Origin of the sequence: Flavobacterium gelatinilyticum, assembly GCF_027111295.1 — a bacterium.
Lineage (GTDB): Bacteria > Bacteroidota > Bacteroidia > Flavobacteriales > Flavobacteriaceae > Flavobacterium > Flavobacterium gelatinilyticum.
Map to the genome: position 1 here is coordinate 1,845,488 of NZ_CP114287.1, position 57,671 is coordinate 1,903,158.

The 57,671-nt window shown below is 35.3% G+C and carries 56 protein-coding genes (2 of these 56 running past the window's edge); 41 read left to right on the top strand and 15 right to left on the bottom strand.

The genetic code is table 11. The features are described from left to right. The 10 genes from OZP11_RS07955 to OZP11_RS08000 all read left to right on the top strand — a co-directional run. Nucleotides 1-1,175, top strand: the 3' portion of a protein-coding gene (locus tag OZP11_RS07955) for a S41 family peptidase (RefSeq protein ID WP_281234690.1). It extends 187 nt beyond the left edge of the window; 1,175 of the gene's 1,362 nt are visible here — the last part of the coding sequence; the start codon falls outside the window, past its left edge; it ends in the stop codon at nucleotides 1,173-1,175. Nucleotides 1,176-1,248: 73 nt separating this feature from the next. Continuing rightward, nucleotides 1,249-2,325: an alkaline phosphatase family protein gene (locus OZP11_RS07960; protein ID WP_281234691.1), complete on the top strand. Its 1,077-nt coding sequence runs from the start codon at nucleotides 1,249-1,251 to the stop codon at nucleotides 2,323-2,325. A gap of 693 nt (nucleotides 2,326-3,018) precedes the next feature. After that, complete coding sequence (locus OZP11_RS07965) at nucleotides 3,019-3,807, top strand: TrmH family RNA methyltransferase (protein WP_281234692.1); 789 nt, start codon at nucleotides 3,019-3,021, stop codon at nucleotides 3,805-3,807. A gap of 231 nt (nucleotides 3,808-4,038) precedes the next feature. Continuing rightward, nucleotides 4,039-6,261 (top strand): RelA/SpoT family protein, encoded by a 2,223-nt coding sequence (locus OZP11_RS07970; protein WP_281234693.1) that lies wholly within the window; start codon nucleotides 4,039-4,041, stop codon nucleotides 6,259-6,261. Between the two features lie 24 nt (nucleotides 6,262-6,285). Then, complete coding sequence (locus tag OZP11_RS07975; protein ID WP_281234694.1) at nucleotides 6,286-6,828, top strand: hypothetical protein; 543 nt, start codon at nucleotides 6,286-6,288, stop codon at nucleotides 6,826-6,828. A gap of 184 nt (nucleotides 6,829-7,012) precedes the next feature. After that, a complete protein-coding gene (locus OZP11_RS07980) occupies nucleotides 7,013-7,477 on the top strand; it encodes a Fur family transcriptional regulator (RefSeq protein ID WP_008462215.1) in 465 nt (154 codons plus the stop codon). Nucleotides 7,478-7,575: 98 nt separating this feature from the next. Beyond that, nucleotides 7,576-8,847, top strand: coding sequence for an adenylosuccinate synthase (locus OZP11_RS07985; RefSeq protein WP_281234695.1), 1,272 nt, complete (start codon nucleotides 7,576-7,578; stop codon nucleotides 8,845-8,847). 50 nt (nucleotides 8,848-8,897) lie between these two features. Beyond that, nucleotides 8,898-9,482: an NUDIX domain-containing protein gene (locus OZP11_RS07990; RefSeq protein WP_281234696.1), complete on the top strand. Its 585-nt coding sequence runs from the start codon at nucleotides 8,898-8,900 to the stop codon at nucleotides 9,480-9,482. Between the two features lie 243 nt (nucleotides 9,483-9,725). Further along, nucleotides 9,726-10,625: a L,D-transpeptidase gene (locus OZP11_RS07995; protein WP_281234697.1), complete on the top strand. Its 900-nt coding sequence runs from the start codon at nucleotides 9,726-9,728 to the stop codon at nucleotides 10,623-10,625. A 163-nt stretch (nucleotides 10,626-10,788) separates the two neighbouring features. Beyond that, entirely contained in the window at nucleotides 10,789-11,160 is a 372-nt protein-coding gene (locus OZP11_RS08000; protein WP_281234698.1) for a hypothetical protein, read from the top strand. 88 nt (nucleotides 11,161-11,248) lie between these two features. Here the strand turns inward: OZP11_RS08000 and guaB are convergent, their stop codons facing one another. From guaB to OZP11_RS08020, 4 genes are all read right to left on the bottom strand, one after another. Then, nucleotides 11,249-12,721 (bottom strand): IMP dehydrogenase, encoded by a 1,473-nt coding sequence (gene guaB / locus OZP11_RS08005; protein WP_281234699.1) that lies wholly within the window; start codon nucleotides 12,719-12,721, stop codon nucleotides 11,249-11,251. A gap of 258 nt (nucleotides 12,722-12,979) precedes the next feature. Continuing rightward, a complete protein-coding gene (locus OZP11_RS08010) occupies nucleotides 12,980-14,377 on the bottom strand; it encodes a DUF5723 family protein (protein WP_281234700.1) in 1,398 nt (465 codons plus the stop codon). After that, nucleotides 14,374-14,922 carry a hypothetical protein gene (locus OZP11_RS08015; protein ID WP_281234701.1) on the bottom strand — a complete coding sequence of 183 codons (549 nt, stop codon included), beginning with the start codon at nucleotides 14,920-14,922 and terminating at the stop codon, nucleotides 14,374-14,376. The genes OZP11_RS08010 and OZP11_RS08015 overlap by 4 nt, the downstream gene beginning before the upstream one ends. Before the next feature lie 153 nt (nucleotides 14,923-15,075). Further along, nucleotides 15,076-15,942 (bottom strand): hydroxymethylglutaryl-CoA lyase, encoded by an 867-nt coding sequence (locus OZP11_RS08020; protein ID WP_281234702.1) that lies wholly within the window; start codon nucleotides 15,940-15,942, stop codon nucleotides 15,076-15,078. A 316-nt stretch (nucleotides 15,943-16,258) separates the two neighbouring features. Between OZP11_RS08020 and OZP11_RS08025 the strand changes: the two genes are divergently transcribed. Further along, complete coding sequence (locus OZP11_RS08025; RefSeq protein WP_281234703.1) at nucleotides 16,259-16,870, top strand: SatD family protein; 612 nt, start codon at nucleotides 16,259-16,261, stop codon at nucleotides 16,868-16,870. Then, on the top strand, nucleotides 16,867-17,583 hold the full coding sequence (locus tag OZP11_RS08030; protein ID WP_281234704.1) for a DUF3307 domain-containing protein: 717 nt from the start codon (nucleotides 16,867-16,869) through the stop codon (nucleotides 17,581-17,583). The genes OZP11_RS08025 and OZP11_RS08030 overlap by 4 nt, the downstream gene beginning before the upstream one ends. Here OZP11_RS08030 and OZP11_RS08035 read toward each other — a convergent pair. After that, nucleotides 17,569-18,603: a quinone-dependent dihydroorotate dehydrogenase gene (locus OZP11_RS08035; protein ID WP_281234705.1), complete on the bottom strand. Its 1,035-nt coding sequence runs from the start codon at nucleotides 18,601-18,603 to the stop codon at nucleotides 17,569-17,571. The genes OZP11_RS08030 and OZP11_RS08035 overlap by 15 nt on opposite strands. 403 nt (nucleotides 18,604-19,006) lie before the next feature. Between OZP11_RS08035 and OZP11_RS08040 the strand changes: the two genes are divergently transcribed. From OZP11_RS08040 to OZP11_RS08065, 6 genes are all read left to right on the top strand, one after another. Continuing rightward, nucleotides 19,007-21,448: an arylsulfatase gene (locus OZP11_RS08040; RefSeq protein ID WP_281234706.1), complete on the top strand. Its 2,442-nt coding sequence runs from the start codon at nucleotides 19,007-19,009 to the stop codon at nucleotides 21,446-21,448. Nucleotides 21,449-21,555: 107 nt separating this feature from the next. Beyond that, on the top strand, nucleotides 21,556-22,779 hold the full coding sequence (locus OZP11_RS08045; protein WP_432419655.1) for an OprO/OprP family phosphate-selective porin: 1,224 nt from the start codon (nucleotides 21,556-21,558) through the stop codon (nucleotides 22,777-22,779). Between the two features lie 94 nt (nucleotides 22,780-22,873). Continuing rightward, nucleotides 22,874-23,833, top strand: a complete 960-nt coding sequence (locus OZP11_RS08050; RefSeq protein WP_281234707.1) for a DUF6515 family protein — start codon at nucleotides 22,874-22,876, stop codon at nucleotides 23,831-23,833. 111 nt (nucleotides 23,834-23,944) lie between these two features. Continuing rightward, nucleotides 23,945-25,087 (top strand): formylglycine-generating enzyme family protein, encoded by a 1,143-nt coding sequence (locus OZP11_RS08055; protein ID WP_281234708.1) that lies wholly within the window; start codon nucleotides 23,945-23,947, stop codon nucleotides 25,085-25,087. Nucleotides 25,088-25,204: 117 nt separating this feature from the next. Continuing rightward, nucleotides 25,205-26,482: a peptidase T gene (gene pepT, locus OZP11_RS08060; RefSeq protein ID WP_281234709.1), complete on the top strand. Its 1,278-nt coding sequence runs from the start codon at nucleotides 25,205-25,207 to the stop codon at nucleotides 26,480-26,482. A 1-nt stretch (nucleotide 26,483) separates the two neighbouring features. Next, complete coding sequence (locus OZP11_RS08065) at nucleotides 26,484-27,071, top strand: YdeI/OmpD-associated family protein (RefSeq protein ID WP_281234710.1); 588 nt, start codon at nucleotides 26,484-26,486, stop codon at nucleotides 27,069-27,071. Between the two features lie 315 nt (nucleotides 27,072-27,386). On the opposite strand, the gene yajC is transcribed toward OZP11_RS08065, so the two are convergent. The 3 genes from yajC to OZP11_RS08080 all read right to left on the bottom strand — a co-directional run bounded on the left by yajC (nucleotide 27,387) and on the right by OZP11_RS08080 (nucleotide 29,998). Continuing rightward, nucleotides 27,387-27,668, bottom strand: a complete 282-nt coding sequence (gene yajC / locus OZP11_RS08070; protein ID WP_281234711.1) for a preprotein translocase subunit YajC — start codon at nucleotides 27,666-27,668, stop codon at nucleotides 27,387-27,389. Between the two features lie 62 nt (nucleotides 27,669-27,730). Further along, complete coding sequence (gene nusB, locus OZP11_RS08075) at nucleotides 27,731-28,642, bottom strand: transcription antitermination factor NusB (RefSeq protein ID WP_281235511.1); 912 nt, start codon at nucleotides 28,640-28,642, stop codon at nucleotides 27,731-27,733. Nucleotides 28,643-28,891: 249 nt separating this feature from the next. Continuing rightward, the gene (locus tag OZP11_RS08080) at nucleotides 28,892-29,998 is read right to left on the bottom strand and encodes a Glu/Leu/Phe/Val family dehydrogenase (protein ID WP_281234712.1); all 1,107 of its coding nucleotides are present in this window, start codon (nucleotides 29,996-29,998) and stop codon (nucleotides 28,892-28,894) included. Nucleotides 29,999-30,201: 203 nt separating this feature from the next. On the opposite strand from OZP11_RS08080, the gene OZP11_RS08085 reads away from it, so the two are divergent. From OZP11_RS08085 to OZP11_RS08100, 4 genes are all read left to right on the top strand, one after another. After that, nucleotides 30,202-31,980, top strand: coding sequence for an ABC transporter ATP-binding protein (locus OZP11_RS08085; protein ID WP_281234713.1), 1,779 nt, complete (start codon nucleotides 30,202-30,204; stop codon nucleotides 31,978-31,980). A 68-nt stretch (nucleotides 31,981-32,048) separates the two neighbouring features. Next, on the top strand, nucleotides 32,049-32,417 hold the full coding sequence (locus OZP11_RS08090; protein WP_281235512.1) for a PUR family DNA/RNA-binding protein: 369 nt from the start codon (nucleotides 32,049-32,051) through the stop codon (nucleotides 32,415-32,417). A 133-nt stretch (nucleotides 32,418-32,550) separates the two neighbouring features. After that, complete coding sequence (locus OZP11_RS08095) at nucleotides 32,551-33,375, top strand: alpha/beta hydrolase (protein ID WP_281234714.1); 825 nt, start codon at nucleotides 32,551-32,553, stop codon at nucleotides 33,373-33,375. A gap of 23 nt (nucleotides 33,376-33,398) precedes the next feature. Beyond that, a complete protein-coding gene (locus tag OZP11_RS08100) occupies nucleotides 33,399-33,944 on the top strand; it encodes an RBBP9/YdeN family alpha/beta hydrolase (RefSeq protein WP_281234715.1) in 546 nt (181 codons plus the stop codon). Nucleotides 33,945-34,015: 71 nt separating this feature from the next. Here the strand turns inward: OZP11_RS08100 and OZP11_RS08105 are convergent, their stop codons facing one another. Continuing rightward, nucleotides 34,016-34,351, bottom strand: a complete 336-nt coding sequence (locus OZP11_RS08105) for a tRNA-binding protein (RefSeq protein ID WP_281234716.1) — start codon at nucleotides 34,349-34,351, stop codon at nucleotides 34,016-34,018. Between the two features lie 129 nt (nucleotides 34,352-34,480). Here OZP11_RS08105 and OZP11_RS08110 point away from each other — a divergent pair, with 129 nt between their 5' ends. The 3 genes from OZP11_RS08110 (at nucleotide 34,481) to OZP11_RS08120 (ending at nucleotide 36,913) form a co-directional block, all read left to right on the top strand. After that, the gene (locus OZP11_RS08110; RefSeq protein WP_281234717.1) at nucleotides 34,481-35,374 is read left to right on the top strand and encodes an alpha/beta fold hydrolase; all 894 of its coding nucleotides are present in this window, start codon (nucleotides 34,481-34,483) and stop codon (nucleotides 35,372-35,374) included. A gap of 180 nt (nucleotides 35,375-35,554) precedes the next feature. Next, entirely contained in the window at nucleotides 35,555-36,109 is a 555-nt protein-coding gene (locus tag OZP11_RS08115; protein WP_281234718.1) for a thioredoxin family protein, read from the top strand. A gap of 408 nt (nucleotides 36,110-36,517) precedes the next feature. Next, nucleotides 36,518-36,913 (top strand): GreA/GreB family elongation factor, encoded by a 396-nt coding sequence (locus OZP11_RS08120; protein ID WP_281234719.1) that lies wholly within the window; start codon nucleotides 36,518-36,520, stop codon nucleotides 36,911-36,913. Between the two features lie 314 nt (nucleotides 36,914-37,227). Here the strand turns inward: OZP11_RS08120 and OZP11_RS08125 are convergent, their stop codons facing one another. The 6 genes from OZP11_RS08125 to OZP11_RS08150 all read right to left on the bottom strand — a co-directional run bounded on the left by OZP11_RS08125 (nucleotide 37,228) and on the right by OZP11_RS08150 (nucleotide 42,211). Further along, nucleotides 37,228-38,160, bottom strand: a complete 933-nt coding sequence (locus OZP11_RS08125) for a peptidylprolyl isomerase (protein WP_281234720.1) — start codon at nucleotides 38,158-38,160, stop codon at nucleotides 37,228-37,230. A 43-nt stretch (nucleotides 38,161-38,203) separates the two neighbouring features. Further along, nucleotides 38,204-39,358, bottom strand: coding sequence for an MFS transporter (locus OZP11_RS08130; protein ID WP_281234721.1), 1,155 nt, complete (start codon nucleotides 39,356-39,358; stop codon nucleotides 38,204-38,206). A 142-nt stretch (nucleotides 39,359-39,500) separates the two neighbouring features. Then, nucleotides 39,501-39,842 carry a cupin domain-containing protein gene (locus OZP11_RS08135; RefSeq protein ID WP_281234722.1) on the bottom strand — a complete coding sequence of 114 codons (342 nt, stop codon included), beginning with the start codon at nucleotides 39,840-39,842 and terminating at the stop codon, nucleotides 39,501-39,503. A gap of 10 nt (nucleotides 39,843-39,852) precedes the next feature. Continuing rightward, on the bottom strand, nucleotides 39,853-40,764 hold the full coding sequence (locus tag OZP11_RS08140; protein ID WP_281234723.1) for an archaemetzincin family Zn-dependent metalloprotease: 912 nt from the start codon (nucleotides 40,762-40,764) through the stop codon (nucleotides 39,853-39,855). 12 nt (nucleotides 40,765-40,776) lie between these two features. Next, complete coding sequence (locus OZP11_RS08145) at nucleotides 40,777-41,646, bottom strand: sugar phosphate isomerase/epimerase family protein (RefSeq protein WP_281234724.1); 870 nt, start codon at nucleotides 41,644-41,646, stop codon at nucleotides 40,777-40,779. Nucleotides 41,647-41,671: 25 nt separating this feature from the next. Next, nucleotides 41,672-42,211: an NADPH-dependent FMN reductase gene (locus OZP11_RS08150; protein WP_281234725.1), complete on the bottom strand. Its 540-nt coding sequence runs from the start codon at nucleotides 42,209-42,211 to the stop codon at nucleotides 41,672-41,674. Nucleotides 42,212-42,325: 114 nt separating this feature from the next. On the opposite strand from OZP11_RS08150, the gene trmD reads away from it, so the two are divergent. From trmD to OZP11_RS08230, 16 genes are all read left to right on the top strand, one after another. Next, nucleotides 42,326-43,006 carry a tRNA (guanosine(37)-N1)-methyltransferase TrmD gene (gene trmD / locus OZP11_RS08155; protein WP_281234726.1) on the top strand — a complete coding sequence of 227 codons (681 nt, stop codon included), beginning with the start codon at nucleotides 42,326-42,328 and terminating at the stop codon, nucleotides 43,004-43,006. Nucleotides 43,007-43,227: 221 nt separating this feature from the next. Continuing rightward, the gene (gene rplS, locus OZP11_RS08160) at nucleotides 43,228-43,578 is read left to right on the top strand and encodes a 50S ribosomal protein L19 (protein WP_068843578.1); all 351 of its coding nucleotides are present in this window, start codon (nucleotides 43,228-43,230) and stop codon (nucleotides 43,576-43,578) included. Nucleotides 43,579-43,862: 284 nt separating this feature from the next. Then, on the top strand, nucleotides 43,863-46,085 hold the full coding sequence (locus OZP11_RS08165; RefSeq protein WP_281234727.1) for an NADP-dependent isocitrate dehydrogenase: 2,223 nt from the start codon (nucleotides 43,863-43,865) through the stop codon (nucleotides 46,083-46,085). 146 nt (nucleotides 46,086-46,231) lie between these two features. Beyond that, the gene (locus OZP11_RS08170; RefSeq protein ID WP_281234728.1) at nucleotides 46,232-48,613 is read left to right on the top strand and encodes a TonB-dependent receptor; all 2,382 of its coding nucleotides are present in this window, start codon (nucleotides 46,232-46,234) and stop codon (nucleotides 48,611-48,613) included. 29 nt (nucleotides 48,614-48,642) lie between these two features. Beyond that, on the top strand, nucleotides 48,643-49,464 hold the full coding sequence (locus tag OZP11_RS08175; protein ID WP_281234729.1) for a DUF4249 domain-containing protein: 822 nt from the start codon (nucleotides 48,643-48,645) through the stop codon (nucleotides 49,462-49,464). Between the two features lie 9 nt (nucleotides 49,465-49,473). After that, complete coding sequence (locus tag OZP11_RS08180; RefSeq protein ID WP_281234730.1) at nucleotides 49,474-49,956, top strand: GyrI-like domain-containing protein; 483 nt, start codon at nucleotides 49,474-49,476, stop codon at nucleotides 49,954-49,956. A gap of 1 nt (nucleotide 49,957) precedes the next feature. Further along, on the top strand, nucleotides 49,958-50,401 hold the full coding sequence (locus OZP11_RS08185; RefSeq protein ID WP_281234731.1) for a DinB family protein: 444 nt from the start codon (nucleotides 49,958-49,960) through the stop codon (nucleotides 50,399-50,401). Between the two features lie 100 nt (nucleotides 50,402-50,501). After that, nucleotides 50,502-50,957, top strand: a complete 456-nt coding sequence (locus OZP11_RS08190) for a RidA family protein (RefSeq protein WP_281234732.1) — start codon at nucleotides 50,502-50,504, stop codon at nucleotides 50,955-50,957. A 66-nt stretch (nucleotides 50,958-51,023) separates the two neighbouring features. Further along, complete coding sequence (locus tag OZP11_RS08195; protein WP_281234733.1) at nucleotides 51,024-51,686, top strand: thiamine diphosphokinase; 663 nt, start codon at nucleotides 51,024-51,026, stop codon at nucleotides 51,684-51,686. 199 nt (nucleotides 51,687-51,885) lie between these two features. Further along, nucleotides 51,886-52,836 (top strand): 23S rRNA (adenine(1618)-N(6))-methyltransferase RlmF, encoded by a 951-nt coding sequence (gene rlmF, locus OZP11_RS08200; protein ID WP_281234734.1) that lies wholly within the window; start codon nucleotides 51,886-51,888, stop codon nucleotides 52,834-52,836. 57 nt (nucleotides 52,837-52,893) lie between these two features. Then, nucleotides 52,894-53,124 (top strand): hypothetical protein, encoded by a 231-nt coding sequence (locus tag OZP11_RS08205; protein ID WP_281234735.1) that lies wholly within the window; start codon nucleotides 52,894-52,896, stop codon nucleotides 53,122-53,124. Beyond that, a complete protein-coding gene (locus tag OZP11_RS08210) occupies nucleotides 53,109-53,414 on the top strand; it encodes a type II toxin-antitoxin system RelE/ParE family toxin (RefSeq protein WP_281234736.1) in 306 nt (101 codons plus the stop codon). Before OZP11_RS08205 ends, OZP11_RS08210 begins: the two co-directional genes overlap by 16 nt. 77 nt (nucleotides 53,415-53,491) lie before the next feature. After that, nucleotides 53,492-53,725, top strand: coding sequence for a uroporphyrinogen decarboxylase (locus OZP11_RS08215; RefSeq protein WP_281234737.1), 234 nt, complete (start codon nucleotides 53,492-53,494; stop codon nucleotides 53,723-53,725). Nucleotides 53,726-53,810: 85 nt separating this feature from the next. Beyond that, a complete protein-coding gene (locus tag OZP11_RS08220) occupies nucleotides 53,811-54,779 on the top strand; it encodes an alpha/beta fold hydrolase (protein ID WP_281234738.1) in 969 nt (322 codons plus the stop codon). A 20-nt stretch (nucleotides 54,780-54,799) separates the two neighbouring features. Beyond that, nucleotides 54,800-56,791 (top strand): excinuclease ABC subunit UvrB, encoded by a 1,992-nt coding sequence (gene uvrB, locus OZP11_RS08225; RefSeq protein ID WP_281234739.1) that lies wholly within the window; start codon nucleotides 54,800-54,802, stop codon nucleotides 56,789-56,791. Between the two features lie 109 nt (nucleotides 56,792-56,900). Then, nucleotides 56,901-57,671 carry the 5' portion of a hypothetical protein gene (locus OZP11_RS08230; protein ID WP_281234740.1) on the top strand. The gene runs 459 nt beyond the window's last position, so the window shows 771 of its 1,230 coding nt (coding positions 1-771); it begins with the start codon at nucleotides 56,901-56,903; its stop codon lies off the right edge, out of view.

The window sequence follows — 57,671 nt, forward strand, 5'->3', positions numbered from 1 at the left end:
TTTCAATTGTTCAAAACACGAAAGATGATTATGAATATTATCGAGAACTTCAAAAGTTCTGCGCACTCTTAAAAGACGGACATACTAATGTTTATTTACCAAAAAGTATTGAACAAATGGTCAATACGTTTGGAGATTATAAAATCTTTCTTAAAAACATTGAAGGCAAAGCCATCATCATTCGAACAAACCTAAGCAAAAAGGATGAAATTCCGGTAGGAAGCGAAATTATAGAAGTTAACGGAAAACCAACTCAAAAGTTTATTGACGAAAACGTAAGTCCGTATATATCTACTTCAACAAATTATGTTCTCCAGGACCTGAGTATTTCAAATTTACTAAAAGGTTTAGATGGTGAAACATTTATAGTCAAAATAAAAAAGCCAAATAAAAAAATAATAGAACTGGCATTAACGCACAAAAAAACAGAGGAAAAAGAAGTTTTTCCTGCCGAGGCCGAAAAACAACTTTTAAATTTTAAATGGGTAAATAAAGAAACTGCCTATGTATCGTTAAATTCTTTTAGCGATGAAAAAATTGACAGCTTATTTGTATCCAAACTTCCTGAGTTATATAAAGCTAAATCATTAATAATCGATTTGCGTTCTAACGGAGGCGGAAGCACTAATGTTGGAACTGAAATACTCCAGTATTTAACAAACGACACTATTCTATACGGGTCAAAGCAAAAAAGTCGTTTTCATGTTCCGGCATATAAAGCCTGGGGGAAATTTGTCGAAGCAAAAGATACTGTAAACATTCCATGGAATAAAAAACACTATTTGTCGTATCATGATCAATTCTACTTTGATTTTGATTACAACCCAACAATAATTGAGTTAAATGCAAAAAGAATTGTGGTTCCAACCGTAATTTTGTTTGGTCATAATACAGCTTCTGCTGCAGAAGATTTTTTAATTTTGGCAGACAACCAAAAACATATGATTAAAATGGGTGAAAGATCGTATGGAAGTACAGGTCAGCCTTTTGTATTCGATCTGCCTGGAGGCGGTTATGCCAGAGTATGTACTAAAAAAGATACTTATCCGGATGGCAGAGAATTTGTAGGTTACGGCATAAAGCCGGATATAGAGGTTGTTCCTACTTTAAAAGACTATATGAACAATCGAGATACAGCGCTTGAAGAAGCAATTAAATATTTAAAGAAAAGATAACCTGATCTCTTTTTCTTTTTAATACTTTTCTGATTATAATTGCTTTCAAATCTCTTATTAAAAAAGACAACAAATGAAAAAAATATTTTTATCAGCATTTGTGTTAATGAGCTTTTTAACTTCTGCTCAAAAAACAGAAAACATCATCATTATTACCACTGACGGACTTCGCTGGCAGGAAGTTTTTAAAGGCGTTGATTCGGAAATTGCCAATGATAAAAAATTCAATCAGGACGACGAAAGTTATATCCGTAAGAAATATAAAGGTTCAGACTCACGCCAAAAAATAATGCCTTTTTTCTGGTCTGAAATTGCTTTGAAAGGACAAATTTACGGTAATCGCGAATTGGGCAGCAAAGTAGACGTTTCAAATCCGTATTGGTTCAGTTATCCCGGATACAGCGAAATTTTTACCGGAAATGTCGATCGTAAGATAAACTCGAATGGGTACAAACCTAATCCGAATATCAATGTTCTGGAGTTTTTAAATAAACAGCCGGAACTTCAGGGCAAAATCGCCGCTTTTGGCGCCTGGAATGCCTTTGACCGAATTTTAAATGAAGAAAGAGCCGGATTTCCTGTAATTTCTGCTTTTGATAAAGTAGGCGGCAATGCTCCAACAGCTGCTCAAAATTTGTTAAACGAGATGCGCGACAATTCGTTTAAACCGTTTCATGAAGATGAATGCCTAGATGTTTTTACCCATTATCAGGCAATGGACGAACTGAAAAACAAAAAGCCTAAAGTATTGTTTATCGGGTATGGAGAAACAGATGAATGGGCGCATCACAGTCATTACAGATCGTATCTCGATGCTGCAAATCAGGTTGATAAATGGATTAAAGAAATCTGGACTTTTGTGCAAAACGATCCTCAGTACAAAAACAAAACTACAATTTTCATTACGACCGACCACGGACGCGGCGATAAAACAAAAACACAATGGACAGATCACGGCGCTGATGTTCCCGGTGCCTCAGAAATCTGGTTTGCCGCAATGGGTCCCGAAATCGCAGCAAAAGGTGAAATCAAAACAGATTCGCAATTCTACCAAAAACAATTTGCACAAACAATTGCCAAATTTTTAGGCTATAATTTCACAACAGACCATCCTGTTGCTGATGAAGTTAAAGAAGTTTTTACGAAATAGTTTTTTTGCCGCCAATTCACGAATTATTTAGTTTGTAATTAATATAAAATTCGTGAATTTGCGGCAGATCTACACTTTTTTATAAATGAAAAAATTATATAAAGAAATTATATGGATAATTGCATTATTACTAATAAGTTATAGTATTTGGAATCCTCAAATAATCCTGGATTTAGATTTACCAGATTCTACTATCGATATCAACATTCATGATGCTTATTTTGTAATTGCCTCAACTAACATTTTAATTCTAATAATTGGAGTTGTTTTCTATTTTAGTTACCTTCTAAGGATCATTTTCACTAAATTTAAAAGCATCTTAATAAATTGTATATTCCTTTTTGCAAATCTTTTGATGATTATTATAATGTCATTTTGTACTCAAGTAATAAAAATGATGGTGATTTTGCCTGGAACTACAATTTATCCTCCTCTTTCTTCTAAACCTATAGTTCATCAAGGTAACGGATTAGACATTTTATATTCTCGTTTTATAATCATATTAATCATTTTTATTGTCACTTTTATTTTAGTTACAGTAATAACTTTGATCAATTATAAAAGGAAGAAAAATCATAAATAATCGCTTTAATCAATATAATTCGTGAATTTGTGGTGAAGAACCTTTGTATCTTTGCAGCTTTAAAAAAACTCTGTACCTTTGACCCTTTGCAACTTTGAGTCTTTAAAAAAATGAAACAAATCACTTCCGTTCAAAATCCGTTTATCAAATCTTTGGCTTTACTTCAGGAAAAATCCAAGGCCAGAAAACAAACCGGAACATTTTTAATTGAAGGATTACGCGAAATTTCATTAGCAATAAAAGGCGGTTATGAAATCGAAACTGTCTTATTTTTACCGGAATTGGTAACCGAGACAGAAATAAACAAACTCATTCATTCTCCGTTTCAAATAATAGAAATCAATAAAGAAGTCTATCAAAAACTGGCGTATCGCGATACAACCGAAGGAATTCTGGCCGTAGCCAAAACCAAATCTCTCAAACTATCTGATTTAAAATTATCTGATAATCCGCTGATTCTCGTTGCAGAATCATTGGAAAAACCGGGAAACGTTGGTGCCGTTTTACGCACAGCCGATGCCGCTAAACTAGATGCTGTTTTAATAGCAGATCCAAAAAGCGATTTATACAATCCAAATATTGTACGTTCCAGTGTAGGCTGTTTGTTTACCAATCAAATTGCAACCGGAACTTCAGAAGAAATTATTGCGTTTTTAAAAGAAAAAAAGATCCGTTTTTATTCGGCAACACTTCAAAATTCAACTTCTTACCATACCCAAAATTTCACTACTCCAACCGCTCTTGTTGTGGGTACAGAAGCCACAGGATTATCCCAAAAATGGCGAGATGAAGCCACACAAAACATCATTATTCCCATGCAGGGCGAAATCGACAGCATGAATGTTTCTGTAGCAGCTGCGATTTTAATTTTTGAAGCAAAAAGACAAAGAGGTTTTTAATTTCAGACTGGCTGCGCCAAATTAAAATCAGCACCCTCATTTACAGATAGTATAATCAATCTAAATCTAAACCCGCAATCTAAAACATCTTTTTGCAAGTCATTGTAAATCAATGTGAAATCTGAGATCTAAAATCTAAAATTTTCATCAAATCTGAAATCTAAAATCCCCAATTCTCCCCTTGCGTATGTTCAAACTAATTCTTATTTTTAGTACTTGAACTATGCCGTTATGACAGAAATTGATATTGAAAAAGAAAATAAAGCTATTGCGCAGGAATACAAAGAATTACTACGAATCAGCTACCAGACTTTAAGCCCAGCTGACAAAAAATTAATTCGCAAAGCTTTTGATGTTGCCGTTGATGCCCACAAAGAGCAGCGACGCAAATCCGGCGAAGCATACATCTTTCATCCTATTGCAGTTGCGAAAATTGTTGCCTCAGAAATTGGTCTGGGAGCGACCTCTATTGCCGCAGCTTTATTACACGATGTTGTCGAAGACACCCCAATGACTGTTGAAGATATTGAGCGTTTGTTTAATCCAAAAGTGGCACAGCTTGTTGAGGGTTTAACGAAGATTTCATTAGTTCAAAAAGACCTGAATGCTTCGATGCAGGCAGAGAATTTCCGTAAAATGATCCTGACACTGAACGATGATGTTCGTGTAATCCTGATCAAATTAGCCGATCGTCTGCATAATATGCAGACTATGGATTCGATGGCGGAATATAAACAGACCAAAATCGCATCGGAAACACTTTATATTTATGCGCCCCTGGCCCATCGCCTTGGACTTTACAACATTAAAACCAAACTTGAAGATTTAGGTTTAAAATATACAGAACCTGCTGTTTACGAAGATATCGTAAGCAAAATCAGAGAAACCAAAGAACAACAGGATGCTTATATCAACGATATTTCGGAGGTAATAAAAAAATCCCTCGATGCAGAAAATATCGATTATATCATAAAAGGCCGTCCAAAATCTATTTATTCGATTCGCCGAAAAATGCGTGCACAGAACGTAAGTTTTGATGAAGTGTACGATAAATTCGCTTTGAGAATCGTATATAAATCAGATCCGCATGACGAAAAATTCATTGCCTGGAAAATTTATTCGATCGTAACAGATCATTACCGACCAAGCCCGAGCCGATTACGCGACTGGATTTCATCGCCAAAATCGACCGGATATGAAGCCCTTCACATTACTGTTATGGGTCCAAAAGGACGCTGGGTTGAAGTTCAGGTGCGAAGTGAACGTATGGATGAAATTGCCGAAAAAGGTTATGCAGCCCATTACAAATACAAAAACGGTGCAACCGAAGAAAGCGGTCTGGATACCTGGCTGAATCTTCTTCGTGAAGCTTTGGAAAACCCGGAAACAAACGCAGTAGATTTTGTCGAGGATTTCAAAATGAATCTGTATTCAAAAGAAATCTTTGTCTTTACACCAAAAGGAGAAATAAAATCACTGCCAAAAGGTGCAACCTCTCTGGATTTTGCTTTCAGCATTCACTCCGAAATTGGAATTAAAACCAGAGGAACACGTGTTAACGGACGCCTTGTACCTTTAAACCACGAGTTAAAAAGCGGTGATCAGGTCGAAGTTATTACATCGGCAAGTCAAAAACCAACCGTAAACTGGCTTGAATATGTTACAACATCAAGAGCAAAAAATAAAATCAAAAACGTTCTTAACGAGAACACGAAAAAAATCGCCGAAGAAGGAAAAGAATTACTTACCCGAAAACTCAAACATTTAAAAATTACACTTAACGAGCAGGTTACAAACGAACTCGTTAACTTTTTTAAATTAAAAACGAGTTTAGATTTATTCTACCGAATTGGGATTGGCGCTATCGAAAACCAGCAGTTAAAAGACTACGCGGCACAGAAAAGCAATACGTTCATCAATTTCTTTAAAAATAAAATTAAAAGAAATAAAGACACCACAGTTTCTGAAGATATTCACAAACCGGTTATCAGCAGTAATTACGATATGCTGGTTTTTGGTACGGAACATGATAAACTGGATTACAAACTTTCGCAATGCTGTAACCCAATTCCGGGTGATGATGTTTTTGGATTCGTGACTATCAACGAAGGAATTAAAGTGCATAAAAAAGATTGTCCAAACGCAATTGGAATGCAGTCCAATTATGCATACCGAATCATGAGTGCCAAATGGATCGACTCTTCTCAGGAAGAATTTAAAGCCATTATCAATATTACCGGAATGGATGTTTTAGGACTTACCAACCAGTTAACGAGAGTAATTTCGAACAATATGAGTGTAAATATCCAGAGCATTTCGCTGAGTACAGATGCCGGGATTTTCCACGGACAGGTTGCTGTAATTGTGCAAAACAATACAATTCTGAAAAAAATGATCAATGCCATTAAAAAAATTGATGGTGTAGACAAGGTTACCAGAGAATACAGGACATAATGGGTTACTAAAAAATATTTACTGATGGAAAACACATCTTTAGAAATTCCCAAAATACACTTTGATGAAAATGAAGAACTGCTGATTACTGCTTCTGAATCTTCTTCAAAAGACGATTTCGATTTTTTTCAGGGCAAATCGGTTATTCGAAACAGAAAACTAAAATCCAGATTTACCAATTGCGATGAATGGATTGAATTTCCTTCTACCCAGGAAATGTATAAAATCCTGAACGGAATTGGCAATATCGATAATTTTCTGGCCGAATTTGACGGAGAACCATTTGAAGGAATGACACTCAGATTGTTTAATCCCGTAACAAAATTATGGAGCATTTACTGGTCAGATTCAAATACCGGAATTCTGGATAAACCTGTTATTGGATCATTTACAAACAAGGTTGGACATTTTTTCTCTAAAGACAATTACAACGGTAAAGCCGTGATTCAGGTATTTCGATGGGATGCGCGGGATGAAAATAATCCTGTATGGAGTCAGGCAATGTCTGGTGACAAAGGAAAAACATGGGAATGGAACTGGTACATGTATATGACGAAATCGAATTAAAATATTTGTTAGTTTTATCATAAATTAATTTAATTATGTTAATTAAACCAATTCGGGCTTTCAGAATATTTCTTACGTAAAAGCCTGTATTTAATGCATTATTACTAATCAAATTCAAGTTTAAACGTTAAACTTTAAACCCGAAACTTTTATTCATTAAAATAAAAAATTATCTTTGCCGGATATGACACTTATTTCAACTGACAACACTAAGAATCAAGAAATTGTAAAAAATGTTTTTACACTGTATCTTGAGCAAAAAGGGCATCGCAAAACTCCTGAGCGTTATGCTATACTTCAGGAAATTTACGATAGCGAGGAGCATTTTGACATAGAAAACCTATACATCAAAATGAAAAACAAAAACTATCGTGTGAGCAGGGCTACGCTTTACAACACGATTGAGTTATTGTTAGACTGCGCTTTGGTTAGAAAACATCAATTTGGGCAAAATCAGGCTTACTACGAAAAATCATACTTTGATAAACAGCACGATCACATCATTATGACAGATTCTGGTGAGGTAATCGAATTTTGTGACCCAAGAATTCAGACCATCAAAAAGACTATAGAAGAAATTTTTGATATTGAAATCACCAATCACTCGCTTTATTTCTACGGAAACAAAAAGCAAAACTCAAATTCATAGTCTCTTTAAACAGACTTTTTTAAAAAATTAAAAAAAAGAAAATTAACTACATAATCAGTAGGACAGCTTAGATTGTCCCAACGCAAATTAAAAACAGAATGACCGTAGATTTATTACTAGGATTACAATGGGGAGATGAAGGTAAAGGAAAAATTGTTGACGTTCTTACCTCAAATTATGATATTATTGCTCGTTTTCAGGGAGGACCAAACGCAGGGCATACATTAGAATTTGACGGAATTAAGCACGTACTTAGAACTATTCCTTCTGGAATTTTCCATAAAAATTCAGTAAACATAATCGGAAACGGCGTTGTTATTGATCCTGTAGTTTTTCAAAAAGAAATCGAAGGTTTAGAAAAATTCAACCTTGATATCAAAAGCAAATTAATCATTTCAAGAAAAGCACACTTAATTTTACCAACTCACCGTTTGCTTGACGCTGCTTCTGAAGCTTCAAAAGGTAAAGCAAAAATTGGTTCTACTCTTAAAGGTATTGGCCCAACTTATATGGACAAAACCGGAAGAAACGGATTAAGAGTGGGTGATATTGAATTAGAAGATTTCAAAGAGCGTTACAGAGCTTTGGCCGATAAACACGAGGCGATGATCGCTTTTCACGATGTAGCTATTCAGTACAATCTTGCTGAACTTGAAAAAGAATTCTTCGAAGCTATTGAAGAGCTTAAAAAATTAGATTTCATTGACAGTGAAGAATACATGCACCAGGCTCAAAAAGCAGGTAAATCTATTCTTTGCGAAGGAGCTCAGGGATCTTTATTAGATGTTGATTTCGGAACATATCCTTTCGTAACGTCATCAAATACTACTGCAGCCGGAGCTTGTACTGGTTTAGGAATTGCTCCTAACAAAATCAAAGAGGTTTACGGAATTTTCAAAGCGTATGTTACACGCGTAGGAAGCGGACCTTTCCCAACTGAACTTTTTGACGAAGTGGGCGCTACAATGGCAAGAGTAGGTAACGAATTTGGTTCTGTAACAGGAAGACAAAGACGTTGCGGCTGGTTAGACTTAGTTGCTTTAAAATATGCTGTTCAGGTTAACGGAGTTACACAGTTAATGATGATGAAAGGCGATGTTCTTTCTGGTTTTGAAACCTTAAAAGTATGTACAGAATACAACTATAAAGGACAAAATATTTCTCATTTCCCATACAACATCGAACCGGAAAATGTTACACCGGTTTACAAAGAGTTTAAAGGATGGAAAGCTGACCTTACAGGATTGACAACTTATGATGAATTGCCAATTGAGCTGAAAGAATATATTGAGTTTATTGAAAAAGAAATCGAGGTTCCAATTAAAATTGTTTCAGTTGGACCGGACAGAAAACAAACAATCACGAAATAATACACTTTAAACGCTCTGATAATCAGAGCGTTTTTTTTGACACTATAGTTATGAGAAAAAATCCTGAAATAGAAATAACAGAAAATAAATTATTATCAGACAATTGGTACCTGTTACACAAAGTAACTTTTAATTATAAAAAAGAAAATCAGCCTGTAGAATCTCACATTCGCGAAGTATACGATCGCGGAAACGGCGCCGCAATTTTATTGTACAATTCTCCCAAAAAAACGGTTGTTTTAACAAGACAATTTCGTTTACCAACTTATCTTAATGGAAACAAAACCGGAATGATGATCGAAGTCTGCGCCGGACTTCTGGACAAAGAAAATGCAGAACAGGCTATTATTCGTGAAACCGAAGAAGAAACAGGATATCGCTTAAGCAAAGTCCAAAAAGTCATTGAAACTTATATGTCTCCGGGATCTGTAACCGAGATTTTACATTTATTTGTCGGTGAATATGACGAAAGCATGAAAGTAAGCGAGGGCGGCGGACTTGACGCTGAACAGGAAAACATTGAGGTTCTGGAATTTACTTTTGATGAAGCCTACTCTATGATTGAATCAGGAGAAATTACTGACGCCAAGACCATTATGCTCTTGCAGCATGCAAAAATAAAAGGTTTGATTTAGATGTTTTTTGAGTATTTTTAGAACCTTGCTTAATTAAATAGGAAACAGTATTTACGCATTTGGATTAGATGAATTTATTCAGCTTTATTTTTAAATATTACTTCGTATCTTATCGACAGCAATGTTACCTTTACCTTCTTGTAAATTACAATTCAGTATGAAAATCCCGAAACCAATTCAAAAAATTATGTAACCCTTTTCAGCTATCATAATCATAACTTTATTTTCATAAAAACACGACCTATGAAAAAGTTATATTACACAGCAAACGTACTACTTATATTAATGTTAGTCTTATTAGGTTTGGGATCGTGCAAAAAAAGCGATACCATTAACCTTACTGAAAATACGGTTGAAAGACCAAAGAAAACAATTGAATATAAAAAACCGGAATCGGCAGTTTCTTATCAATTTACCAATGCAAAAGAATGGCTGAAAACAAATGAAAATGACAGCACAAAAATGGATATTGTGTATGCAGTAAACAGAGCCGACAAAGCGAATCTTAAAAAACTGGATTCAGTAGTAATTCCTGCAGATTTTAGCGGGGATCTGGTTTATTATTTACCATTTCCGCTGCATGTTTCGGCTTTAGAGGATGTTTCAAAAATTATTATTTTCTCTTATCCTACACAAACCTTTGCCGCTTATGAAAACGGACAACTGGTTCGCACAGGTCCAACAAACATGGGAAGAAAAAAAGATCCTACTCCAACCGGATTGTTTTTTACCAACTGGAAAGCAGAAAAAACAACGAGTACTTTTAATGACGAATGGGAATTAAAATGGAATTTCAATATTGAAAATAAACTGGGAGTTGGTTTCCACGAATACGATCTTCCGGGTTATCCGGCTTCGCATTCCTGCTTGAGATTATTAGAAAAAGATGCCAAATATCTTTATAAATTCGCAGATGAATGGGTTTTAAAAGACAAAGAAAATGTAAAAGTGAAAGGTACGCCGGTAGTAGTTTTTGGAAGTTATAATTTTGATGGACCAAAACCGTGGCTGCAGTTAGCTTCTGACGCTAAAGCTTTAAATATTTCTGAAGCTACTATAGAAAAGGAAACAAAACCTTTTATTCAGGAAATCTTAGAAAATCAAACCTTAAGAGAAACGGAGAAAAAAACAACCTCTCTTTAGAAAAAATATTTACTTTAGATTTAGATAATCTAAAAGTCAAACAACAAAAATAAAAGGCGAGAGATTTAAATTCTTTCGCCTTTTTTTATATGCCAAAATTAGATTCAATAATATTTAAAACAATTCAATACCTTTAAAAAGATAATTATCAATTTTCAACTCTATGAAAACCAACAGCGAATTAGATATTTTTGGTGAATTTTTAGTTAAAAACCTAAGAGACAAAGGAATTCAAAATGCGGAAACGCTTTTAAATGCTAAATCCAAAAGCCCTTCACTTTTAAAATTACAATCTGAATTGAATAATTTTACAGATTCAGAAAAGAAACTCATACAGGAAGTTGTTATAAAAAGTATAGATGCTGCCATACATGATTTTCTATTTGCTATACAAGAATTGGCGGATTTTGAAAATAACATTCAAATTCTGGTAAATGAAAAAAATATTGTCGATTTAAGTGACGGCATTCATGGTGAATCTTTTTCGGAAAATGGATGGAATGCAAAATACAGCAAATACGGCAGCAATGAATAAATACAGAAAAGATTTCATTCGATATACAAAACAAAAAAAGGCGTAAAAAATACTTTTACGCCTTTCTGTTTATATTGAAAACTAAAAATTATCTTGAATAATTTGGAGCTTCTTTTGTAATAGTTACGTTGTGCGGGTGGCTTTCGGTAATTCCGCTGGAAGTAATTCTAACAAAACGCCCTGTTTCCTGCAATGTTGGAATATCTTTTGAACCGCAGTACCCCATTCCGGCACGAAGACCTCCAATAAACTGAAGCATACTTTCGTTTAATTCTCCTTTATAAGGCACACGTCCTACAATTCCTTCCGGAACTAATTTTTTAACATCATCCTCAACATCCTGAAAATAACGATCTTTAGAACCTGTCTGCATTGCTTCTACAGACCCCATTCCGCGGTATGATTTGAATTTTCTTCCTTCGAAAATGATTGTTTCTCCCGGAGATTCTTTCGTTCCAGCTAATAATGAACCCAACATTACACAGTCAGCACCTGCTGCGATCGCTTTAGGAATATCTCCTGTATAACGAATACCACCATCTGCAATAACCGGAACTCCGGTTCCCTTAATAGCAGCAGCAACTTCTAAAACCGCAGAGAATTGAGGAAAACCAACACCTGCAACGATACGGGTTGTACAAATAGAACCAGGTCCTATACCAACTTTTACACCATCAGCACCATTTTCTACTAAATATTTAGCAGCTTCCGGCGTTGCAATGTTTCCAACAATCACATCTATTTGAGGAAATTTAGATTTTACTTCTTTTAAAGTATTAACTACACCTTCTGTGTGTCCGTGTGCCGTATCGATAATGATGGCATCTACACCTGCATTTACTAAAGCTTCAGCTCTTAGAACCGCATCTCCTGTAACTCCAATTGCAGCTGCAACTCTTAAACGTCCAAATGAATCTTTATTTGCGATTGGTTTTTGAGTCAGTTTTGTAATATCTCTAAATGTAATTAAACCAACTAATTCATTTTTAGCGTTTACAACTGGTAATTTTTCTATTTTATGACCTTGTAAAACTACTTCAGCCTGTTCTAATGAAGTTCCTTCGGCAACTGTTACCAGGTTTGTACTTGTCATTACCTCAGCAATTGGTCTTGCTCCGTTTTTCTCGAAACGAAGATCACGATTGGTAACAATTCCTTTTAGGATTTTATTTTCGTCAACGATTGGAATACCCCCGATTCCGAATTCTTTCATAGCGTTTTTTGCGTCTGCAATTGTTGAGTTTTCTGGTAATGTTACCGGATCAATAATCATTCCTGCTTCAGCACGCTTCACTTTTCTAACCTTCGCCGCTTGCTGCTCGATGGTCATATTTTTATGTAAAACACCAATTCCGCCTTCCTGAGCCATAGCAATTGCCATTGCACTTTCGGTCACCGTATCCATAGCAGCAGATACGATCGGAACGTTTAATGTTATGTTCTTTGAGAATTTTGATTTAATACTCACTTCGCGGGGAAGCACATTCGAGTAGTTAGGTACTAATAATACATCGTCGTAAGTTAAACCTTCGCCGATAATCTTGGAGTTGTGTGCTATCATGTTGCAATTTCTAGTTGAATTGCGTGCAAATATAGTGAATAAATTGCTAACTTGAGTACTAACACTCTCATAAATTTGTATTTACAGGAAAATACTCACGTATTTACATTCCGTTTTTTAAAATCCGAAATTCCAGAAACGGTGTAATAAATTGCAATCTTGAAATGCAAATTCCAACATTCAAGCAGAGAAATAAATTTCAAAAAATTTACCAAAATTGAAATTTGAAAATTTCAACATAAAAAGATTTTTGGAATTTTATTCTTTTTGTTGAAAAACAAAATTCAGTCCCACCTGAAAAGCTGCACTATTGGCTTTTGATACATCTTTGTATTCCAAAACGTTATTTACCAAAGCATAAATATTAAAACTGCCCAGCGTTCCCGAAAGCCCAAGGCCTATATTTTTATTTGAAAAAGTATCGAATGTATAAGTTACTTTAGCATCTAGTTTTTCGAAAATATTCCTTTGATAGAAAAATGTCAACGCGGCGATTGGAACTCGTGGTGCAGACATGGCAAAAACTTGTCCGCCAACAGCATTTTTGTATCTTTTATTCACTTGTCCCCTGCAATTGCAATCATCATCAGAGCGGGATTCACCAAAAGAATATTGAAGCGAAGTGTATAATTTTGTCGGACGCCAGGTGGTGTATTTGTTGTGTAAAGTATCTCTTGGGATTGCTTTATCAAATTCATCAAAAACATCCTCAGGATCATCAGAACCCAGAAAATCAGGATTGGCACCCTGATACTGATACGTTCCTTTATAAGTAAGCGTTTCAATATCTTTGGACTGCTTTATAAATCCAAGATCGATAATACTGGCCGTAAACTGAAGATTGTCTTTAAAATAATACGTAATTCCGGCATCGAGACCTAAGCCTAAACTTCCGTTGAAAAAAGTATTATGAGCAATATCAGATGCTATATTTCCTTCGTATTCATCTTTTGTAAAAGCCGAAATCCCCGAAGTTTTGAGTTCTAAATTAGAAGAAACAACCTGATTATAAATATTTGGCGTTCCGTCAGTCTGATTTGTTAAAATATATCCCGAATTATTAGTTGAAACCGCATTTGCGCCACTTGAATAAATTTTCGCGCGTCCGCCCAAAACAAGTTTATCACTGATTTTTTTATGAAAACCAACATGAAAAACAGAAAGGACTTCAGCTTTCAGACTCAAATCTCCCAGATTAAATGATTTTCCCATATAGTCTTTATTCCCTTCTAAAGCCAGCAAAGCAAGATCTTTGGGCATAAACATAAAAAAATCAAATTCCTGATAAGCTCCAAATGATATATACGAACGGCTCTCCTTTCCTCCTATTCTGAATCCGCCGGAAAATATTTCCAACTGCTGATTCGTAATTACTTTATCATTTCGGGAAGATTTATTGACTACATTTCGAACTTTCTGATTAAAGTCGACTCCGTTATCTGCAAACAAATCATAGGCAGAAAAGCTTTTTGATCCTAAATTAGCTGAAATTCCTGACAATATTGGTATTCCAAAATAAAATTTATATGAAACATCGGCTCCGGGATTTACCATCGAAGCCTGCGGAATAGACGTGAAATTGTACAGCACTTCCTTATTTTGAGAAAAACAGGAAATCACACCAAACAAACATAAAATTAGACAGACTTTTTTCATTCGATCACCAAATAAGCTGTTGCACCAGATCGTAATTTAAGGCTTCCCAAACTGTCTTCGTCTAAAGGCGGTCCGGAAGCTATTAAGACTGCAAACCCAATTTTTACGGTTTGTTTTAAAAGATCCAGTCTTTGGTTTTCGAAAACTTGTGCGGGGTATTTTATAATATTCTGCCCTCCTGTATAGGCAGGAACCGGATAAGGAATAGTCTCCATAATCTCATCATTGGCATTTATAAGCTGCAGATTTAGATAGAAAGATCTGTCGATTGTATTTTCGATTTCGATATCAAAATCGACTCTCTTTAAGCGATTATTGAAAAACTTATCTTTAAAAATATCAAAATTACGGGCATCATATCCGGCATGAATTCCCCCGTCATCAATTAACTGATTGGCAGGAACATCAAAATAAGCAAGGTTGGCTGCAAAAACGGGTTCGAGTTTTAAATCCTTTACCTGATCGAAATCTAAATTGCTGGAACAGGAAAAAAATATAAGCGGTATTAGTACTCTTGAAATTCGGGCAAATAAGTTAGCTTTCATAACAACTAATAAACTGATAATACATATTAGAACTCTTTTTTAAGTTCCTTATTATCTGTGAATAGTAAATATAGTTATTTTTTTTATGAAATTACTTATAATTTTAGGTTCTGATACTTTTTAAAATTCATTCAAAGCCAATCAGTCATTTTTTTAATGAAACTTACCAAATACTTTTGATGCTTCGTTATAAGCACTTTCAAAGCTTAAAGAATTAAGTCCGGTTACTTTTTTATTAGCTGTAAAATAAGAAACCAGTTTCTCTGTAGGCATATTTCCTGTTAGTTTATCTGTTGCCATTGGACAGCCTCCAAACCCCTGAATTGCACCATCAAAACGGGTACAGCCTGCTTTTGCCGCTGCGTCGATTTTTTCAAACCAGGTGTCGGGTGTTGTATGGAGATGCGCACCAAATTCGATTTCAGGATATTTCGGAATTAAATTAGAAAACAAATACGTAATAACTTCAGGAGTAGAACTTCCAACTGTATCTGAAAGCGAAAGAATTTTTACGCCCATTCCGGCCAGTTTTTCGGTCCATTCGCTTACTATTTCAACATTCCACGGATCGCCGTACGGATTTCCAAATCCCATTGAAAGATAGGTTACGACTTCTTTATTCTTTTTATCGGCAATTTCCAGAATCTCTTCCAGAGTAATTAGAGATTCGGCAATGGTTTTATGAGTATTACGCATCTGAAAGTTCTCAGAAATAGAAAAAGGAAATCCTAAATACTGAATCGCTTCATGTTCTGATGCCTGAGCAGCACCTTGTGTGTTCGCAATTATCGAAAGAAGTTTACTTGATGTCTGCGATAGATCAAGCTGCGCCAGGACCTCAGCCGTGTCCTGCATCTGAGGAATAGCTTTGGGCGATACAAAACTTCCAAAATCAATCGTATCAAATCCTACACGAAGCAGTGCCTGTATGTATGTAACTTTATTTTTGGTTGGAATAAAAGTTTTAATACCCTGCATGGCATCTCGTGGACATTCGATAATCTTGATTTTTGTATTCAAAACTTTTTTCTTTTGCAAAGGCTAAGGTAGTTCCTTTTTTAAACAAATAAAAATTAATACTCTTTCCATGTTAATTTATTTAAATATGAAACTAATGATTCTGGTTTATAAATTAGATAGATTATTATTACTCAATATTGTAATAATGAACAATACTACGTAAAAAGGTAATAATTGCGAATATGATTTAAAAATGTAATATTTACTTATATTACCAAAAAGTGTAATATTTTTAAATATTACCAAAAAACGTAATAATAAAAGTTATTCCTTATATTTGTAATACAAAGTTTATTATTTTTAATTATATTTGATTATGACTAGTGTAATTACAGGAGATATAATTGGCTCAAGACAGCATGAATCTGAACATTGGGTTGAAGATTTGAAACAAATCTTAGCACCGCTTGGGAAAACACCAAGTCAATGGGAAGTCTATCGCGGTGATGAATTTCAAATAGAAATTAAAAATCCTGAAGAAGCTTTATTGACCGCTATTTTGCTTAAAGCACGTCTTCGAGCCATAAAATCAGATGCGCGAATGAGTATTGGCTTTGGAGATAAAACCCACGATGCCGAAAAAATATCCGAAAGCAACGGATCTGCTTTTATACATTCGGGAGAACTTTTTGAAACTTTGAAAAAACAAAAAGTCACACTGGCTTTACGAACGGATGAAACTGATATTGACGAAAGACTGAATTTAATGCTGCAACTGGCTTTGACGTTTATGGACAGCTGGCTGGTACAATCGGCAGAATTTGTGGCTCTGGCTATAGAAAACCCGACACTTTCTCAGGAAGAACTGGGACAAAAATTAGGCATTAATCAGGCTGCGGTGAGCCGAAGACAAAAACGCGCGCAGTTTGATCTGGTTATGAATTTAGATCGTTATTTTAGAACTCAAATAAAACAACTTACCTTATGATTTTATTTATAAAACTGCTTCTGGCACATTTGTTAGGCGATTTTATCTGGCAGCCCAATTCGTGGGTAGCTCACAAAGAAGCAAATAAACATAAAAGTATTTATTTATATCTTCATATTTTACTTCACGGGGTTTTAGCTGCAGTTTTGGCGGGAGAAATCCGTTTTATTCCGTATGCCTTTTTAATTGCCGTCACACACGGTATTATTGATCTCATTAAACTGAATTTTCAGAAAAATAAAACCAAACGCACCTGGTTTGTAGTCGACCAGATTGCACATCTTTTAATCTTAATTGGGGTTGTCCTTCTTTACAAAAACGATAACATCAGTTTTCTTTGGTTCGACAACCGATTCTGGATTTTGATTACCGGAATTATACTGGTTACAAAGCCGGCTTCAATTTTCATCAAAACCATTATTTCGATCTGGAGTCCGGAAAGCCCAAACAGCCATCAGGAAAATTCGCTCTCACATGCCGGAAATTATATCGGCATATTAGAGCGTCTCCTTACTGTGCTTTTTATTCTCACAGGACATTTTGAAGCTATCGGTCTTTTATTGGCAGCCAAATCTATTTTTAGGTTTGGAGATTTAAAAGAAGCCAAAGACCGAAAACTTACTGAATATGTAATGATTGGTACTTTAATTAGTTTCGGAATTGCTATAATTACCGGACTAATTATGCAGACACTGCTGCTACAGCTGCTTTAAAAGCTTTTTGTTAATTGCTTTGATTAATCCCGGTCCTTCGTAAATAAATCCGGTATATAACTGAATTAAACTTGCTCCTGCATTTAATTTTTCGATTGCATCGTCGGCAGAATGTATTCCTCCTACTCCAATTATCGGGAAAGCTTTATTGCTTTTTTCCGAAAGAAAACGGATTACTTCTGTAGAACGTTTTGTTAATGGTATTCCGGATACCCCTCCTATTTCTGTCTGATTAGCAGATTGTAAACCATCTCTTGCAATGGTGGTATTCGTAGCAATTACACCTGCAATCTGAGTCGTTTTTACAATATCAATAATATCCAATAACTGCTCATCTGTTAAGTCCGGAGCAATCTTCAACAGAATTGGTTTTGTTTTTTGACCGCTTGCTTTTTCTTTTTCAATATTTCGGTTTTGCAAAGTCTGCAATAAAGCCGTTAAAGGTTCTTTGTCCTGTAAAGCTCTCAAATTAGGTGTGTTTGGCGAACTTACATTGACTACGAAATAATCTACGTGATCAAACAAGGCATCAAAACAAATAATGTAATCATCGACTGCATTTTCGTTTGGTGTCACTTTGTTTTTTCCGATGTTTCCTCCAATCAGAACGCCTTTATTTTTTTTCAAACGTTCTACAGCTTCGAGAACACCGCCGTTATTAAATCCCATTCGGTTAATAATCGCCTGATCTTCTTTTAACCGGAACAAACGTTTCTTTGGATTTCCTTCCTGTCCAACCGGAGTTACAGTTCCAATTTCGATAAAACCAAAACCAAAATCATCAAATTCCTTGTAAAGCTTGGCATCTTTATCAAAACCTGCTGCAAGTCCAACCGGATTTTTAAATTTAATTCCGAAAACTTCTCTTTCTAATCTACTGTCTTTTACCTCATAAACCGATCGTATTATCGCCGAAACTCCAGGTATTTTTGAAATGAATTTTACAAATGAAAAGGTAAAGTAATGCACTTCTTCGGGATCAAACCAAAAAAGTATCGGACGGATAATTAATTTGTACATGGGTTATGTTGTTGTGTTGTTAGTTTTCAGGTGCAAATTTAACTATTAAACTTGGAACTACGGGGCTTTTAGCCAAACAAATGCGCCAATTTTTATAGAATTCTCCAGCAAAATCAAATAATTTTTTTAAAAAAACACGCATTTCAATCCAATAAAAAAATTGCGTTAAAAAACAGGGTTTTAGGTTGCAAATTATAATATGAAACCTGTTAAGTCTCTTATGAAACCTGGCTCAAGCCACTTATTACCTAATTTTGAAGCACTTAAATCTCTACTTAAAATCTACAAGCCCTTAAGTACTTCTCTTTCTGGGAAAATAAAAACGCCACTTTCATATTAATTTTTATAGAGAATTTTTAAAAGTCCCCCTAAAAAGATCAATAATAATTAATACCGCAAAATCATGAAAGTAATTAAAAATTCAATGTTTCAAAAGTTTTCTTTTACACTTTTGCTCTGTCTTTCATTAGGCTTAACCCTAAAGTCAAATGCTCAGGCAGACCCTCAACAAGTAACTAAAGAAACTTTTCATGGCAAAATAGCTTTGGATATCAGAGATTCTAAAAGCGACTGGACTCCTTACCTGCCCAAGAAAGCACCAAAAGGTTCTCCAAACATTTTATTCATTTTATATGATGACACCGGACTTGCTGCCTGGTCTCCGTATGGAGGTGCCATTAATATGCCTACTATGCAGAAACTGGCAGAAAATGGTATTACATATTCACAGTGGCACACCACTGCTTTATGTTCGCCTACACGTTCCACTTTACTAACGGGGCGTAACCATCATCTTAATGGTATGGCCGCTATCACAGAAACTGCAGACGGTTATCCCGGAGCAAGCGGCAGAATTCCAAAACAAGCTGCTACAATTGGACAGATTCTACAGGAGAACGGCTACAGTACCTTCTGGATAGGAAAAAACCACAACGTTCCGGAACAGGATGTTGCTTCGGGAGGACCTCGTTCTACCTGGCCATTGCAAATGGGATTTGACCGATATTACGGATTTCTTGGCGGCGAAACCAATCAGTGGTATCCTGATTTAGTAGAAGACAACCATTTTATAGAACCGCCGGCAACTCCGGAAGAAGGTTACCATTTATCTAAAGATCTGGCCGATCATGCATTGGAATATATTAAAGACCAGCAGGCAACCAATCCTTCAAAACCCTGGTATATGTGGTATTGTCCCGGGGCTAATCATGCTCCTCATCATGCTCCTGCTGAATATATTGCTAAATACAAAGGAAAATTTGACGAAGGTTATGATGCTTATCGTAAATGGGTTTTACCGCGTATGATTGCTAAAGGAATTTTACCGCAAGGAACAAAATTTGACAATTTTAATCCAATACCTCCCGGAATTGCAAATGAAGCTGACAGTGTACTGGACTGGAATAAATTAAAACCTGAAGAAAAAAAACTATTTTCAAGATTAGCTGAAGTCTATGCCGGTTTTTCTGAATACACCGATGTACAGGTTGGACGAATTATTGATTATTTGGAAAAAACAGGTCAACTGGAAAATACCGTTGTAATTTATGCTGCAGATAATGGTGCTTCAGGAGAAGGTTCTCCGTCCGGCTCTGTAAACGAAAATAAATTCTTTAACGGATATCCGGATGAATTGGCTGAAAACCTTAAATATCTAGACAAATTAGGCGGGCCTGATACTTACGAACATTATCCTACCGGCTGGGCTGCTGCTTTTTCGACACCATTCAAAATGTTCAAAAGATATAGTCAGTATGCCGGAGGAACCTGCGATCCTTTAGTAATTTCATGGCCAAAAGGAATTAAAGCAAAAGGAGTTGTACGCGATCAGTTTCATCATTCAACAGACATTGTACCCACTATTTTGGATATCTGCGGTCTGGAAATGCCAAAAGTATACAACGGAGTATCGCAATATCCGTTATCCGGAGTTTCTATGCGATATACTTTTGACGCTGCCCCAAATACAAAAACACAGAAACATATTCAATATTTTGCCATGCTAGGAAGCCGTGCTTTGTGGAAAGACGGCTGGAAAGCTGTAGCATTACACGCTCCTCTTGGAGGAAAAGGGAATTTTGATAAAGATACATGGGAATTGTACAACACAGATATTGACCGTTCTGAATCAAACAATTTAGCCAAAAAATATCCGGACAAATTAAAAGAATTAATCAATGACTGGAATCAGGAAGCAGCCAAAAATCTGGTACTTCCGTTAGACGACCGTTCTGCCATAGAAGTTTTAGGAACTGAAAGACCATCATCTGAAGAACCGCGAGATCAATATGTGTATTATCCGGGCACTTCACCGGTACCTGAAGGTGTCGCTGTAAATGTTCGCGGCCGTTCGTATAAAATTGTAGCCGATGTCGATGTAAAAGATGCAAATGCATCGGGAGTTCTTTTTGCTCATGGCTCGCGTTTTGGAGGACACAGTTTATTTATAAAAGATAAAAAACTGCACTATGTCTACAACTTTTTAGGAATTGCACCTGAACAAAAATTCACTTCAAATACTACCATAACACCGGGAAAACATGTTTTTGGAATGGAATTTAACCGGGAAAAAGCAGGTCCGAACGGTGAATCCATCGGAACCATGAAACTCTATATTGACGGAAAAGAAATCGCTTCCGGACCAATGAGAACTCAAACCGGAAAATTTACACTCTCAGGAGATGGTCTTTGTGTAGGTTTTGACAGCGGTGATGCTGTAAGTAAAGAATACAAAACACCAGGAACATTTAAAGGGGGCGAAATTTACGGTGTGGGTGTAAACGTTGGAAAAATCGAATACTCTGATTTAAACAATGAAGCAAGAAGAGCTTTAGGCAGAGATTAAAATAACAGCAGAGAGGTATTTTCAGAAACTATACTGTTTTTGAAATACCTCTTTTTTAATCACCAATAAAAGATAAATGCCGATAAAACACTAATACAAATGAGACTATGACACACTGCTTAAATTTACTTTACAAATTCGCTAAATATTTACATATCATCTCATTTCTTATAATTAGTACTGCTTTATCTGCTCAGCAGGAAAAAGACACTGCCAAACTCATGAATGTACGTTATGGCGATAAAGGAATTGAACTTCGCACCAGAGATAATAAATTTCTTTTTCAGCTGCAAAGTCGTTTACAATTTCGTTTTTCTACTCCTTACGATGCAGATCCTCTAACGTATGACGATTACAGCCAGGATGCGCAGACAACTTTTAAAATAAACCGAGCCCGATTAAAGGTGGGCGGTCATGCCTTTGAACCCTGGCTCAATTATTATTGGGAATATGAATTAAGTCAGTCCAATCTGCTTGATTTTAGAATCATGATCGAAAAATGGGACTGGCTGAGTTTTAAAGTAGGACAATGGAAAACCGAATTTACACGTGAACGTTACATTAGCAGCGGCGAACAACAGATGGTTGAGCGATCTTTAATTAACCGTCCGTTTACCGTTGACAGACAGTTAGGAGTCGAAGTGTATGGTCATTTAAAAGGCTCCGGCATTGCCGATTTTAACTATTGGGCAGCTGCTTTAACCGGAACCGGACGAGGCAGTACCGCCAATGACGACGGTAATTTAATGTACTTTGGAAGGGCACAATGGAATTTCCTTGGCCGATTTTTGGATTTTGAAGGCTCTGATTTAGAATTTCACGAAAAACCTACTCCAATTATCGCTTTTTCGGCCATAACCAACCGAAGCCCGTATACGAGATTTTCTCAGGCCGGAGGAGGTTCTTTAGACGGTTATGAGAATGGTGCGCCGGGACAATACAGGGTAAACCAGTGGAATTTGGAAACTGCCTTTATGTACCGCGGTTTTTCCTGGCAGAGCGAATGGCACACTAAAGAAATTATAGACAAACTGAACAACGATGAAACAACTATTTTAAAAGGTTACTACATTCAGGCCGGATACTTCTTTCATAACATTTTCGACTGGTGGCCGCAACATTTGGAAATGGCCGGAAGACATGCCGCATACAGACCGGATAATTCAGTTAGACAAAACAGACAGGACGAATCTACTATAGCATTTAACTGGTTCTTCAAAGGACATAAAAACAAGCTGACTTCAGAGTTCAGTTATTTTAGTTTTCAGGACAAAACACTTCCGCTCGAACAGGGCTGGCGTTTTAGAATTCAATGGGATATTTCACTATAACACTCAATATCAAATTCATGTATTAAAAGTTTTACTTTTTTTGGCTTAAACCAATTCATTTTTTCATAACTTTAATTCATATAAATCACTGAAAATGAAAAACATATCCAGCACATTCAAAAAATCGGCATTACTCTGTCTGATTGGAACATTTTTCCTTATTTCAATTGATAGTTTAGCCCAACGCCGCGGGAATACCGGAGGAAGAGGAAACGCCGGAAATACACGCCCCGGAGCAGGCGGTTCAGGAGTTCAGAGACCCACCGCACCATCTGCAAACAGAACCAGACCGGCAAATACTAATAACAGAGCTGCAAGACCCGCAAACTCCACAAACAGGGTTACAAGACCTGCAACACAAAATACGAGGGATAACAACATAAATAATAATCGAAACTATTCCAACCGAAACAATAATAACAGAACAGGCAATAGAAACACCAATATCAGCGGTAACAATGTAAATGTCAATGTAGACCGAAGCAGAGACATCAACGTTTACAATCGTAATACCGTTGTGCGTAGAAATACAGTCGTATATGCACGACCTCCTTATGTATATGGCGGTTATCGCTACAATGCCTATCATCCGTATTATTATCATCCGTACAGACCTTATTCCTGGGGACCGGTTTGGCATCCGTGGGGATTTTTTATTACAACACTGGCCGTTACTGCTATTGTAGTCAGTGTAGAAAGCACTCAGTATCATTACGATCAGGGGGTCTGGTATACACCTTCAAATGGTGGTTATCAGGTTGTTCCGGCACCTGTTGGCGGTACTGTAAACAATATCCCAAGCGGGGCGCAGACTGTAAATACCGGAACAGTCAACAACTACTATTATGGCGGTACCTATTATGAAAAAGACGGAAACTCATACAAAGTCGTTCCTCCTACTGCCGGAACTTTAGTAGATAATCTTCCTGAAGGCGGCAAAGAAGTAACCATTGGCGATGTAAAATATATCAAGTTTGGAGAAACCTACTATCAGCCTGTTCAGGTTGATGGCAAAAATAAATATGAAGTCGTTCTTGTTGAGCAGGATAAATAACAAAATAGTTTTATTTTATTAATTCTATCAAGTTAATATAATTATAAGAATTATTTTTCTATTTTTAACCTTGCTTATTGAAAACCAAAACCAGCTTAAAAACCATAAACCATGAAAAATAAAACCTTTTGGATTTTCGCTTTATTAACGATCTCCATCATTTCAATTACTTATGGATTTACAAGATTAATTACACCAAAAGAAAAAACAGCTCAAACAGCGATAGACTGTCATGAAGTTCCTAATACTGATGAAACATCGCTCTTTAAACCTACAATTGAAAACAAAAACAAACCAGCAGGAAAAGCCCCTAAAGGCATGGTTTGGATTCCGGGCGGCGAATTCTCGATGGGAAGCAATGTAGAAGACGAAAGTTTATGCAGTTTAAAAGGTGTTACAAAAGATGCAGCGCCAATTCATCGAGTATATGTCGATGGTTATTATATGGATGAAACCGAAGTAACGAACGAAGAATACGAAAAATTTGTAAAAGCAACAGGCTACATTACCGTTGCTGAACAAAAACCAACAAAAGAGGAATTTCCAACAGCAAACGAAGAAGATTTAATTACCGGATCTGTAATTTTTACTCCTACCCCAACGGCCGTTAACTTAAACAACTTTTTGCAATGGTGGTCTTACGTTCCCGGCGCTGACTGGAAACATCCTCTTGGACCGGAAAGTTCCATAAAAGGAAAAGAAAAATATCCGGTGGTACATATTACATACGAAGATGCTGCTGCTTATGCAAAATGGGCAGGAAAAAGACTTCCTACCGAAGCTGAATGGGAATTTGCAGCGAGAGGCGGAAAAGCGGGAGAAATTTATGCCTGGGGAAATGTATTGAAACCAAAAGGTAAATTTCAGGCCAATATTTATCAGGGACATTTCCCTATTAAGGACGGTGATACAGGAGAAGACGGTTTTAAAGGTATTGCTCCTGTAAAACAATATGCTCCAAATGCATACGGATTGTATGATGTAGCCGGAAATGTCTGGGAATGGGTAAATGACTGGTACAGCGTAGACTATTACAAATCAGTAAGCGAAAGCGGGCAGGTAACCCGAAATCCGCAGGGTCCGGATGCCTATTACGATCCTAAAGATCCAACAGAGATAAAACGCGTTCACCGCGGCGGTTCGTTTTTATGTACAGACCAATACTGCACGCGCTATATGGTTGGAACGAGAGGAAAAGGCGAAATAAGATCTGCAGCTAACCATGTAGGTTTTCGATGCGTAAAAAGCATCTAATATGAAATTTTCTCAAAGGATTCTCAAAACAGAATCCTTTTTTATTTGTTTTAGTTCGGAAACCGCAAAATACCTCTGCTAAAAAAAATGTCTATATTTGCTAAAAATAAAATTAAAATGCAGCACATCATAGATCGTTTTATCAGTTATGTAACTATTGATACTGAATCAGATCCAAATTCAAAGACAACCCCAAGTACAGAAAAACAATGGAATCTCGCCAATAAATTAGTCGAAGAACTAAAAGCTATCGGTTTACAAGATGTCACTATTGATGATAAAGCGTATATCATGGCAACGCTCCCGAGCAATGTTGATCATGAAGTTCCCGTAATTGGATTTATTTCGCATTTTGACACTTCACCGGATTTTAGCGGCGCCAATGTAAAACCTCAGATTGTAGAGAATTACGACGGAAAAGATATTATTTTAAATGCTGAGAAAAACATCATTTTATCTCCGGATTATTTCAAGGATTTATTACAATATAAAGGGCAAACCATCATTACAACCGACGGAACTACCTTGTTAGGTGCAGATGATAAAGCGGGAATTACCGAAATTGTTTCAGCAATGGAATACTTAATTCAGCATCCTGAAATTAAACACGGAAAAATTAGAATTGGTTTTACTCCTGATGAAGAAATTGGCCGTGGTGCACATCATTTTGATGTAGAGAAATTTGGCGCTCAATGGGCTTATACTATGGACGGAAGCCAGATTGGCGAACTGGAATATGAAAACTTCAATGCTGCCGGAGCAAAAATTACTTTTAAAGGAAAAAGTGTTCACCCGGGTTATGCCAAAGGAAAAATGATCAATTCGATGCTTTTGGCAAATGAGTTTATAAATGAACTTCCAAAAGGTGAAACACCGCAGGAAACCAGAGGTTATGAAGGTTTTTTTCATGTTCATCATATTAAAGGAAATATCGAAGAAACTGTTTTGGAATTGATTATCCGCGATCATAACAAGAAAAAATTCGAAAAGAGAAAAGAACTTATCACTAAAATTGCGAAGAGTTTCAACAGAAAATTCGCGAAGAAATTTGGTGAGGATATTGTAACTGCTGAAATAAAAGACCAGTATTACAATATGAAAGAAAAAGTACTTCCGGTGAAACATATCGTAGATATTGCCGAAAAAGCAATGCGCGAGTTAAATATAAAACCTATTATAAAACCTATCCGCGGCGGTACTGATGGTTCTCAGTTATCTTTTATGGGACTGCCGTGCCCGAATATATTCGCGGGCGGTCATAATTTCCATGGAAAATACGAATATGTTCCGGCAGAAAGTATTCAGAAAGCAACTGATGTGATTGTAAAAATTGCTGAATTAACAGCTGTTCCGGGAGTTTTTGATGTTACTGAAAAACCAAAAAGAAAAAGATAAATTGGAACCGAAATCCGAAAATAAAGGCATTTGGAAATACAGTGAAAAGTGGACAGAAGAACTGCTTCTTCTAAAAACAATCATTGATAAAACTGAACTCACCGAAACTACAAAATGGGGCGGTCCGGTTTATGTTTACGAAAAAAAGAATGTCGTTGGACTTGGCGGATTTAAAGATTATTTTGCTATCTGGTTTTTTAATGGTGTTTTCCTGAAAGATGAGAAAAAAAGACTCTTAAATGCTCAGGAAGACCGAACAAAATCATTACGCCAATGGCGTTTTACATCTAAAGAAGAACTAAACGAGAAAGAAATTTTACAATATATTGCCGAAGCAATAGAAAACGAAAAACAGGGAAAAATCATCAAACCTTCTAAAAAAGAAACTATCGTTTCTGAATTTTTAGAAAAAGAAATGATTCAGAATCCGGCTTTAAAAGAGGCTTTCGAAAAATTTTCTCCGTATAAACAATATGAGTTTTTAGAATACATTGAAAGCGCAAAGCAGGAAAAAACTAAAATCTCAAGGATTGAAAAAGTAATTCCGATGATATTGCAGAATGTGGGACTTAATGATAAATACAGATAAATTAAAATTCCAAATTTAAAAAACTATAGAAGAGACCTTTGTCTAAGTTTAAAACTTTGACAAAGGTTTTTCTTTTTGGAGTCATTGTAAACAAGGCATAATTAAAATCAATACATTAAAGAAAATCAGTTCTCTCCGATTTTAGCCTAACAATCACTTTTGACTAAAGCCTTGTAAACTGTTCATTTCCGGATAAAGCCTGAGGCAATTGAAGAAATGAACACAAAGGACAAAACACCCGTTTTACAGCAAAAAAAATCCCAAATTCCAGCATACTGAAATTTGGGATTTTAAAAATTGAAATTTAATAAATACCTAAGCTTTCTTAGGAGCATTTAAAGCTGAACTCATTTCTAAAGAAATAGCAGAACGCTCTAATTTTAATTTTCCTGACATTGTTTCGATTACAACAGTTGTTTCTGCTAATTCAGCAATTTTACCGTGAAATCCACTTTTTGTAACTATTCTGTCACCTACCTTTAGGTTGCTTTCAAATTCTTTTTCGTTTTTTGCTCTTTTTTGCTGTGGTCTGATCATAAAGAAATAGATTACCACAAACATTAAAAGGAAAGGCGCAAATTGAGATAATTGTCCCATAATTTAAATTTGTTTTTGATTTATATTTAATGTTTTCTTTTTGAAATTTGGAATTTATGATCTTACATTAACCCTCTTCCTACCTTCACCATCTTTTTATTGGCTTCAAGCTCTTTTACCAGATTATCTAAAATTCCGTTGATAAAAATACTACTTTTTGGAGTAGAATATTCTTTTGCAATTTCTAAATATTCGTTAAGAGTTACTTTTACCGGAATTGAAGGGAATTTCAAGAATTCGCAAATCGCCATTTTAAGGATAATTGTATCAATTTCTGCAATCCTTTCGCTGTCCCAGTTTGGCGTTTTATCATCGTATTCTTTTGCAAAAGCAGCTTCGTTTAAAATCGTTCTTCTAAACAAATCTTTTGCAAAATCCTTATCCTCAACATCTTTATATAACTTAGGAACTCTAAAATCGTCCGGATCTTCGGTTTTAATTGCTTTTAACTGCTTAATAATATGGGTATTTACAACCGGAATATCATCTACCCATGTTAACTTATCATCTTCTAAATACTCGTATAACTTTTCGTTCGGCACAATAACTTCCGAAAACAAATCAGCTACAAACTGTTTATCTTCTTCAAACGTGTTAATGTTGTTCGACATGTATTTTTTGTAAATATCGCTGGCTTTAATATCATTCAAAAGCAAAATGATATAATCATCATTTAAAGACCAGTTATTGATTTTACGATTTTCTAAAGCAATGCTTAAAGAATTACTTTCTGCAAGAAGCTGAAAGATTTTGTTTTTGATAAATTTTTCGTTTGGGTTGCGTTCTGCCGGAGTAGCAAGATGTTTTTTACTTGATAAATGTAAAAAAACAGATTCTTTTTTACATATTTCAATCAATGAAGAAAGCATTATAAGATATAAATCCTGAATATTATCAATACTGTAAAAAAGAAACTTTTCTTCTTTTTCCATATTGTCAGAACCGCTTTGATGCATTGCATAAATGGACTGCATTACTTTAACGCGTATGTGTCTTCTATTTACCACCTTGTAAGAACATTTTAAAATTAGTCTGCAAAAGTATAACTTTTGACGCTTATATTAAAATTAATTTGCAAAAAAGTCGCGGTTTTCAGTGATCAGCCGTCAGATTTTAGCGATCAGTCAAAGTTCTTATTTGATCAGTTACAGTTTGCAGATAAAAAAAATCTCAGCTTACAGACAAACTGCAAACTGAGACCTTTAACTAATGCTGAACACTAATTACTTAGCTGCGTTCTCGATTTTGCGCTGATCGATACGATTTTGAGCAATTGTAAGTGCTGCTTTGTGCGTTGTAATTCCGTTTTTCACAGCGTAATCGATAATTTCTAAAGTAGTGTTATAGATATTTTCGGTTTTTGCCATGATTTCCGTTTTACCGTAGTGCTCTAATTCAGCGTACACGTTAATAATTCCACCGGCATTAATTAAGAAATCAGGAGCATATAAAATCCCTCTTTCTTGCAGTCTTGCACCGTGAACATTTTCGTCTGCCAGCTGATTGTTTGCTGCTCCGGCAATCACTTTAGCTTTAATTTTATCTACTGTAGCATCGTTGATCGTTGCTCCCATTGCACATGGCGCATAAATATCGACATCAGCTGTATATAAATCTTCTCCTGTATAAATTGAAGCATTGTATTTTGAAGCAACCTGATATAATTTTTCTTCATTGATATCAGTAATAGTTACCTGAGCACCTTCTTTAGTTAAATATTCAACCAAAGTTTCACCTACGTGCCCAATTCCCTGAACCAAAACTTTTTTACCATCTAAAACATCAGAACCAAACTGAGATTTAGCAGCCGCTTTCATTCCTAAATAAACTCCGTAAGCCGTTACAGGGGAAGGGTTTCCTGAACCACCTCTTTCCTCAGATATACCTGTTACATAAGGCGTAACATCTCTTACAGTATCCATGTCTTTAGTTTCCATTCCAACATCTTCAGCTGTAATATATCTGCCGCTTAAAGAATGAACGAATTCACCAAATTTACGCATTAACTCAGGTGTTTTCTGAGTTTTTGCATCTCCGATAATTACTGCTTTACCCCCGCCAATATTGAGTCCGGTAATCGCAGATTTATAGGTCATACCTCTTGAAAGGCGTAAAACATCGTTTAATGCTTCCCATTCGGTATTGTAATTCCACATTCTTGTGCCTCCTAAGGCTGGTCCCATAACCGAATTATGAATACCAATAATTGCTTTTAAACCTGTATCTTTGTCATTGCAAAATACAATTTGTTCGTGATCATCAAAAGATAACTGACCAAAAACAGGGTCCATTTTTTGAAGTTCCTTTCCAGTTGCGAAAGCTGCATTCATAGCGTTACTATTTATTTGTTAAAATTACGAATTCGTCAAAAAGACTTCTCAAACATAAACAAAAAATATACATGTGCTAATTTTTTATCTTTAAAATAACAATTTTACAATCTAATTGTTTTAATTAAATTGCAATTTATTATAATTTTATTTAATAATAATTCATAAAATTAAACCAATTCAATATTGAATTTCTTAAAAAAATGAAAGAATTAAGCTATTTAAACAAATATTTCATCAAATATAAATACAGTTTTTCTCTAGGTATTTTAATCACCATAATCGCACAAATTTTCTTTTTATTTACTCCAAAATTGGTCAGTCATTCTTTTGATGTAATCGAAAGGTTTCTAAAATTATCCAATACAGATCAAAAATCAGATACGATTATTGCTTTTTATCAGGAGGAACTGATTCATAACGTACTGTTAATCATTGGAAGTGCAATTGTTGCTGGGTTTTTGACCTTTTTAATGAGACAGACTTTGATCGTAATGTCACGCCACATTGAGTTTGATTTAAAAAATGAAGTTTTCAAACAATACGAGAAACTTTCGCAGAATTTTTACAAACAAAACCGAACCGGAGATTTAATGAACCGAATCAGCGAAGACGTTTCGAAAGTGAGAATGTACGTGGGACCAGCGGTTATGTATACCATAAATACGTTTATACGTTTTGCCATTGTTATACTATATATGTATAATGTTTCGCCATTGCTGACACTTTATACTATACTGCCTTTACCTATATTATCCTATTGCATCTTTAAGCTGAGTTCTGAAATCAATAAACGAAGCACCACTTTTCAGCAGTATTTATCAAAAGTTTCCAGTTTTACTCAGGAAATTTTTTCAGGAATCCGTGTAATAAAAGCTTATTCTTTAGAAAATCAGCATCAAAACAATATGATTGATCTTTCTGACGAAAGCAAACGTAAAAGTTTAGAACTGGCAAAAGTGCAATCACTGTTTGGTCCTTTAATGATTGCCCTTATCGGAATTAGTAATTTGGTTGTTATTTATTTTGGAGGTGTAATGTATATCAACGGATCGATCCCTAATATTGGAACCATTGCAGAGTTTATCCTGTATGTAAACATGCTTACCTGGCCGGTTGCTTCTCTTGGCTGGGTTTCATCGATGGTTCAGGAAGCCGAAGCTTCGCAAAAACGTTTGAATGAATTCCTGAAAATTGAACCGGAAATCAAAAACAACAACGAAAATTCATCCGACATTCAGGGATCAATTGCTTTCGAAAACGTAAGTTATACCTATGAAGATACAAACATAGAAGCCTTAAAAAATGTAAGCTTCACAGTCAAAAAAGGCGAAACACTTGCAATCCTCGGAAAAACAGGTTCAGGAAAATCCACAATATTATCTTTAATCTCTCGTTTATATGATGTAACCGAGGGCAGAATCACAATTGACGGAAGCGAAATCAGTACCTTAAATTTAAATGATTTAAGAAACAGCATCGGAATTGTGCCTCAGGATGCCTTTTTGTTTTCGGATACAATTAAAAATAATATCAAATTTGGAAATCAATACGCAACAGATGAAGAAGTAATACTGGCCGCTAAAAGCGCTGTGGTTCACGACAACATCATTGCATTTAATAAACAATACGACACTATTTTAGGAGAAAGAGGAATTACGCTTTCAGGAGGACAAAAACAGCGTGTATCTATCGCAAGGGCAATTATTAAAAATCCTGCCATTTTACTTTTTGACGATTGCTTGTCTGCAGTAGATACAGAAACAGAAGAAACGATCCTGAATAATCTATATGATTTTTGCAAGAATAAAACTACTATTATTGTCAGTCATCGAATTTCATCAGCAAAAAATGCCGACAAAATACTCATTCTTGAAGATGGTGAAATAATTCAACAAGGCTCTCATAATCAATTAATAAATCAGGAGGGGTATTACGCGTCGTTATATTTAAAACAACTTTCGGAAAAAGAATTACTTTAAATGTTGCGTAATAGATAATTTTTTATGATTTTTGAGTACTATTAATTCCAAAAATGATAGAACGTATTATGAGAGAAAATGACATGTTAGAAAAAGAAGAGATTTTTTCTAAAGTATTACGAGCAGGAAGAAGAACTTATTTCTTTGATGTGAGAGCTACCAAAGCTGACGATTATTACATTACAATTACCGAAAGCAAAAAATTTACTGAGGAAGATGGTTCGTTTCACTTTAAAAAACACAAAATTTACTTGTACAAAGAAGATTTCAGTGCTTTCGCAGAAATATTAGAAGAAATGACTTCATACGTTTTAAACCACAAAGGCGAAGAAGTAATCTCTGAAAGACATCAAAAAGATTTCAAAAAAGAATACAGTTCTGATAAAGCTGAAGTACAAAGATCCAGCTTTACCGATATTGATTTTGACGATATTTAAGTCCATATAACTTTTTTAAAAAAGTACGAGTCCAATTTGTTCAGCATTTTGGACTTTTTTTATATATTTAAATTCTATTAATTTAATCGATTTTAGATTTTGAATCTGTAAATCGAAATTCAAATATTTTATAATGAAAAAATTAACTTTTCTACTGAGCTTTCTGTTTATCAGCATGGCATCTCTGGCACAAAAATTAGATTACGACACCAAATCAAACATCCAATATTATAATATCGCTGTAAACAAATCAGACTCCTATATAAACGAAAGATGTGTTTTAGATATTTATTACCCTAAAAACAATAAAGACTTTGCTACTATTATCTGGTTTCACGGCGGCGGGTTAACCGGAGGAAACAAAGAAATTCCTGAAGCTTTAAAAAATAAAGGTTTTGCGATTATTGGAGTTAATTACAGATTATCACCAAGAGCAAAAGCCGAAAAAGCCATTGAAGATGCAGCAGCAGCCGTAAGCTGGGCTTTTAACAACATCAGCAGTTACGGGGGCGATCCTTCTAAGATTTTTGTTTCCGGACATTCTGCCGGAGGTTATTTGGGTGCCATAATTGGATTAGATAAAAAATGGCTCCAAAAAGAAGGAGTCGACGCCAATAAAATTGCAGGACTTATTCCGTTCAGTGCGCAATGCATCACACATTTTGAAATAAGAAGACAAAACGGAATTCCGGAAAAACAACCTATAATTGATGCTTTCGCACCTTTGTATTACGTTCGTGCCGATGCTCCGCCTCTTTTATTAATTACCGGCGACCGCGAACTGGAAATACTGGGACGTTATGAAGAAAATGCTTATTTGGCCAGAATGATGAAACTGACGGGACATACACAGACAAAAATCTATGAATTAGACGGTTATAATCACGGAATGACAGAACCTGCTTTCCCTCTTCTTGTAAATGAAGTGCACAGAATTCTAAACGAACGCAAAAAATAAATCACTAAATAAAATCCACGGCAATGGAGACACAACTATTAATTTTACCAGGACTGGGAAACTCAGGCGAAAAACACTGGCAGACCTTTTGGCATGAGAAATTCAAAAACTCAATTCGTTTAGTACAGGACAACTGGGATGAGCCGGTTCGCGAAGACTGGATCGCCCGCTTAAACGAAACGGTATTAAAACTGGAAAGTCCAACTATTTTAGTAGCGCACAGTCTGGCAGTTTCTTTAGTACTGCACTGGGCCGAAAACAATAGCAATAAAAATATAATTGGCGCTTTATTAGTAGCTCCTGCGGATGTTGATTCACCAGAACATACTCCGGATAGTATCCGAAATTTTTCACCAATGCCTTTGTACACGCTTCCGTTCCCGTCGATAGTTGTAGCAAGCGAAAATGATCCTTACGCCTTATTTGAAAGAAAAAAATATTTTGCCGAAAAATGGGGAAGCGATTTTATAAACGTAGGCCTACAAGGACACATCAACTCTGATTCTGATTTGAAATATTGGGAAGAAGGACAGGAAATTTTGAAGCAGCTTATTGAAAAGATTAGTTAAGTTATCAGGTTTTTAGTATTCAGTCTCAGATTACAGTCATCAGATTCAAACTGAGACTGAACACTATAAAACTATCCAATCCTAAGTCCATTTTCAATTTTAAAATCAGGAGCTAATAAAATTACATCTCCCTCCTCGCCTACAGCACCAAGAACCAGACATTCGCTCATGAATTTCCCTATTTGTTTTTTCGGAAAGTTTACTACTGCAACGATTTGTCGGTTTACCAAATCTTCTTTTTTATAGCGTTTTGTAATTTGTGCCGATGATTTTCGGATTCCAATTTCGGAACCGAAATCTATTGTTAACTGATAAGCCGGTTTTCTGGCTTCGGGAAAATCATTTACCTCTACAATTGTTCCCACTCGCATATCGGTTCTTTCGAACTCGCTCCAGGTTAAATCCATATTTTAAAAGGTTTATTTACAAACCTATAAATTTTGTAATTAATAGTACTAATTCTATAACCGCTTTTTTACAGGTCAAATTAATTTTACTAATCAATTTTCTTGAACTAATCGTAAAAAAATATACAGATGGAAAACAATATCATTAATCCGGAAACATCTCTGCGAGATTTAGACTTTAATATTCACCAGCAAAATACAGATAAATACATAGAAACAGCCACAAACGTAAAACTTTATGTAAAGGATTATGGAAAAGGAAAACCGGTAATTTTAATTCATGGATGGCCTCTTTCTAACGAAATGTGGGAATATCAAATTGACTTTTTGGTACAAAATAATTTCAGGGTAATTGCTTATGACCGCCGCGGTTTTGGCAAATCGTCACAGCCATGGAACGGATATGATTATGATACCCTTACAGATGATTTGAGCGAAATCATCAATCAGCTGCAATTAGAAAATGTTACTTTAGTAGGTTTTTCTATGGGAGGCGGCGAAGTAGTTCGTTACTTTAGCAGGCATCATGGAAAAGGTGTTGAGAAAGCAGCTTTAATTTCTTCTATAATTCCATTTTTATTAAAAACCGAAGATAATCCGGAAGGACGTCCAAAAGAAAAGAGTGAAGCAACAGCAGCTTCTATAAACGAAGACCGAATTGGCTTTTTGGATAATTTTGGCAAAATATTTTTTGGAGTTAACATCATCAACAAACCTTTAAGTACAGCATTATTAGAATATTACAGAAATTTATGTTCTGCAGCTTCACCAAGAGCAACATTAAAATGTGCAGAATCTTTAAATACGACCGATTTTAGAGATGAACTTCATACCATTAACGTTCCTACTTTAATAATTCATGGAAACGATGATAAAAATGTACCGCTTGAAGTGAGCTCAGAAAAAACAGCCAAAGCAATCAAAAACAACACTTTCATAGTTTATGAAGGAGCACCTCATGGTTTGTTTTATACTGAAAAAGACAGGCTGAACAGGGATTTAGTTGACTTTTTGAATTCATAAGAAAATTTTCTGCCACAGATTGAATGATTTTAAAGATTATAATCTATTTTGATCTTTAAAATCTGTGGCTAGGATATGCATCAAAAATTACCTCATCCTCGGCATAACCTTATATTTATTCCTGCATTATTTTTTTTACAGATAATTAAAGTTAATTTTGAAATCTAATTATTTGTAAAAATGGCACGTACAAATTCAAATATGATTCCGCTTGGAACAATTGCTCCGGAGTTTTACCTGAAAGACACCAATTCAAACAATACCTATTCGTTTGAAGATTTAAAAGGATCAAAAGGTACTCTTGTTGTTTTTATGTGTAACCATTGTCCGTTTGTGCTTCATGTTATCAATGAAATTGTGATGATCGCCAATGATTATCGTGTTCAGGGATTGGGCATTATTGCTGTTTCGAGCAACGATGTCGAAAAATATCCTGAAGATTCACCGGAATTAATGACTGAATTTGCTTTGCAAAACAGAATCGACTTTCCGTATTTATATGATGAAAACCAGGAAACAGCAAAAGCGTATGATGCAGCCTGTACCCCTGATTTCTATTTATTTGACAGTCAGAACAGATTATTCTACAGAGGACAGCTGGACGATTCCAGACCCGGAAACGGAATCCCTTTAAGCGGAACTGATTTAAGAAATGCAATAGACGCATTGATTTACAATCGTACATTAAGCGAGATCCAAAAACCAAGTATTGGGTGCAATATTAAATGGAAATAGACTTTTATAACTCATTTAAAAAAAGTTTACTATCTTTGCAAAATAAACAAAACTACTCATTGTGAACACTATAACAATATTTACAGTTTCTGCTTTGCTTTTTTCTTTCAGGAGAAAGCCGCTTTCTGCTGTACTTATTTCACAGAGTAAGGCCTTTATTAATTAGGCCTCCGTCTATTTCACTTTTCTTCTTTCAGGCGGAGGATTTACATCAATTTTAAACATTTATTTATTTGACAAATTCAAATTTGGTCAGATATTTTTTTGTTTTTCAAATTAATTTTTTCATGCATAAATCCTGTTTTTAAACAAGCAGGCAGGAGAAAAACTCGTTACGAAAAGCACAAAAGAAGAAAAATCATTCAAAAAAATTAAATAACAAAGTATAATAATAAAATTCAAATAGATATGAAACCAACACCCACTTTCTGTAAATCAGATTATCAATTTCTAAGAGAATTGATTTTAAAAAGTAAAAACTCAACAAATACAAAAGAAGCCAATCAGCTTTCGCAGGAATTAGACCGTGCTGTAATCAGCAAAGAAAGCGATTTGGACAGTTCGGTTATACGAATTAATTCTTTTGTAACTATCGAAGATGTAAAAGCGAACAAGCAAATGAAAATACAAATCGTTTTACCATCATCTGCAGACGTAAAACAATCAAAAATATCGATCCTGGCACCTTTAAGCGTCGCTATTATTGGTTTTAAAGAAAATGACGAAGTAGACTGGGAATTACCGGCGGGCGTTAAAACTTTAAAAATAATCGCGGTAGACAACACGGCTGTACATCATTCGTAACTTTTTAAACACCTCATTTTGTGACGGTGTTTTTTTATATCTATTTGAAAGCAAAAAAGACGATTCAATATAAAACTGAATTGTCTTTTTTTATGGTTTATTTTGAAAGACTACAATTGTGAATCAATAAAACTTTTTATCAAAGCCAGACGGCGTTTCTACTTGCGATTGTCTTGTACCACATGCTGCAAGAAATACTAGTGTAACTGATGAAATTATAGTTCTCCTCATTTCTTTTATAAGTAAAAAAATCCCATTCGGTCGCCGAATGGGATTATTATTTAAAAACAACTTTTAAATTGTTTTGTAAATTCTTATTTCACGTCCATTAATTCAACGTCAAAAATCAAAGTTGCATTTGGCGGAATAACTCCTCCTGCACCTGATGGTCCGTAAGCTAAATCAGAAGGAATAACAAAACGAGCTTTGTCTCCTACTTGTAATAAAGCGATACCTTCGTCCCATCCTTCAATAACCTGTCCAATTCCTAATTTAAATTCGATTGGTTTTTTACGCGGGTAAGATGAATCAAAAACTTTTCCATTTTCTAAAGATCCTTCGTAGTGAACAGAAACTGTTTTTCCTGCTTCAGCTCTTTTTCCTTCTCCTTTTTGAATCATTTTGTAACGTAAACCGCTTTCAGTTTTATCAAAACCAGCTGCCAATTGTTCCATTTTAGCTTCAGATTCTGCTTTTAAAGCTGCTTCTCTTTTTAAACGAGCACCTTTTAAACCAACGAATGCTTCAATTGCATTCCATTTTTGAGCTTCTTCTCCCTCTCTGATAATTTCTACAGATTCAAGAGCATCACCCTGAGCCACTGCATCAACAATATCCTGTCCTTCTACAACGTATCCAAAAACACTGTGTTTTCCGTCTAACCAAGGAGTTGGTACGTGTGTAATGAAAAACTGAGAACCATTGCTTCCAGGTCCTGAGTTTGCCATAGATAAAACTCCCGGACGATCGTGTTTTAAACTTGGGTGAAATTCATCATCAAATTTATAACCCGGATCTCCTGTTCCAGTTCCTTTTGGACATCCTCCCTGAATCATGAAATCAGCAATTACTCTGTGAAAAGTTAAACCATCATAGAATTTTTGTCCCTGAGGTTTTACCTTATTTTCCATATTTCCTTCTGCAAGAGCCACAAAGTTTCCTACAGTTCCAGGTGTTAAATCGTGTGTAAGTTTTACTAAAATCGAACCTTTACTAGTATTGAATTTAGCGTATATTCCGTTTTCCATTGTTGTTATTTTTAATTCGAAAGCAAATTTACAAATTAATTTTTTAATCGTTTTGTGCTTTCCTTTTTTTAGATTTTGATTTATAAGTAAGTCCGTAAACCATTAATGATACTAAAGATAAAACCACACAGCCGATAGTGACAGCGTGCCATCCGCCCAGTTTCCAAAGCAATAATCCGTATGCAGATCCTGCAGCCGTTCCTAAAAAGCTGAACGACATAAAAACGGTATTCAATCGGTTTCTGGCTTCGGGTAATAATGAATAAACTCGGGTTTGATTTGAAATATGAACACCCTGAATCCCAATATCAATAAATACAATTCCAACAGCAACTCCAATGACACTTTCTATTGAAAAATAAAAGACCAAAAAGCTTATTAATATCAACAAACAACCATACCCAACTGCAATTCTGGAATTTCCTTTATCACCAATTTTGCCCACCAAAGGAGCTGCCAAAGCTCCCGAAGCTCCAACAATCCCAAATAAACCAATCGTGGCGCTGTTGAAGTTAAAAGGTTCGCCTGAAAGCAGTAATACCATTGTAGTCCAGAAAGCTCCAAATTGTGCAAAACTGAAAACGTTTATTGCGGTTGCTTCTCTTAAAACAGGCTGTGTTTTAATAAGTGTAAACAAAGACTGAATTAACTGACCGTACGTTCCTTTAAACTGAGGTTTATTGACAGGGAATTTACTTTGAATGACAAAAAAGATCAGCAGACAAATTCCGGCTGCGATATAAAACATCGATCTCCAGCCTAAAACTTCTCCAATAAAACCGCTTAAAGTTCTGGAAAGTAAAATTCCAACCAGAAGACCGCTCATAATGGTTCCAACGACTTTTCCACGCTGTTCCTGAGCACTCAATGAGGCTGCGAGAGGCAGAATAAGCTGGGGTACAATCGAAGTGATTCCAATAAGCAATGAAGCAATTTGTAAAATAAGAAAACTTCTGGCCGTCGCTGCAATCAATAATGCAATTACAGAGGCAAAAGTGGTCATTAAAATCTGCCTTTTACGTTCTATTTTATCACCAAGCGGCACCATAAAAAACAATCCCACAGCATAACCTGCCTGTGTTAAGTAGGTTATTGTTCCGGCATTGGCTTCAGGAATTTTAAATTCGTTGGCAATTAAAACAATCAAAGGCTGGCAGTAATATAAGTTTGCAACTATAAGACCAGTGCAGACTGCCATAAAAAGTACATTCGTTTTAGATAAATTCATGCTGCAAAAATACCAATCTAATTCTTATTGAAACTTTAAAAAATATATAATTTTAAAAAACCAGCATTTGATTCTCACCGTTCTAAAGACAATTTTATTGATTTTAAATCCTTTATGATTTCAAAAAATCCTCTCTCATTGGACTGAAAACATCAGTAAGCATTCCGGTTTCCAGACACACTACTCCATGAACTGCGTGCGGCGGAATGTAGAAACTATCACCTTCTTTTAAAGTCTGTGTTACACCGCTTATAGTTACATCAAACTTACCACCTGCCACATATGTAACCTGTGAATGGTAGTGATCGTGCAAAACACCGATTGCTCCTTTTTCAAAATGCACATTTACGAGCATTACTCTTTCATCGTAAGCCAGGATTTTACGTTTGATTCCTTCTCCTGCTGCTTCCCATTCTATTTCGTCTCCTTTTATAAACTCTTTACTTGTTTTCATTTCTTATTTCTTATTTATTTTTAATCTTTTCCAGATCCTTTTGCATTAATTCTAAATCTTCGACAAGATTGTTTTCTTTAAAATATTTTTCCAGGTCTTTCAGTCTTTTTACATTGTCATAATTAAATCCTGATTGTAATTTTAGCTGGCAGAGCGAACATAATCTTATCGAATGCATATCGGTTTCTGCAATACTGTTTGTTCCGTTCATCACACAATTTGCTTCAATACAATGACGAAGCCCAAACATATGTCCAATTTCATGCGAACATATTTTCAATAATCTTTCCAGACATACACTAAAATCTGCTCCTTCCAGATTTTCATCATGAAGTCTGTAGATTGAACTTACCGCAATTTTATCTCTGTAAGAAGCCAGTCCAAAGACAAAATTCCATTCTGGTTTTGGGTACAAATCTTTTTCTGTTATAGCCATTAAAGCGATTCCTTTATGTGGTTTTTCCTTTTTTAAAACACTGTCTAAAATATAACCTGCCAGAAATTGTTCCTGTCCCATATCTCCTATTCGTCTGGCTTGTTTTGGAACCACATCATTCGAAACTGTACTTAAAACTTTAGTTTCCAACTGAAAAAATATTTCTAAATACTGACGAATCAATTCAATCTGCTTCGTTTGCAGTGAATTGAATTTCCCCATAGGCTGTAAATAAATAATATTTTCCTCTTTTGTCGGGACAATATGTTTTGTGTTCAGAAATTGCTCAAAACTCTGTCCTTTTTCTTTATGCGAAAAAAGCCAGTCACCATAAGCCGGCTTACCCAATTTGACGTCATTCACCTTAATATCTGTAAAATAAGGAGCTGGAGGCGGTGCCTGAATGTGGTTTGTTTTTGTTTTTTCTTCTTTATTAGACTGGCAGGAACACAAAATCACACATAATAAAAAAAAGAGTTTCTTCATAAATTACTAATATCAGATTACGTTTTTGGATATAAATTCACAACTCTTTTTAATCGATTCAAAAGAACTAAATTCAAAATTATTTTCCTGTTCCACAAAAAAATGAATCATTCCTGATTGCTTTGCTTCTTTAAAAAATGGTTTAAAATCAATTGTACCGGAACCAACTTCTGTATTCAAATTTTGGTTTTCTTTATCCCTGTCTTTTACATGCCACATTTTAAAACGTCCCGGATTTTCATTAAACAATTTTAAAGGATCATTTCCTGAATAGACTACCCAGTATAAATCCAATTCGAAGTAAACTTCTTTATCGGTTTCATTTAATAAAATATCGTAACCCGTTACGCCATTGTATTTTTGAAATTCAAAATCATGATTGTGATAGGCCAGTTTTAGTCCGGCATCTTTACACCTTTTTAAAGCCTCATTTAAACGGGATGCGATTTTTTTATAATCTTCACTATTTCGTCTAAAAGGTTCATCAATCCAAGGTACGGTAAGAAATTCGCTTTTCAGAGTTTTTGCCGCTTCAATTGAAGCAATTAATTCTGATGTGTTTCCATCGTATAAAAAACTGCCCAAATTATAATGTCCGCTTACAGCTTTTAAATGATTATCATCGAGGATTTCTTTTAATTCTTCGGGAGATAATCCCCAAAAACGGTCTTTTATAGAAAACCCGTATGTTTCTACAGTTGTAAATCCTGCTTTCGCCACTTTTTCTAAAACCCCTTTTACATCTTTAGGAAGCTCATCTCGAAGGGTGTATAATTGTAAACCAATTTCTTTTCTATTCATAGTAAATGCAAATGAAGGTAAAGCCAAAACAGCTGTTGCAGCGAGACTTGTATTTATAATAAAATTTCTTCGTGTAATCATTTTACGCTAAATTCAGAAATTAAATCTAATCTAAAAATTGGTTCTCAAAATTTTTTATAAAGTTTTGAAGTGCCTCTTCGGTTTCTTCATTTGTAATTTTACCTTCTCCATCAATTTTTCCACGAATACCCTGAATTAAAAGCTGTGTTTCATTATCAAACCCGGCTTCAAGTGTTTTCATAATCAGCATAAGCTGTTCATGTCCCTTTTCTCCTGATGCCGATGCTGTAATCAAACCCGTTTTTTTATTAGCAAAAATGGTTGTAGACACACACCATTCTAAAGCATTCTTTAAACTTCCGGGGAGACTAAAAACATATTCGGGAGTACAAATTATAACACCGTCAGCTTTAGAAATCAGATCTCTGAAAACGGTAATTTCTTTTGGCGGATTCTCTATATCCAAATCGGGATTAAAATGCGGTAATTGATCCAGACCTTCAAATATTTCGACTTCAAAATTCTGCTTTATATTCTCTGAAATATATTTTAGAATTTTAAAATTACTCGAATTTTTTCTTGTACTGCCTGTTATGGCTGCAATTTTTGTTTTTTGGGAGGACATCTATTCTTTTTTATTTAAAATTATTAATTTAATTCAGAAAACAGCAATTTTAAAAACACTAAAATTCTCAAATATTTACTTTGTATCTTTGCACTTCAAAACCTGAATAAAAAAATGCGAATTGACATTATAACGATTTTACCTGAATTATTGAGAAGCCCGTTTGAGGCATCGATTATGAAACGTGCAATTGATAAAGGTTTAGTCGAAGTACATTTTCATAATTTACGCGACTATACCACTAATAAACAAAAAAGTGTCGACGATTATCAATTTGGCGGCGGTGCCGGAATGGTTATGATGGTACAGCCTATTGACGATTGTATTACGCATTTAAAAAGTCAGAGGGATTACGATGAAATCATTTATATGTCGCCTGACGGAGAGACTTTAAACCAGAAAATGGCAAATAAAATGTCGATGTATGAAAACATTATTATTTTATGCGGTCATTATAAAGGTGTAGACCAGCGTGTGAGGGATCATTTTATTACCAAAGAAATCTCAATTGGAGATTATGTTTTATCCGGAGGAGAATTAGGAGCTTTGGTTTTATCTGATGCTTTGATTCGATTGATTCCGGGGGTTTTAAGTGATGAAACCTCGGCTTTGACTGATAGTTTTCAGGATAATTTACTTTCTGGACCTATATATACAAGGCCTGCGGATTATAAAGGATGGAAAGTTCCGGAAGTTTTAACCAGCGGACACGCCGCAAAAATCGAAAAATGGCGCGAAGATGCCGCATACGAACATACTAAAAACAGACGCCCGGATTTACTGGAAGGAAACTAAAGTTGTTTCAGGTTTAAAGTTTTATTTGTTTCAAGTTCTAAAAGCAAAACCTGAAACCTGAAACAAAAACAACCATAACTGCCATTTTATCAACAACTTAAAAAATTTACAATTTATAATTCATAATTTATAATTATTTTTTACATTTGCACCCGAATTAGACCAACCTCTGGCGAGATCCGTGAATGTTGCTCTATCTAAACAATAATATAAAAATTATCATGGCAGATTTATTAAAGTTCGTTCAAAACGAATTCGTTGCTAAAAAAGATTTCCCTGAATTTGGAGCTGGAGACACAATCACAGTTTTCTACGAAATTAAAGAGGGTGAAAAAACAAGAACTCAGTTTTTTAAAGGAGTTGTTATTCAAAGAAGAGGTTCTGGTAACACAGAAACTTTCACGATTCGTAAAATGTCTGGAGCTATTGGAGTTGAGCGTATCTTCCCGGTAAACTTACCAGCTTTACAAAAAATCGAAGTTAACAAAAAAGGTGCAGTTCGCAGAGCTAGAATTTTCTACTTCAGAGAACTTACTGGTAAAAAAGCTAAGATTAAAGATAAAAGAAGATAATCATTTATCAAATTGTTATAAAAAACTCGTTTTAATCCAATTGAAACGAGTTTTTTTTATGCCTTAAGGTCAATGAATATAAATACTGCAATTTTTTAATATCTAATTCATCGATTTGATAATTTAAGGAGCCCGAAATAACAATCTCGTAATTCATACCCTCCAAATCAAAACTACACCGATTTCGGAAGGTTTTTTATTATATTTGCTCCGCTCATTTTTTGAGCCGACCATACTTTACAAATCGTCATTTTATGACGACACGCTTATAAAAAAAAAAAAAAATGACACAGAATTCAAAAATCTTTTACACCTTAACAGATGAGGCGCCTCTATTAGCGACCTACTCTTTACTACCTATTGTTCAAGCTTTTACTTCTACAGCAGGTATTGCTATCGAAACAAGAGACATCTCTTTAGCAGGAAGAATTTTATCTAATTTCCCTGAGTCTTTAACAGATGCTCAAAAAACAGGTGATGCCCTTGCTGAACTTGGTCAGTTAGCTACACAGCCGGAAGCTAACATTATCAAATTACCAAACATTTCTGCATCTGTACCTCAATTAAAAGCAGCTATTGCTGAGTTACAGTCTCACGGATACAATGTGCCTAATTTTCCTGAAGATCCGCAAAATGACGCTGAAAAGGAAATTAAAGCAAAATACGCTAAAGTATTAGGTTCTGCTGTAAACCCTGTTTTACGTGAAGGAAACTCTGATCGTAGAGCTCCAAGAGCCGTTAAAAACTTTGCAAAAGCAAATCCGCACTCAATGGGCGCATGGTCTGCTGACTCAAAAACTAAGGTTGCTTCTATGTCAAACGGCGATTTCTACGGAAGTGAAAAATCACTTACTGTAAATGAAGCAAATGATGTAAAAATTGAATTCGTTGCTAAAGACGGTTCTACAACTGTTTTAAAAGCAAGTACACCATTAAAAGCAGGTGAAATTATTGACAGCTCTGTTTTAAGTGTAAAAAAATTAAAAGCTTTTGCAGCCGATGCAATTGCTGAAGCTAAAGCGGCAGGAGTATTACTTTCTGTACACTTAAAAGCAACTATGATGAAAGTTTCTGACCCAATTATCTTTGGCGCTATCGTTGAAGTATATTTTGCAGATGTTTTCAAAAAATACGAATCTTTATTCGCTGAATTAAATGTTGACACTAAAAATGGTTTAGGCGATATCTACGCTAAAATTGCTGGAAGACCTGAGCAGGCTGAAGTTGAAGCGGCTATTAACCAGGCAATCGAAAACGGACCAGCCCTGGCAATGGTTAATTCTGATAAAGGAATTACAAACTTACACGTTCCTTCTGATGTTATTGTTGATGCTTCTATGCCGGCAATGATCCGTACTTCGGGACAAATGTGGAACAAAGAAGGTAAAGCACAAGATACTATTGCTGTTATCCCGGACAGATCATACTCTGGAGTTTATACAGCTACAATTGATTTCTGTAAAAAACACGGTGCTTTTGATCCAAAAACAATGGGAAGCGTTCCAAACGTTGGATTAATGGCTCAAAAAGCAGAAGAATACGGATCTCATGACAAAACTTTCCAAATGAAAGCTGACGGTGTTGTTCGTGTTGTGGATACAAACGGAAATGTTTTAATGGAACAAAACGTTGAAACAAACGATATTTTCAGAATGTGTCAGGCAAAAGACGCTCCAATTCAGGACTGGGTTAAACTGGCTGTAAACAGAGCTCGTTTATCAAACACTCCTGCTGTTTTCTGGTTAGACGAAAACAGAGCACACGACAGAGAATTAATCGTAAAAGTTCAAAAATACCTTAAAGATTACGATACTGCAAACTTAGATATCCGCATTTTAAACCCAATTGCTGCAACTGAATTTACTTTAGACAGAATTATCAAAGGTTTAGACACTATCTCTGTTACAGGAAACGTTTTACGTGACTACTTAACAGATTTATTCCCAATTTTAGAATTAGGAACTTCTGCAAAAATGTTATCTATCGTTCCTTTAATGAACGGCGGTGGATTGTTCGAAACTGGTGCCGGAGGTTCTGCTCCTAAACACGTTGAACAATTTACAGAAGAAGGATATTTACGTTGGGATTCATTAGGAGAATTTTTAGCTCTTGGTGCTTCATTAGAGCACTTAGGACAAACTTTAGACAATTCTAAAGCTATTGTTTTAGCTGAAACTCTTGACGAGGCTAACGACAAATTCCTTGCAAACGATAAATCTCCTGCTCGTAAAGTAGGTCAGATTGACAACCGTGGTTCTCACTTTTATTTAGCATTCTACTGGGCTCAGGCTTTGGCAGCTCAAAATAAAGATGCTGAATTAAAAGCGATCTTCACTCCAATTGCTGCTGAATTTGAAGCTAATGAAGCTAAAATCGACGCAGAATTAATTGGAGCACAAGGAAAAGCTCAGAACATTGGCGGTTACTATCAGCCTACTCCGGAATTAGTAAGCAAAGCAATGCGTCCTAGCGAAACATTTAACGCTATTATTTCAAAAATTAAATAATTCAGAAATACGTTTTAAGCGTATTTTTATCCTATAAAAGGACAACTCTAAAGGTTGTCCTTTTTTTATTCTTAACTAATGTTTAACAAAACTTCTGCCGTGATATTTAGTGAGAATCGTTATCTATGTATATCAAAACCAGTACAATGATTACAAAAAAAATTAGTGTTTTTATAATTATTATCCTCACGGCTTTTACTTCTTACTCTCAGGAAAAATTTACCTTAAGCGGTACTATAAAAGATTCAAAAAATAATGAAACACTAATTGGCGTTACTATCTATTTCCCGGCCTTAAAAATCGGAACCATCACAAACGAATACGGATTTTACTCCGTGACCGTTCCGCGGGGCGAGCATCAAATCGAAATCAGTTACATAGGCTATCAATCAATTGAACAAACTATTGTTTTAAACAAGAATACTAAAACTATTTTTTTACTAAACGAAAGCGGTGAAGAGCTTCAGGAAGTCATCATAACCGAAAACAAAGGCAAAATCAACATCAAATCGCCAGAAATGAGCGTTAACAAACTCTCTATTTCGGCTATAAAAAAAATGCCGGTTGTTTTAGGAGAAGTTGATGTACTAAAATCTATTTTACTGCTCCCGGGAGTCACCAATGTCGGAGAAGGCGCTTCAGGATTTAATGTTCGGGGCGGCGGTGCAGATCAGAATTTGATTTTACTGGATGAAGCAACGATTTTCAATTCTTCTCACGTATTTGGGTTCTTCTCTGTTTTTAATCCCGATGCCATAAAGGATTTAAAATTATATAAAGGTGGTATTCCTGCACGGTTTGGCGGACGGGCTTCTTCTGTTTTAGAAATATATCAGAAAGACGGAAACAGCAAAAATTTCCATATAAATGGCGGTATCGGTTTGATTTCCAGCCGGCTTCTTCTGGAAGGTCCTATTGTAAAAGACAAAGGTTCTTTTTTAATTGGAGGACGAACTTCTTATGCTCATTTATTCCTGAAACTTTCGGAAGACAATAAAGATAATGCTGCTTATTTTTATGACCTGAACACCAAATTAAGCTATAAATTAAACGACAACAACAGTTTATATTTATCCGGATATTTTGGACGTGATGTTTTCAGTCTTAATAAAAGCTTCACTAACATTTACGGCAATTCAACTTTAAATCTCCGCTGGAATCATTTATATTCCAGTAAATTATTTTCAAATTTATCTTTAATTTACAGTGATTACTATTACGGATTAGATCTTGATTATGTTGGTTTTAAATGGGATTCGGGAATCAAAAATTACAATTTGAAATACGATTTCAAAAATTACATTTCAGAAAAATTCAAATTGAATTACGGTCTTAACGGAATTTATTATGATTTTAATCCCGGAACGATAAAACCGAGCAGCAAAATATCCGGAATCAACCCCGAACAGCTAGACAAAAAATATGCTTTTGAGCAATCAATATATCTGGATGCCGAAAATCAGATTTCAAAAAAAATCACATTGGCTTACGGGCTTCGTTACAGTTTGTTTTATCGTTTAGGTGCTTCAACCGTTAATTATTACGAAAACAACAATCCCGTTGTTTTTGATCCTAATACAGAGATTTATGAAAAAGGAGAACCGGTTTCTACTAAATATTTCGGCAAAAATCAGGTTATTAAAGATTATAATAATTTAGAACCGCGATTTTCTGTTTCTTATCAGTTAAACGATGATCAGGCCATTAAAGCGAGTTACAATCGTATGGCGCAGTATCTTCAGCTGGTATCTAATACCTCATCCCCTACACCGCTTGACGTATGGATGCCTAGTGATAATTACATCAAACCTCAAATTGCTGATCAGGCAGCATTGGGTTATTTTAGAAATATTAAAGACGGTGAATATTCTCTTGAAACCGAAGCTTTTTACAAAGAAATCCAAAACCGTCTGGATTACATTGACGGAGCCGATTTAATTGCGAACAATGCTATTGAACAGGTAATTCTAAACGGCCAAATGCGTGCGTATGGTTTAGAAATAATGTTCAAAAAAAATACTGGTAAATTCAATGGCTGGATTTCGTATACTTTATCAAAATCAGAACAGCAGACACCCGGAAGAACGCCGGAAGAAACCGGAATCAATAACGGAAAATGGTACAGCTCTCCTTACGATAAAACCCATAATTTAGCGATTACTTCTGCATACAATTTAAACGAAAAATGGTCTTTTGGCGCTAACTTCGCTTTGCAGTCAGGACAGCCCGTTTCGTATCCAAATTCACAATATGAATATCTGGGAATCACGGTTCCGAGTTATGGTTTAAGAAACAAAAACCGTCTTCCTGCTTATCATCATCTGGATATTTCGGCAACACTGACACCTTCAAAAAACAAAGGCCGAAACTGGAAAGGCGAATGGGTTTTCAGTATTTACAATTTATACAACCGCAGTAATGCCGCGTCTATTAATTTCAGACAAAATACAGATACCGGTGTAAACGAAGCCGTTCAGTTATCTATATTTGGCATTGTTCCGGCCGTCAGCTATAATTTCAAATTTTAAGAATGCGTTTTTAATACACCAGTTATATCATGAAAAAAGCAATCACATTTTTTGTCTTATTTGTCTCGGTTTTCATTACAAGCTGCGAAGAAGTTGTAGATGTCGATCTGGATACAGCGCCTCCAAAATTAGTTATAGAAGCTTCTATAAACTGGGAAAAAGGCACAACAGGAAAACAGCAGACCGTAAAATTAAGTACAACCACAGGCTATTTTGAAAATGTAATTCCAACTGTTTCCGATGCTGTTATTTATATTAAAAACAGTCAGAACGTGCAGTTTAATTTTACCGAAATTCAAAATACAGGCCGTTATGTCTGCAATACATTTGTACCTAAAATTGACGAAACCTATACCCTTACCGTAATAAGCGGCGGTAATACTTATACCGCATCCGAAACTTTAAAACCAGTAGCCCCAATTACCCGAATAGATCAAAACAATGAGGGAGGTTTTACGGGAGAAGATATCGAAATTCGCGCCTATTACAATGATCCGCCCGATATAAACAATTTTTATTTGTACAAATATGTATATTCGAACAAAGTAACTTCAAAATTTTATGTAGATGAAGATAAGTTTTTTCAGGGGAATGAATTTTTCAGCGTTTCAGATGATGATGAACTAAAACCCGGAGATGTAATTGAAATTACTCATTTCGGAATTTCCAAACAATATTATAATTACATGAATATACTGGTAAGCATAGCAGGAACCAATGTTGGCGGTCCTTTTCAATCACCGCCCGCGACAGTAAAAGGAAATATTATTAATACGACTGAAAAAGCCAATTATCCGCTGGGGTATTTTTCGCTGAGTGAATGTCAGACAAAAAAATTCACAATTGAATAAATTAAAAATATGGAAGCAAGAATAGAAACTTCAGCCGAAAAAAAGTTGCTCGGCAGGCACATCGATATGTCTTTTATAGAAAATAAAACCTTTGAATTGTGGAGCGGTTTTATGCCTCACCGCAAAAACATTAAAAATACGGTAAACGAAAATTTATACTCTCTTGAAGTTTTTCCAAATCATCATTTTGATAATTTTGATCCCGGCAAAACCTTTCAAAAATGGGCTGCTGTAGAAGTTAAAAATTACGATGAAATTCCGTCCGATATGGAAACCTTAATCGTTCCGGATGGTTTGTATGCTGTTTTTGTACATTATGGTCCTGCATCAAACGCACATACAACGTATCATTCTATTTTTACCGAATGGCTCCCGAAATCTGAATACACGGTAGACGACCGCCCACATTTTGCTGTAATGGATCATAAATATAAAAAAGACGATCCTGATTCTGAAGAAGAAATCTGGATTCCAATAAAAAACAGAAATTAAGATGGTAATTGAATCTTTAAAAACTCTTTTTAACAGAGATTTAGAAAAACTAAAAGTCGAAATAGAATCCTATCAAAACGAAGAAGCCATCTGGGCAATTGATAAAAATATAGCAAATTCAGCAGGCAATTTGTGTCTGCATTTGATGGGAAATCTGAATACTTATATTGGAGCTCAGCTTGGAAATACCGGATATATCCGAAATCGTCCGCTGGAATTTTCTTCAAAGGATATTCCGAAAACAGAATTAATAGTCAAAATTGAAAATACTATTATTGTTGTAAATAAAGTTCTGGACTCTCTGACTGAAACCGAACTAGAAAGCATTTATCCTGAAATTGTTTTTGAAAAAGAAATGACAACCGGATTCTTTTTAATTCACCTTTCAACACATTTAGCGTATCATTTAGGGCAGATTAATTATCACAGAAGACTTCTTGATTAATCTAAATCTAATTTTCGTTAAAATTATAAATCTCAACATATGTAAATGTTTAAAAATTAGAATTGAGAAACCTTTGCATCTTAATTCTAATTTTTAAAACATGAAACTTTTACTTCTCTCTGTATTGTGTATTTGTACATTCCACGCAAAAGCGCAAACTTTCAAAAATCCCGAGTCTTTATTCAATCCTGCTCCGTATGGCTTCAGCCATGCATCTTCTGTAAAAACATCTGGAGAACTGGTATATATTTCAGGTCAGAGCGGCGGTTTAGGCAAAGAACATATTTTGAGCCCCGATTTTAGAGAACAAGTTCAGACTGCTTTGCAAAACCTTACAACGGTTCTAAACAGTTATAATTTGAAGCCGGAAAATGTAATGAAAATTACGATTCTGATTGTAGACCATTCTTCTGAAAAACTAAAAATATGGGAAGAAGAAATTAGCAAAATCTGGAAAAACAAACCATTTCCTGCCAGCACATTGATTCCTGTACCAAGATTAGCACTCGACAAAATGCAGATAGAAGTTGATGCTGTCGCTTTCAAAGCCAATTAAAATAATAGTTCTCCGGTCAAAGCCCATAACTTTCGTACATTTGCACCACATTTTAAATAAACACAAATGTCTTCACACCATATCGTACGCGACGACCAGGAACCTGCCTTAATTATTGCAAACGGAGCGGCCTGTAACCCTGAATTATTAGGTCAATTACTAGAATGGTCTCCATTGGTAATTGTACTCGATTCAGCTATAGAAAGGGTTATGGAATTAGGAATAAAAGTCGATGTGCTTTTGGGTGATTTCGACAGGGGCTTTGATCCTGAATTTTACAAAACTTCTCAATATCCAATTGAAATTGTTCACACACCAGATCAGAACAAAACAGATCTTGAGAAAGCTTTTGATTACTTAATCGAAAGAAAAATACCTGCCGTAAACGTAGTTTGGGCAACCGGAAAACGCGCCGATCATACGATTACAAACCTGACACAAATTGTTCGTTATCGCGATTTATTAAAAATTGTGATTCTCGACGATCATTCGAAAATTTTTCTTTTACCAACAAAATTCGAAAAGTGGTATACAGCAAAAACGCCTATTTCGCTTATCCCGATTGGTATTGTAAACGGAATCTCTTCGGAAAATCTGAAATATGAGTTACATGACGATACACTGACAATGGGATACAGAACCGGAAGCAGTAATTCTGTTGAAAAAGACGGTCTTGTAACCATCACACATCGTGAAGGCGATCTTCTTTTAATGGAATGTTTTGATTAAAAAAATCCCAACAGAACGATATATTTATAGTTTTTAAATTTGAAAGATTTAAAGCTCTAGAGAGGTAACGCAAATTGTCATTTCACTTCTACGCAGCTTCTTTTCTTTGGTTAAATTAATAAGCTATAAATATGAAGCTTCTCTGCTGCTTTTTCTAAACAAAAATTGAATCCTTATCTTTGCTTCGAAATCAATGAAAATGAAAGCAAACGACAATTCCGAAAAAAGCAATTTACACCCCAGAAATCTTCATCGTACGCGATACGATTTTGAAAAACTCATTTCAAATTGTCCGGAACTCAAAGACTTTGTTTCCATAAACAAACACGCAATCGAAACTGTTGATTTTAGTGATCCGCTTGCCGTAAAGACTTTAAACAAAGCCTTGCTTCAAACGTATTATGACATTCAAAACTGGGATATTCCTAAAAATTATCTGTGTCCCCCAATTCCAGGACGTGCTGATTATATTCATTATATCGCTGATTTATTAACCGAGAGCAATAACAACCAGATTCCGCGAGGTTCATCTGTTTTAGGTTTAGATATTGGAACAGGCGCAAACTGTATCTATCCGATATTAGGAAATTCGATTTATGACTGGAGTTTTGTTGCAACAGATATTGACAAAAAAGCAATAGAAAACTGCAGTAAAATTATCGAAGGTAATCCCAAATTAATAGACGCCATCAGTTTACAGCAGCAAACAGAACAGCGGTTTATCTTCAAAAATATTATTATCCCCGAAGACCGTTTTACCTTTACGATGTGTAATCCGCCTTTTCATGCTTCTGCCGAAGAAGCGAACAAAAGCGCTTCAAGAAAAGTTTCAAATTTAAATCCAAAGGACAAAAGAAACACCAATCCTGTTTTAAACTTTGGCGGTAGAAATGCAGAGTTGTGGTGCGATGGCGGCGAAATTGGATTTATAACCCAAATGATTTACGAAAGTGCCAAATATGCTTCTCAGTGTTTATGGTTCACTACTTTAGTATCTAAAAAAGAAAATCTTCCATCGATTTATAAAACTTTAAAAAAAGTAAACGCTGTTTCTGTTAAAACCATCGATATGGCACAGGGACAAAAAAACAGCCGAATCATAGCTTGGAGTTTTTTAAGTGAAGCTGAACAAAAATCTTGGAAATTTTAAGATTTCTTAGTATTCTCTATAAATTTTGTTTCGTAACTTCGATGAAATTATTCTATTATGAACACGCTTCAACTTAAAAATATTTTGATTTCTGAAATCGAAAAAATTGATGATGACACTTTTTTGGCAGCATTAAAAACCATATTAGATAGTCGAAAAACCCCCTCTAAAAACTATTCTGAAGAGTACAATAATGATTTAAAAGTTGCCGAAGAAGATATTCAAAGCGGTAATTTTTATTCTCATGATGAAGTTAAGAATAAGATAGAGGAATGGAAAAAGAAGTAATCTGGTCAAAAACAGCTTTAAATCAACTCGAAAAAATCTACTTTCATATACTTAAAGAATCAAAAAGCAGAAATGTAACAAACAAGGTCATTGATACTATTTATAATTCAGCAGCTATTTTACAATCAAGTTCGGAAATTTATGAATTGGATGAGATGAAGATCGATAATAATGGTAATTATCGTGCCTACGAAATTTACAGCTACAGAATATCTTATAAAACAACTCAAAAAGAAATTCACATTTTAAGGGTTAGACATACCAGCCGAAATCCTAAAAAATTGAAGTAATGTAAACACAACAAAATCAAACTTTGATTTTACAATTTACTTTTCCTACATTTATAAAAAGTATTAATATCAAAATTATGGCAGAATATATAGGTTATCTCGCGTCTGTTTTTATTGTAGGTGGTTTTTTGTTGAAAAATCTCAGAGCAATCCGTTTCATTAATATGTTTGGATGTATCTGTTTTGTAATCTATGGGATTTTTCTAAACGATTACAGAGACTTAAACCAATGGCTTTTACCCGTAATTATTCCAAATGCAATTTTAGCCTTGGTTCAGGTATATTATTTGTCCAAAAAGAATGAATCTTAAAATTATGATACTTTAAAATAAAATTCTGATACGTTTTCCGCTTACGTTAATCGTAACTTTAAGCTGAAAATTGAATTTTATTACTATGTTAAAACTATATTCCAGATTAGCTGTCGTGCTCTTTTTAGTTACAAGCTGTGCTTCTAAAAAAGCAAAATTTGACGACTATGTTTTTAAAACCAAAAACGAAGAGATAAAATATCAAACTGCTTACGATAAATCCCTGAAGCTTTGGAATGTTCCATACACTGAGGAAAATATAAAAACCAGTTTCGGGACTGCGCATGTTATACTTGCAGGTCCAAAAAACGGAAAAGATTTGGTCTTACTGCACGGAATGGACGCCAGCTCAACAATGTGGTATCCTAATATCAAAACTTTAGCAAAAAATCATCGCATTTATGCAATCGATTTTATTATGGAACCTAATAAATCTAATCTAACAGCAAAGCCGCTTTCATCTGAAGAAATAGTGGTTTATTACAATGAAATTTTCGATCATTATAAATTAAAGAAATTCGACATCATTGGAGCTTCACGAGGCGGCTGGATTGCAACATTACTCGCGTCTCAAAAAAACAATTCTATTGATAAAATTGTTTTATTAAGTCCGGCACAAACTTTTAAATTCATCGATAAAGTTGGCAAAACAACCTCAGCGTTAATGCTGAAACTTTTTCCAAGTGAAAAGAAATTCGGAAAAACATTATCGACCTTTTCAACACATCCGGAAAACATAAGTCCGGTTTACAAAAGACAATTCTATCTGGCCAACAAATACGCAAAATCAAATTCGAGCATGTTCAAAATGCATCCGTTTTCAGACAAGGAACTACAGTCGATTCAAAATCCCGTTTTGGTTTTAATTGGCGATAAAGACGTTATAAATTCTGAAGAAAGCCTGGAACGTGCCCAAAAATATTTAGCAAAAAGCAAAACAAAAATTATAAAAGATGCCGGACATTTCCTGACCATCGATCAGCCAAAAATTACAAATGATGCCATCATTAATTTTTTAGAATCGAATTCAAACTTTGTATCTTTACAAAACTAAATTTTTCAGCCCATAAAAACATGAAATTCCAGGTAGCTTCAGAATACAGTCCAAAAGGAGATCAGCCGCAAGCCATTCAAAAACTGGCTCAGGGCGTAGTCGACGGAGATAAATATCAAACTTTATTAGGAGTTACAGGATCCGGAAAAACCTTTACTGTAGCCAATGTAATTCAGGAAGTTCAGCGACCTACTTTGGTTTTGGCCCATAATAAAACACTGGCAGCGCAATTGTATTCAGAGTTCAAGCAGTTTTTCCCTAATAACGCTGTTGAATATTTCGTTTCGTACTACGATTACTATCAGCCCGAAGCTTTTATGCCTGTAACGGGAGTTTTTATTGAGAAAGATTTATCTATCAATGAAGAACTTGAAAAGATGCGTTTAAGTACCACTTCTTCCCTTCTTTCGGGACGACGTGACGTTTTGGTTGTAGCATCTGTTTCGTGTTTGTATGGTATTGGAAATCCTGTTGAATTTCAAAAAAACGTAATTGAAATCAGCCGGGATCAGGTTATTTCAAGAACTAAATTATTACATAGTCTGGTGCAGAGTTTATACGCCAGAACCGAAGCCGATTTTAATCCGGGGACTTTTAGAATTAAAGGCGACACCGTAGAAGTATATCCGAGCTATGCAGATGATGCCTACCGGATTCATTTTTTTGGAGATGAAATTGAGGAAATTGAATCTTTTGACGCCAAAACATCTCAGGTAATTGAAAAGTTTAAAAGACTGACGATTTATCCGGCCAATATGTTTGTGACTTCTCCTGAAGTCCTGCAAGGAGCCATTTGGCAGATTCAGCAGGATTTAGTAAAGCAAGTCGATTATTTCAAAGAAATAGGAAAACATCTCGAAGCCAAACGTCTGGAAGAAAGAACCAATTTTGACTTAGAAATGATTCGGGAACTAGGCTACTGCTCCGGAATTGAGAATTACTCCCGCTACTTAGACGGGCGTGAAGCCGGAACAAGACCTTTCTGCCTGCTGGATTATTTCCCAAGTGATTATTTAATGGTAATCGACGAAAGCCACGTAACCGTTTCGCAGGTTCATGCAATGTACGGAGGTGACCGAAGCCGAAAAGAAAATCTGGTAGAATATGGTTTCCGGTTACCAGCTGCCATGGACAACCGACCTCTGAAATTTGAAGAGTTTGAAGCCATGCAGAATCAGATAATCTACGTTTCTGCAACCCCAGCCGATTACGAATTACAAAAATCGGATGGAATTTATGTCGAGCAGATTATTCGTCCAACCGGATTACTAGACCCAACTATAGAAGTACGCCCAAGTTTAAACCAGATTGATGATTTGATCGAGGAAATTCAGGTTCGATGCGAATTAGACGAAAGGGTTTTGGTTACAACATTAACCAAAAGAATGGCCGAAGAATTAGCCAAATATCTAACTAAAGTTAGTATTCGATGCCGTTATATCCATTCTGATATTGATACTTTAGAACGTATCGAAATCATGCAGGATTTACGAAAAGGACTTTTTGATGTTTTAATTGGAGTTAACTTACTTCGTGAAGGTTTAGATTTACCGGAAGTTTCTCTTGTCGCTATTTTGGATGCTGATAAGGAAGGCTTTTTAAGAAATCACCGTTCGTTAACCCAAACGATAGGACGTGCGGCCCGAAACCTAAATGGTAAAGCAATTATGTATGCCGATAAAATTACCGCCAGTATGCAGAAAACGATTGACGAAACCAACTACAGACGTACCAAACAGATTAATTTTAATGTTGAAAACAACATAACACCTCAGGCTTTAAACAAGAAAATCGAAAGTGTATTTACTAAAAATCCTTTGGTTGAATATGAATTAGGACATACTGTACCAACTGCAGCAGAGCCTGAAACAGCCTATATGTCGAAAGCTGATCTGGAAAAAATGATTCGTGAGAAACGCAAAACAATGGAAAAAGCAGCAAAAGAACTAGACTTTATGCAGGCTGCGAAACTTCGTGATGAAATTAAAAAACTACAGGAACAGCTGCCTTAAACAGATTATTTAAAAAGGATAAATAAGTTTTATTTTTAAGATTTTTTAATGAAATACTTCATTAGAAATCTTAAAATCAGTAGATTTATTAAAATTTTTAAATTCTGAAATGAAATATTATTTTCTCTTTTTTCTTTTTTTAATTTGTGGCACGCTTTCTCAGGCACAATCCAATACTAATGAGTTTTGGAATGAAGAAATAGAAAATTCTTCAGATATTATAAAACCTTACGTTCTTTCCACACATCCTCTTGGAATTTACATTTCCAGATTACATCATAATTTCAGCGTACGTTCTCCTGACAAATACTCCTTTTCATTTGAAGTTTCAAGCGGTAACGTCGTCCTGCCTTATGTCAAATCATATGAACTGACCGATCCTAACGATCGTGAAACATCTAAAAATTTAGTTTGGCATGTCCGCGAGTATGCTTTTGATTTAGATAAAGTCCCGGCAAAAACTAAAGAATTTACTGCCGATGGGGTCATTCGATCGTACCGATTGACTTTTACATTACCCCTAACAATTAATCATGAACTCAATTTCAGTCTCCGTTCAAATTCTCTTGACCGCGGCAAATATCCTTTTTCATTTTTTACTTCTGATGAATCTATCGAATGGTTTCACCGGAATATCGCAGGTGGGAAAGATCCTTTTTCGCGTTATCATTACGGAATAAATCAGGCAGGAATATCGTATAAAGATGAGAACGACAAGGTTTTGACAATGGATAATAATGATTTTATAATTCCGGGAATCGACATCAATTACAATTATTATCCAAAGTTAGAAATGAACAAAAAACATCGTATCTATCTTAATTTTGGAGCACAATTAGGCATAAACACTTCTCAGTACAATCCTGCTGCCGATATTGGT

Coding starts and splice junctions, on each gene's coding strand:
- OZP11_RS07960 (WP_281234691.1), top strand. CDS start 1,249: ATGAAAAAAATATTTTTATCAGCATTTGTGTTAATGAGCTTTTTAACT.
- OZP11_RS07965 (WP_281234692.1), top strand. CDS start 3,019: ATGAAACAAATCACTTCCGTTCAAAATCCGTTTATCAAATCTTTGGCT.
- OZP11_RS07970 (WP_281234693.1), top strand. CDS start 4,039: ATGACAGAAATTGATATTGAAAAAGAAAATAAAGCTATTGCGCAGGAA.
- OZP11_RS07975 (WP_281234694.1), top strand. CDS start 6,286: ATGGAAAACACATCTTTAGAAATTCCCAAAATACACTTTGATGAAAAT.
- OZP11_RS07980 (WP_008462215.1), top strand. CDS start 7,013: ATGACACTTATTTCAACTGACAACACTAAGAATCAAGAAATTGTAAAA.
- OZP11_RS07985 (WP_281234695.1), top strand. CDS start 7,576: ATGACCGTAGATTTATTACTAGGATTACAATGGGGAGATGAAGGTAAA.
- OZP11_RS07990 (WP_281234696.1), top strand. CDS start 8,898: ATGAGAAAAAATCCTGAAATAGAAATAACAGAAAATAAATTATTATCA.
- OZP11_RS07995 (WP_281234697.1), top strand. CDS start 9,726: ATGAAAAAGTTATATTACACAGCAAACGTACTACTTATATTAATGTTA.
- OZP11_RS08000 (WP_281234698.1), top strand. CDS start 10,789: ATGAAAACCAACAGCGAATTAGATATTTTTGGTGAATTTTTAGTTAAA.
- guaB (WP_281234699.1), bottom strand. CDS start 12,721: ATGATAGCACACAACTCCAAGATTATCGGCGAAGGTTTAACTTACGAC.
- OZP11_RS08010 (WP_281234700.1), bottom strand. CDS start 14,377: ATGAAAAAAGTCTGTCTAATTTTATGTTTGTTTGGTGTGATTTCCTGT.
- OZP11_RS08015 (WP_281234701.1), bottom strand. CDS start 14,922: ATGAAAGCTAACTTATTTGCCCGAATTTCAAGAGTACTAATACCGCTT.
- OZP11_RS08025 (WP_281234703.1), top strand. CDS start 16,259: ATGACTAGTGTAATTACAGGAGATATAATTGGCTCAAGACAGCATGAA.
- OZP11_RS08030 (WP_281234704.1), top strand. CDS start 16,867: ATGATTTTATTTATAAAACTGCTTCTGGCACATTTGTTAGGCGATTTT.
- OZP11_RS08035 (WP_281234705.1), bottom strand. CDS start 18,603: ATGTACAAATTAATTATCCGTCCGATACTTTTTTGGTTTGATCCCGAA.
- OZP11_RS08040 (WP_281234706.1), top strand. CDS start 19,007: ATGAAAGTAATTAAAAATTCAATGTTTCAAAAGTTTTCTTTTACACTT.
- OZP11_RS08045 (WP_432419655.1), top strand. CDS start 21,556: ATGACACACTGCTTAAATTTACTTTACAAATTCGCTAAATATTTACAT.
- OZP11_RS08050 (WP_281234707.1), top strand. CDS start 22,874: ATGAAAAACATATCCAGCACATTCAAAAAATCGGCATTACTCTGTCTG.
- OZP11_RS08055 (WP_281234708.1), top strand. CDS start 23,945: ATGAAAAATAAAACCTTTTGGATTTTCGCTTTATTAACGATCTCCATC.
- pepT (WP_281234709.1), top strand. CDS start 25,205: ATGCAGCACATCATAGATCGTTTTATCAGTTATGTAACTATTGATACT.
- yajC (WP_281234711.1), bottom strand. CDS start 27,668: ATGGGACAATTATCTCAATTTGCGCCTTTCCTTTTAATGTTTGTGGTA.
- nusB (WP_281235511.1), bottom strand. CDS start 28,642: ATGCAGTCCATTTATGCAATGCATCAAAGCGGTTCTGACAATATGGAA.
- OZP11_RS08080 (WP_281234712.1), bottom strand. CDS start 29,998: ATGAATGCAGCTTTCGCAACTGGAAAGGAACTTCAAAAAATGGACCCT.
- OZP11_RS08085 (WP_281234713.1), top strand. CDS start 30,202: ATGAAAGAATTAAGCTATTTAAACAAATATTTCATCAAATATAAATAC.
- OZP11_RS08090 (WP_281235512.1), top strand. CDS start 32,049: ATGAGAGAAAATGACATGTTAGAAAAAGAAGAGATTTTTTCTAAAGTA.
- OZP11_RS08095 (WP_281234714.1), top strand. CDS start 32,551: ATGAAAAAATTAACTTTTCTACTGAGCTTTCTGTTTATCAGCATGGCA.
- OZP11_RS08100 (WP_281234715.1), top strand. CDS start 33,399: ATGGAGACACAACTATTAATTTTACCAGGACTGGGAAACTCAGGCGAA.
- OZP11_RS08105 (WP_281234716.1), bottom strand. CDS start 34,351: ATGGATTTAACCTGGAGCGAGTTCGAAAGAACCGATATGCGAGTGGGA.
- OZP11_RS08110 (WP_281234717.1), top strand. CDS start 34,481: ATGGAAAACAATATCATTAATCCGGAAACATCTCTGCGAGATTTAGAC.
- OZP11_RS08115 (WP_281234718.1), top strand. CDS start 35,555: ATGGCACGTACAAATTCAAATATGATTCCGCTTGGAACAATTGCTCCG.
- OZP11_RS08120 (WP_281234719.1), top strand. CDS start 36,518: ATGAAACCAACACCCACTTTCTGTAAATCAGATTATCAATTTCTAAGA.
- OZP11_RS08125 (WP_281234720.1), bottom strand. CDS start 38,160: ATGGAAAACGGAATATACGCTAAATTCAATACTAGTAAAGGTTCGATT.
- OZP11_RS08130 (WP_281234721.1), bottom strand. CDS start 39,358: ATGGCAGTCTGCACTGGTCTTATAGTTGCAAACTTATATTACTGCCAG.
- OZP11_RS08135 (WP_281234722.1), bottom strand. CDS start 39,842: ATGAAAACAAGTAAAGAGTTTATAAAAGGAGACGAAATAGAATGGGAA.
- OZP11_RS08140 (WP_281234723.1), bottom strand. CDS start 40,764: ATGAAGAAACTCTTTTTTTTATTATGTGTGATTTTGTGTTCCTGCCAG.
- OZP11_RS08145 (WP_281234724.1), bottom strand. CDS start 41,646: ATGATTACACGAAGAAATTTTATTATAAATACAAGTCTCGCTGCAACA.
- OZP11_RS08150 (WP_281234725.1), bottom strand. CDS start 42,211: ATGTCCTCCCAAAAAACAAAAATTGCAGCCATAACAGGCAGTACAAGA.
- trmD (WP_281234726.1), top strand. CDS start 42,326: ATGCGAATTGACATTATAACGATTTTACCTGAATTATTGAGAAGCCCG.
- rplS (WP_068843578.1), top strand. CDS start 43,228: ATGGCAGATTTATTAAAGTTCGTTCAAAACGAATTCGTTGCTAAAAAA.
- OZP11_RS08165 (WP_281234727.1), top strand. CDS start 43,863: ATGACACAGAATTCAAAAATCTTTTACACCTTAACAGATGAGGCGCCT.
- OZP11_RS08170 (WP_281234728.1), top strand. CDS start 46,232: ATGATTACAAAAAAAATTAGTGTTTTTATAATTATTATCCTCACGGCT.
- OZP11_RS08175 (WP_281234729.1), top strand. CDS start 48,643: ATGAAAAAAGCAATCACATTTTTTGTCTTATTTGTCTCGGTTTTCATT.
- OZP11_RS08180 (WP_281234730.1), top strand. CDS start 49,474: ATGGAAGCAAGAATAGAAACTTCAGCCGAAAAAAAGTTGCTCGGCAGG.
- OZP11_RS08185 (WP_281234731.1), top strand. CDS start 49,958: ATGGTAATTGAATCTTTAAAAACTCTTTTTAACAGAGATTTAGAAAAA.
- OZP11_RS08190 (WP_281234732.1), top strand. CDS start 50,502: ATGAAACTTTTACTTCTCTCTGTATTGTGTATTTGTACATTCCACGCA.
- OZP11_RS08195 (WP_281234733.1), top strand. CDS start 51,024: ATGTCTTCACACCATATCGTACGCGACGACCAGGAACCTGCCTTAATT.
- rlmF (WP_281234734.1), top strand. CDS start 51,886: ATGAAAGCAAACGACAATTCCGAAAAAAGCAATTTACACCCCAGAAAT.
- OZP11_RS08205 (WP_281234735.1), top strand. CDS start 52,894: ATGAACACGCTTCAACTTAAAAATATTTTGATTTCTGAAATCGAAAAA.
- OZP11_RS08210 (WP_281234736.1), top strand. CDS start 53,109: ATGGAAAAAGAAGTAATCTGGTCAAAAACAGCTTTAAATCAACTCGAA.
- OZP11_RS08215 (WP_281234737.1), top strand. CDS start 53,492: ATGGCAGAATATATAGGTTATCTCGCGTCTGTTTTTATTGTAGGTGGT.
- OZP11_RS08220 (WP_281234738.1), top strand. CDS start 53,811: ATGTTAAAACTATATTCCAGATTAGCTGTCGTGCTCTTTTTAGTTACA.
- uvrB (WP_281234739.1), top strand. CDS start 54,800: ATGAAATTCCAGGTAGCTTCAGAATACAGTCCAAAAGGAGATCAGCCG.